The 57,671-nt window shown below is 62.7% G+C and carries 46 protein-coding genes (2 of these 46 cut by a window edge); 27 read left to right on the forward strand and 19 right to left on the reverse strand.

The annotated features are described in order from the left end of the window. The 8 genes in view from tssL (EN818_RS26085) to EN818_RS26120 are tightly spaced (at most 8 nt apart) and all read left to right on the forward strand, a layout consistent with a single transcriptional unit that may run on beyond the window. Nucleotides 1–928, forward strand: partial view of a type VI secretion system protein TssL, long form gene (gene tssL, locus EN818_RS26085; protein ID WP_095808047.1) — the 3' portion only. It extends 407 nt beyond the left edge of the window; the window shows 928 of its 1,335 coding nt (coding positions 408–1,335); the start codon falls outside the window, past its left edge; its stop codon occupies nucleotides 926–928. A 1-nt stretch (nucleotide 929) separates the two neighbouring features. Further along, nucleotides 930–4,469: a type VI secretion system membrane subunit TssM gene (gene tssM / locus EN818_RS26090; protein ID WP_135905835.1), complete on the forward strand. Its 3,540-nt coding sequence runs from the start codon at nucleotides 930–932 to the stop codon at nucleotides 4,467–4,469. Then, entirely contained in the window at nucleotides 4,451–4,990 is a 540-nt protein-coding gene (tagF, locus tag EN818_RS26095; RefSeq protein ID WP_135905837.1) for a type VI secretion system-associated protein TagF, read from the forward strand. Before tssM (EN818_RS26090) ends, tagF begins: the two co-directional genes overlap by 19 nt. 2 nt (nucleotides 4,991–4,992) lie before the next feature. Then, nucleotides 4,993–5,853, forward strand: coding sequence for a DUF4150 domain-containing protein (locus tag EN818_RS26100; RefSeq protein ID WP_135905839.1), 861 nt, complete (start codon nucleotides 4,993–4,995; stop codon nucleotides 5,851–5,853). 7 nt (nucleotides 5,854–5,860) lie between these two features. Continuing rightward, nucleotides 5,861–6,283 (forward strand): hypothetical protein, encoded by a 423-nt coding sequence (locus tag EN818_RS26105; RefSeq protein WP_135905841.1) that lies wholly within the window; start codon nucleotides 5,861–5,863, stop codon nucleotides 6,281–6,283. Further along, complete coding sequence (locus EN818_RS26110) at nucleotides 6,283–6,765, forward strand: hypothetical protein (protein ID WP_135905843.1); 483 nt, start codon at nucleotides 6,283–6,285, stop codon at nucleotides 6,763–6,765. Before EN818_RS26105 ends, EN818_RS26110 begins: the two co-directional genes overlap by 1 nt. Before the next feature lie 3 nt (nucleotides 6,766–6,768). Further along, the gene (locus EN818_RS26115) at nucleotides 6,769–7,860 is read left to right on the forward strand and encodes a DUF2169 domain-containing protein (protein ID WP_135905845.1); all 1,092 of its coding nucleotides are present in this window, start codon (nucleotides 6,769–6,771) and stop codon (nucleotides 7,858–7,860) included. A gap of 8 nt (nucleotides 7,861–7,868) precedes the next feature. Then, a complete protein-coding gene (locus EN818_RS26120) occupies nucleotides 7,869–8,906 on the forward strand; it encodes a hypothetical protein (protein ID WP_135905847.1) in 1,038 nt (345 codons plus the stop codon). Between the two features lies 1 nt (nucleotide 8,907). On the opposite strand, the gene EN818_RS26125 is transcribed toward EN818_RS26120, so the two are convergent. Genes EN818_RS26125 through tssI form a run of 3 tightly spaced genes read right to left on the reverse strand, consistent with a single transcriptional unit; the run spans nucleotide 8,908 to nucleotide 12,847 of the window. Continuing rightward, nucleotides 8,908–10,071: a hypothetical protein gene (locus tag EN818_RS26125; protein WP_135905849.1), complete on the reverse strand. Its 1,164-nt coding sequence runs from the start codon at nucleotides 10,069–10,071 to the stop codon at nucleotides 8,908–8,910. Between the two features lie 9 nt (nucleotides 10,072–10,080). Continuing rightward, nucleotides 10,081–10,503, reverse strand: coding sequence for a DUF6484 domain-containing protein (locus EN818_RS26130; protein ID WP_135905851.1), 423 nt, complete (start codon nucleotides 10,501–10,503; stop codon nucleotides 10,081–10,083). Nucleotides 10,504–10,519: 16 nt separating this feature from the next. Next, nucleotides 10,520–12,847, reverse strand: a complete 2,328-nt coding sequence (tssI, locus tag EN818_RS26135) for a type VI secretion system tip protein TssI/VgrG (RefSeq protein ID WP_135905853.1) — start codon at nucleotides 12,845–12,847, stop codon at nucleotides 10,520–10,522. A gap of 297 nt (nucleotides 12,848–13,144) precedes the next feature. Here tssI and tagH point away from each other — a divergent pair, with 297 nt between their 5' ends. The 8 genes from tagH to EN818_RS26175 all read left to right on the forward strand — a co-directional run bounded on the left by tagH (nucleotide 13,145) and on the right by EN818_RS26175 (nucleotide 27,866). Beyond that, complete coding sequence (tagH, locus tag EN818_RS26140; protein ID WP_135905855.1) at nucleotides 13,145–14,224, forward strand: type VI secretion system-associated FHA domain protein TagH; 1,080 nt, start codon at nucleotides 13,145–13,147, stop codon at nucleotides 14,222–14,224. Nucleotides 14,225–14,482: 258 nt separating this feature from the next. Next, nucleotides 14,483–16,021: a type VI secretion system protein TssL, long form gene (gene tssL, locus EN818_RS26145; protein WP_135905857.1), complete on the forward strand. Its 1,539-nt coding sequence runs from the start codon at nucleotides 14,483–14,485 to the stop codon at nucleotides 16,019–16,021. 22 nt (nucleotides 16,022–16,043) lie between these two features. Next, nucleotides 16,044–19,580, forward strand: a complete 3,537-nt coding sequence (tssM, locus tag EN818_RS26150; RefSeq protein ID WP_135905859.1) for a type VI secretion system membrane subunit TssM — start codon at nucleotides 16,044–16,046, stop codon at nucleotides 19,578–19,580. A 117-nt stretch (nucleotides 19,581–19,697) separates the two neighbouring features. Continuing rightward, complete coding sequence (locus tag EN818_RS26155; protein WP_135905861.1) at nucleotides 19,698–20,474, forward strand: PP2C family serine/threonine-protein phosphatase; 777 nt, start codon at nucleotides 19,698–19,700, stop codon at nucleotides 20,472–20,474. Continuing rightward, complete coding sequence (locus tag EN818_RS26160) at nucleotides 20,471–22,981, forward strand: serine/threonine-protein kinase (protein ID WP_135905862.1); 2,511 nt, start codon at nucleotides 20,471–20,473, stop codon at nucleotides 22,979–22,981. Before EN818_RS26155 ends, EN818_RS26160 begins: the two co-directional genes overlap by 4 nt. A gap of 11 nt (nucleotides 22,982–22,992) precedes the next feature. Beyond that, nucleotides 22,993–23,490 carry a DUF1036 domain-containing protein gene (locus EN818_RS26165; RefSeq protein ID WP_189523844.1) on the forward strand — a complete coding sequence of 166 codons (498 nt, stop codon included), beginning with the start codon at nucleotides 22,993–22,995 and terminating at the stop codon, nucleotides 23,488–23,490. Beyond that, nucleotides 23,487–25,934 (forward strand): M23 family metallopeptidase, encoded by a 2,448-nt coding sequence (locus EN818_RS26170; RefSeq protein WP_135905864.1) that lies wholly within the window; start codon nucleotides 23,487–23,489, stop codon nucleotides 25,932–25,934. The genes EN818_RS26165 and EN818_RS26170 overlap by 4 nt, the downstream gene beginning before the upstream one ends. Nucleotides 25,935–26,255: 321 nt before the next feature. Then, nucleotides 26,256–27,866: a caspase family protein gene (locus tag EN818_RS26175; protein ID WP_135905866.1), complete on the forward strand. Its 1,611-nt coding sequence runs from the start codon at nucleotides 26,256–26,258 to the stop codon at nucleotides 27,864–27,866. A gap of 147 nt (nucleotides 27,867–28,013) precedes the next feature. Here the strand turns inward: EN818_RS26175 and EN818_RS26180 are convergent, their stop codons facing one another. After that, entirely contained in the window at nucleotides 28,014–28,550 is a 537-nt protein-coding gene (locus EN818_RS26180) for an OmpA family protein (protein WP_189523845.1), read from the reverse strand. A gap of 180 nt (nucleotides 28,551–28,730) precedes the next feature. Here EN818_RS26180 and EN818_RS26185 point away from each other — a divergent pair, with 180 nt between their 5' ends. Continuing rightward, complete coding sequence (locus EN818_RS26185; protein ID WP_135905868.1) at nucleotides 28,731–29,300, forward strand: hypothetical protein; 570 nt, start codon at nucleotides 28,731–28,733, stop codon at nucleotides 29,298–29,300. Nucleotides 29,301–29,332: 32 nt separating this feature from the next. Here EN818_RS26185 and EN818_RS26190 read toward each other — a convergent pair whose 3' ends face one another. The 3 genes from EN818_RS26190 to EN818_RS26200 form a co-directional block, all read right to left on the reverse strand. Continuing rightward, nucleotides 29,333–29,608, reverse strand: coding sequence for a hypothetical protein (locus EN818_RS26190; protein ID WP_245518877.1), 276 nt, complete (start codon nucleotides 29,606–29,608; stop codon nucleotides 29,333–29,335). A 29-nt stretch (nucleotides 29,609–29,637) separates the two neighbouring features. After that, complete coding sequence (locus EN818_RS26195; RefSeq protein WP_135905872.1) at nucleotides 29,638–32,187, reverse strand: caspase family protein; 2,550 nt, start codon at nucleotides 32,185–32,187, stop codon at nucleotides 29,638–29,640. Nucleotides 32,188–32,449: 262 nt separating this feature from the next. Further along, entirely contained in the window at nucleotides 32,450–33,073 is a 624-nt protein-coding gene (locus EN818_RS26200; protein WP_189523846.1) for a TetR/AcrR family transcriptional regulator, read from the reverse strand. A 108-nt stretch (nucleotides 33,074–33,181) separates the two neighbouring features. Here EN818_RS26200 and EN818_RS26205 point away from each other — a divergent pair, with 108 nt between their 5' ends. The 3 genes from EN818_RS26205 to EN818_RS26215 all read left to right on the forward strand — a co-directional run bounded on the left by EN818_RS26205 (nucleotide 33,182) and on the right by EN818_RS26215 (nucleotide 37,706). Then, nucleotides 33,182–33,868: a PspA/IM30 family protein gene (locus EN818_RS26205; RefSeq protein ID WP_135905876.1), complete on the forward strand. Its 687-nt coding sequence runs from the start codon at nucleotides 33,182–33,184 to the stop codon at nucleotides 33,866–33,868. Nucleotides 33,869–33,933: 65 nt separating this feature from the next. Continuing rightward, nucleotides 33,934–34,221, forward strand: a complete 288-nt coding sequence (locus EN818_RS26210; RefSeq protein WP_095808026.1) for a YiaA/YiaB family inner membrane protein — start codon at nucleotides 33,934–33,936, stop codon at nucleotides 34,219–34,221. Between the two features lie 80 nt (nucleotides 34,222–34,301). Next, entirely contained in the window at nucleotides 34,302–37,706 is a 3,405-nt protein-coding gene (locus EN818_RS26215) for an acyl-[ACP]--phospholipid O-acyltransferase (RefSeq protein ID WP_135905878.1), read from the forward strand. 98 nt (nucleotides 37,707–37,804) lie between these two features. Here the strand turns inward: EN818_RS26215 and EN818_RS26220 are convergent, their stop codons facing one another. The 3 genes from EN818_RS26220 to EN818_RS26230 all read right to left on the reverse strand — a co-directional run bounded on the left by EN818_RS26220 (nucleotide 37,805) and on the right by EN818_RS26230 (nucleotide 41,553). After that, entirely contained in the window at nucleotides 37,805–39,016 is a 1,212-nt protein-coding gene (locus EN818_RS26220; RefSeq protein ID WP_135905880.1) for a hypothetical protein, read from the reverse strand. A 54-nt stretch (nucleotides 39,017–39,070) separates the two neighbouring features. Then, nucleotides 39,071–40,030 (reverse strand): hypothetical protein, encoded by a 960-nt coding sequence (locus EN818_RS26225; protein ID WP_135905882.1) that lies wholly within the window; start codon nucleotides 40,028–40,030, stop codon nucleotides 39,071–39,073. Nucleotides 40,031–40,128: 98 nt separating this feature from the next. Further along, nucleotides 40,129–41,553, reverse strand: a complete 1,425-nt coding sequence (locus EN818_RS26230; RefSeq protein ID WP_135905884.1) for a hypothetical protein — start codon at nucleotides 41,551–41,553, stop codon at nucleotides 40,129–40,131. Nucleotides 41,554–41,922: 369 nt separating this feature from the next. Here EN818_RS26230 and EN818_RS26235 point away from each other — a divergent pair, with 369 nt between their 5' ends. The 5 genes from EN818_RS26235 to EN818_RS26255 all read left to right on the forward strand — a co-directional run bounded on the left by EN818_RS26235 (nucleotide 41,923) and on the right by EN818_RS26255 (nucleotide 46,255). Then, nucleotides 41,923–42,387, forward strand: coding sequence for a hypothetical protein (locus EN818_RS26235; RefSeq protein ID WP_135905886.1), 465 nt, complete (start codon nucleotides 41,923–41,925; stop codon nucleotides 42,385–42,387). After that, nucleotides 42,384–42,611: a hypothetical protein gene (locus EN818_RS26240; RefSeq protein WP_135905888.1), complete on the forward strand. Its 228-nt coding sequence runs from the start codon at nucleotides 42,384–42,386 to the stop codon at nucleotides 42,609–42,611. The genes EN818_RS26235 and EN818_RS26240 overlap by 4 nt, the downstream gene beginning before the upstream one ends. 180 nt (nucleotides 42,612–42,791) lie before the next feature. Continuing rightward, nucleotides 42,792–43,496 carry a Crp/Fnr family transcriptional regulator gene (locus EN818_RS26245; protein ID WP_095808021.1) on the forward strand — a complete coding sequence of 235 codons (705 nt, stop codon included), beginning with the start codon at nucleotides 42,792–42,794 and terminating at the stop codon, nucleotides 43,494–43,496. 263 nt (nucleotides 43,497–43,759) lie between these two features. After that, nucleotides 43,760–44,521 (forward strand): response regulator transcription factor, encoded by a 762-nt coding sequence (locus EN818_RS26250; RefSeq protein WP_245518878.1) that lies wholly within the window; start codon nucleotides 43,760–43,762, stop codon nucleotides 44,519–44,521. A 309-nt stretch (nucleotides 44,522–44,830) separates the two neighbouring features. Next, entirely contained in the window at nucleotides 44,831–46,255 is a 1,425-nt protein-coding gene (locus EN818_RS26255; RefSeq protein ID WP_135905890.1) for a glutamate-1-semialdehyde 2,1-aminomutase, read from the forward strand. Between the two features lie 106 nt (nucleotides 46,256–46,361). Here EN818_RS26255 and EN818_RS26260 read toward each other — a convergent pair whose 3' ends face one another. The 4 genes from EN818_RS26260 to EN818_RS26275 all read right to left on the reverse strand — a co-directional run bounded on the left by EN818_RS26260 (nucleotide 46,362) and on the right by EN818_RS26275 (nucleotide 49,603). Beyond that, the gene (locus EN818_RS26260) at nucleotides 46,362–46,661 is read right to left on the reverse strand and encodes a hypothetical protein (RefSeq protein WP_135905892.1); all 300 of its coding nucleotides are present in this window, start codon (nucleotides 46,659–46,661) and stop codon (nucleotides 46,362–46,364) included. 184 nt (nucleotides 46,662–46,845) lie between these two features. Continuing rightward, nucleotides 46,846–47,499: a PIG-L deacetylase family protein gene (locus EN818_RS26265; protein ID WP_135905894.1), complete on the reverse strand. Its 654-nt coding sequence runs from the start codon at nucleotides 47,497–47,499 to the stop codon at nucleotides 46,846–46,848. Then, nucleotides 47,496–48,311, reverse strand: a complete 816-nt coding sequence (locus tag EN818_RS26270; RefSeq protein WP_095808015.1) for a sugar phosphate nucleotidyltransferase — start codon at nucleotides 48,309–48,311, stop codon at nucleotides 47,496–47,498. The genes EN818_RS26265 and EN818_RS26270 overlap by 4 nt, the downstream gene beginning before the upstream one ends. A gap of 2 nt (nucleotides 48,312–48,313) precedes the next feature. Next, nucleotides 48,314–49,603: a class I SAM-dependent methyltransferase gene (locus tag EN818_RS26275; RefSeq protein WP_135905896.1), complete on the reverse strand. Its 1,290-nt coding sequence runs from the start codon at nucleotides 49,601–49,603 to the stop codon at nucleotides 48,314–48,316. A 325-nt stretch (nucleotides 49,604–49,928) separates the two neighbouring features. On the opposite strand from EN818_RS26275, the gene rfbC reads away from it, so the two are divergent. Continuing rightward, entirely contained in the window at nucleotides 49,929–50,468 is a 540-nt protein-coding gene (gene rfbC, locus EN818_RS26280; protein ID WP_135905898.1) for a dTDP-4-dehydrorhamnose 3,5-epimerase, read from the forward strand. A gap of 117 nt (nucleotides 50,469–50,585) precedes the next feature. On the opposite strand, the gene EN818_RS26285 is transcribed toward rfbC, so the two are convergent. The 3 genes from EN818_RS26285 to EN818_RS26295 all read right to left on the reverse strand — a co-directional run bounded on the left by EN818_RS26285 (nucleotide 50,586) and on the right by EN818_RS26295 (nucleotide 54,366). Continuing rightward, on the reverse strand, nucleotides 50,586–51,923 hold the full coding sequence (locus EN818_RS26285) for a DUF4910 domain-containing protein (protein WP_095808012.1): 1,338 nt from the start codon (nucleotides 51,921–51,923) through the stop codon (nucleotides 50,586–50,588). Between the two features lie 5 nt (nucleotides 51,924–51,928). Then, complete coding sequence (locus EN818_RS26290; protein ID WP_095808011.1) at nucleotides 51,929–52,990, reverse strand: NAD(P)-dependent oxidoreductase; 1,062 nt, start codon at nucleotides 52,988–52,990, stop codon at nucleotides 51,929–51,931. A gap of 347 nt (nucleotides 52,991–53,337) precedes the next feature. Continuing rightward, complete coding sequence (locus EN818_RS26295) at nucleotides 53,338–54,366, reverse strand: glycosyltransferase (protein WP_095808010.1); 1,029 nt, start codon at nucleotides 54,364–54,366, stop codon at nucleotides 53,338–53,340. 190 nt (nucleotides 54,367–54,556) lie between these two features. Here EN818_RS26295 and EN818_RS26300 point away from each other — a divergent pair, with 190 nt between their 5' ends. After that, complete coding sequence (locus tag EN818_RS26300; RefSeq protein ID WP_176478427.1) at nucleotides 54,557–55,558, forward strand: glycosyltransferase family 2 protein; 1,002 nt, start codon at nucleotides 54,557–54,559, stop codon at nucleotides 55,556–55,558. A 74-nt stretch (nucleotides 55,559–55,632) separates the two neighbouring features. Here the strand turns inward: EN818_RS26300 and EN818_RS26305 are convergent, their stop codons facing one another. Continuing rightward, nucleotides 55,633–56,925: a polysaccharide pyruvyl transferase family protein gene (locus EN818_RS26305; protein WP_245420508.1), complete on the reverse strand. Its 1,293-nt coding sequence runs from the start codon at nucleotides 56,923–56,925 to the stop codon at nucleotides 55,633–55,635. Continuing rightward, nucleotides 56,922–57,671: the 3' portion of a DUF4038 domain-containing protein gene (locus tag EN818_RS26310; RefSeq protein ID WP_095808095.1), read on the reverse strand. The gene runs 597 nt beyond the window's last position; the window shows 750 of its 1,347 coding nt (coding positions 598–1,347); its start codon lies off the right edge, out of view; its stop codon occupies nucleotides 56,922–56,924. Before EN818_RS26310 ends, EN818_RS26305 begins: the two co-directional genes overlap by 4 nt.

Genomic DNA, 57,671 nt, shown 5'->3' on the forward strand with positions numbered 1-57,671 from the left:
CGTCGATGCCGGCACGCAGTTCTTCTCCCGCCTCGACGAGTTGGAGCGGCACCCGAACCGCGACCGCGAGTTGCTGGAGCTGCAATATCACTGCCTGGCGCTCGGCTTCCGCGGCAAATACCGCGTGCCGGGCCGCGCCGGCGACCGTTCGATCAACGCGGTGCGCGTGGCGGCGGCCCGCTTCCTGCGCAATGCCGACGCCGAGGATTCGCCGCTGTCGCCGAACTGGAGAGGCGTGATCGCTTCCGACGAGCCGCAACGCTTCATCGTTCCGATCTGGGTGATGGCGCTTGCTGCGGTGGTCATCGCCGCCGCCGCGCATATCGGCCTTTCCATGATGCTGAGCAGCCAGGCGGTCGAGCTTTCCGCGCTGGTTCGGGCCCTGCCGCCGCCCGCGCGCACCGACGTCGCCCGCGCCCCGCCCAAGGTTGAAGCGCCCGAGCCTGAAGCCCCGCCGCCGGAACCGGTCGACTTCGCGCTGCTGCCGGAGTTCAAGGCCGAAGCGCCGGACAACCTCAAGGCGGCGCTGAGCGGCACGGAGAGCGTGTCCTTGGCCAAGCTGGTCATCCAAGCCTCCAATCCCGAGCTGTTCCAGTCGTCGCGGCCGACGCTCACCCCAGGCTTCGAGCCACTGGTCGAAGCAATAGCCAAGGTCATCCTGGCCAATCAGGAGCTGATCGGAAACATCACCGTCGTCGGCCATACCGACAATGTGCGCCTGCAAAGATCCAATCCGCTTTCGACCAACCAGCGGCTGTCGGAGGCGCGCGCAGAGACCATAGCCAACCTCTTGGTGCAGGCCGGCGTGCCGCAGGAGCGCATCCATTCCGAAGGTCGCGCCGAGACCGATCCGGTGGCCGACAACGCGACGCGCGAGGGCCGGGCGCTGAACCGGCGCGTCGAAGTGCTGGTCGAGAAGAGGCTCTGAGATGTTCATCCTGCGCTTCCTCTGGGCCGTGCTCACCTCGCGCTTCCTTTGGACGCTGATCGGCATCGCGCTGCTTTCGCTGCTGATCTGGGTGTTCGGTCCGATCGTCCAGGTCGGGCCGTATGCGCCGTTCGATTCGGACAATGTGCGCATCGCCATGATCGCGGGGCTGATCATCCTGTGGCTGATCTGGCTGATCATCGCGCAGCGCCGAGCGATCCGCGCTAACCGCATGTTCGTCGCCGAGATCGCGGCACCCGTGGCGGAGAAGCAGCTCACCCCCGGCGAGGAGAGCGTCGCCGCCGTCGGCGCCAAGTTCGGCGAGGTGATGGCGGAGCTCAAGCGGCGAAAGCTCGGCGGCCGCAGGTTCCTGCGCGAGATGCCGTGGTATGTGATCGTCGGACCGCCGGCCACCGGCAAGACCACGGCGCTGCGCCAGTCGGGCCTCAATTTCCCGATCGACCTCACCGACGACCTGCAGGGCGTCGGCGGTACGCGCAATTGCGACTGGTTCTTCTCCGAGAATGCGGTGCTGATCGACACCGCCGGACGCTACGTCCAGCAGGAAAGCCAGCCGGATGTCGATGCGGCGGAGTGGCTTGGCTTCCTCGATCTGCTCAAGAAGCATCGCGGCCGGCGGGCGCTCAACGGCGTCATCGTCGCGCTGTCGATCGACACGCTTTCGGAAGGCGACGAGGCCATCAAGGCGCATGGCCGCAAGATTCGCCGCCGGCTGGCGGAGCTGAACGACCGACTGGAAATCCGCCTTCCCGTCTATCTGATGCTGACCAAGGCCGACCTGATCAAGGGCTTCGAAGCCTTCTTCGGCGGGCTGTCGACGACCGCGCGCGAGCAGGTGTGGGGCACGACCTTCCCGCTCGACGCCCGGGTCGACGCCAAGACGATCGAGAAGGAACTCGCCACGCTGGCGGCGGAACTCGAGCGGCGCCTGGTGCCGCGGCTGGAGGATGAGGAAAAACTCGCCGCGCGCGCCGAGATCTTCCGCTTCCCGGCCCAGCTTGCCAGCCTCTCCGAGCCGATCCAGGTGCTGGTCGAGGCGATGTTCGGCGAGAGCCGCTACGAGGAAGCCGCCTGGCTGCGCGGCCTCTATCTGACCTCGGCGACGCAGGAAGGAGCGCCGATCGACCGGCTGACGGCGGCGCTTTCCTCCTCCTTCGGATTGCCGCCGCGCCGCGCCATGCTCGCGCCGCGCGTCGAAAAGCGCAGCTTCTTCCTCAGGAACCTGTTGACCGAGGTCATCTTCAAGGAAGCCGGCCTCGGCACGTTCGATCCGCTGGCACAGCGCCGGCGCGCCTGGATCTGGCGCGGTGCCGCAACCGCCTGCGCGCTCGTTGCCCTGCTTGCCGCCGGTCTGTTCGGCTGGTCCTACTACGACAACCGCAATGCGATTACCGCGCAGGCCGGCCAGTTCGAGGCGCTGCAGGCGCCGCTGACCGAAGTCGCTGCCACGCCGGCTTCGGTGGAGGAGCCGACGATGGATAGCGCGCTGGCCGCGATGGATGCGGTTGCGACGTCGCGGACGCCGCCACCCGATGCGCCGCATGATCTGCTCGGGCCGTCCGCCTCGGCAGAGCTCGTGCGCGCCCAGACCGACACTTACGACCATGCGCTGCGCAACGTGCTCGAGCCGCATATGGTGGCGCTGCTGGAAGCCACGATGTGGCGGCAGATCCGCGATCCGGATTTCATGCTCGGCGCGCTGAAGACGTATCGCATGATGACCGGCCTGTCGCAGATGGACCCCGACTTCGTGCAGAACTGGTGGGTGAACAGCCTGCCGGAGTTCGCGCCCGCGCCGCCCTTCCCCACTGCCGACGCCGAACAGCACCAGCTGGCCGCGATCCGCCGCATGACGGTCGACGACAGCTACGTCGCGCCGGACAAGGAATTGGTGGCCGAGGCGCTGAAGACGGTATGCACGATCTCGCTGCCGGAACGCGCCTACAAGCAGCTGCTGGCCGACCCGGAAGTGGCCGCCGTCAAGGAATGGGTGCCCGCCAATTTCGCCGGCCCCAACGGCGCCAAGGTGTTCGCGCGCCGCTCCGACAAGACGCTGCGCGTCGGTGTTCCAGGTGCCTTCACCTATACCGGATTCCATGACGCCGTCCTCGACCGGGTCGAGGATGTTGCCGCGCAGGCGGCGCTCGATCGCGCGGTGTTCGCCGGCGGCTGCTCGGAGAATGCCGAGACCTCCGTCTCGGCCCTCTCCGAGGACATACTAAAGCTCTACTATGACGACTACATCGCGCAGTGGGACAGCTTCCTGCGCGACATGCGGCTGGCGCCGCTGGCCGATCTCAACGTCGCCAGCGAGAATCTGAAGGACCTTTCGAGCGCCGATTCCGCATTGAAACGGCTCTTGACGGCAGTGGTCCAGGAAACCGACCTGACGCGGTCGGACGAAGCGCCCGCCGACGACAAGGGCGGCGCCGCCAAGACCGGCTCGAAGCTGCTCGGTAAGCTCGGCAAGCTCGGCAAGGTGGTGAAGACCGGAGCGAAGCTCCTGCCGCGCGCCGGCTCGGCCGACCAGGTCGACATGACCGGCAGCCTGGTGGCCGAGCACTTCAAACGGCTCAAGGGCACGATCGCCGAGGTCGATGGCCAGCCGCCGGCGCTCGACGCAGCCGTGGTGGCGCTGACGGCGCTTTCCAACGTGCTGCAGACGGTGACCGCCAACCCCGACCCGCAGGACGCCATCAAGAAGCAGGGCGGGCTCGCCGAGCTGACGGGCGCCGTCGCCCGACAGGCGCAGATCCTGCCCGACCCGATCGACGACTGGCTGAGCGGCATTGCCGGCGACACCAGCGGGCTGACGCAGAAAGCCGTCACCAACGAGCTCAACGCCATCTGGCGCGCCGATATCCTGCCGTTCTGCCAGGCCGCGCTCAACAACCGCTACCCGTTCAGCCCCGAGAGCGCGGTGGACGTCAATGTGCGCGATTTCCAGCGCCTCTTCGGCCCGGCCGGCCTGATCGACGCCTTCATCAACGACCACCTGATCAACTATGTCGACACCGCCAGCCAGCCATGGAAATGGCGCGCCGATTTCGGGCTCGACGCTTCGGCGCTGGCGGCATTCGAACAGGCGCGGCACATCCGCGACGACCTGTTCCCCGGCGGCACCGGCCCGGTGATGAACTTCACGCTCGAGCCGAAGGACCTGTCGCCCAATGTCACACGCGTGACGCTCAACCTCGATGGTCAGAGCCTCGTCTATTACAACAACGCGACCCGGCCGCAGCCGATGACGTGGCCCGGCAAGGACGGCACCGGCGTGATCTCGCTCGCCTTCCAGCCGGTCGACGGCTCGCCCGAGGTGATGCTGAACGAGACCGGCAGCTGGGCGTGGCTGAGAATGCTGCGCGGCGGCAAGTTCGACGGCACCAAGCTCGCCGACGTCTACAGCCTGCGCCTCGGCACGAAAGGCATGTATGCCGACTTCGAGCTGAAGGCTGCGAGCGTCGAGAACCCCTACACACTCGAAATGTTCAAGAAGTTCACATGTCCGCCGCAGATATGAGCACCGGCTTTTTTGGCAAGATTCCGGCGACCGGAGATTTCGTCTCCGCGAATCTGCCACGGACCTTCATCGATCGCTGGGACCGGTGGATGTCGATGGAGCTACGTGCGCGACCCGACGAGGGCGAGTTGGACCCCCGTGTCTGGCGCTTCACTGTGCCGGCTGGCATCTTCTGCGACCAGCCTTGCGCCGGCGCGTGGCGGATGAGCGAGGATCGCGTCGGGCGTAGATATCCGTTCGTGGTCGCCGCCGTCGGACGATCGCCTCTCATGGACGACGAATGGTTCGATGCCATGTCCGAAATCGCAGAGGACGCGGTGTCGCACTATTGGACGAGTACCATGGTCGCCGAGCGGATCAGCGCGGTTCAGCCACCCCCAGCCAACCAGGTGGAACCCAAGATCGTCTTTTGGTGCGACAGCTGGAACGTTCACGAATGCCATTTCAAAGATATTCATGATCTGGCCGACAACGGCCTGCCCATCATGCGCACTGTGCCTCTGCCGGCCGAGGAAAGCTGATCATGGCCATTACCGTCTTCGCCGAGAACATGGGCTTCTTCCACAAGGGCAGCAATGGCAAGGGGATCGCTCCGGGCGATGTCTGTCTGTCTCCGCCGTCACCGCCGGCTGGCCCGGTGCCCGTACCCTATGTCAATATGCTCTCGTCCTCCGACTTGTCGAACGGTACCAAGAGCGTCAAGATCGACGGCGAGCCTACGGCGATCGAGAATTCCTCAGAGATTTCAACCAGCACCGGCAATGAGCCGGCGACTCAGGGGCTCGGTGCGGGCGTCATCACCCACAAGATCAAGGGCAAGGGCGTCTTCAAACTTTGGTCATTCACGGTCAAGGCGGAGGGCAAGGGGGTCGACCGCCATGGCGACATGATGGCCCAGAACACGGCTAGCGATCTGCCCAACTGTATCGACCAGACGGCGATCAATACGTTCAAGGCGCTGCTGAGACGCAAGGGTATCACGCCTGGCCCATGCCCGAGCAAGCCTTACGACGCGAAGGTCCACCGGCCGGACAAGGATCCTTCTCCAGCCCAGAAGAAGGCGGTCCGCAACAAGCCATGCTGGGAATGTAAGCGGGACGACAAACGGGTGACCCGCTCTCACTGGCGCACTACGCGATCGAGCAGTGGTGCGATCGTACGATACGAGGATCCTACCCATGGAAAGGATATGGCGCGCGGCAAGGGCCATATGACGCATGACCATCAGCCACCGCTATGCGTGGCCTGGGCACTCGGCGGGTGCAATATGAAACTTGCGGATTTCAAGAAGTATTTCGAACGGGCAAGCAGGGTCAAACCTCACTGTGAAGCGCATTATCGCAGTCAGGGAAGTCAGGCAGAAGCTTATGCTGCCAAACTGTGAGTGAGCCATGATTGTGATCGCCAAAAGCTACGACGATATCCAGCAGCGGTACATTGCGGAGTTGCGTGCGCTCTTGCCTGAGGTCAAAGCTTGGTGGAGCGACATCGTCGCAGCCGACACCTTTGATGTCGTCTCACTTATTTGGCCGACTGGAATTTCCGGGCACCCGCGCTTTCTCCATGTCTTTCGGACGCACTATTTCGAGATAGAGAACCTGAACCGAAAGAACGAGCACGAATTCGTCGAGGGAGCCGAGAAGTCGCCCGAGGAAAAATGGGGCGTCGACGACCTCGGCGACAGCCCGCGCTATGTCGGCCACATAGACTTGCTGATCGAGGACATCCCGAGCAAGGCACCCGATCTGACGGAAGTGGTCAACGGCTTCGTTTTCCTGCCGATCGGACTCGACCAGGATGAAGAGATCTGCTGATGGCGCTGATCACCTATTTTGAAACCGATCGCGGCATTCGCCGCCTGCTGCGCCAGCCCGGCTACGTCGAGCCCCGGGACGCGAAAATCGCGGCGCGCAAGCTTGCCTTGAGCTCTCGGCGGCACCAGGACCTTTTCGGTGGCTACCTGGAAGATATCCAGACGGCCTATGAGATCGCGGCGCCCTGGTGGGCCGACACGGTGAAGGCACAACAACAGCTTGGATTGAACCGCGACGAAGCTATTCGCGCGGCGTTCAACAAGCGCGCCGCCGGCGCAGCAGCGCATGGCAACGTGGTCTGGATCGTGCGCAATTACTGGCTCGATTGCTGCGATGCCAACAAAGGCTCTGCCGAGGTCATCTATCCTGAAATCCTGCTCCTGCAATGGTTGATCGACGCCAAGGAGAAGGAACTGGTGCGCTTGATCGCCTGTATGCCGTACTGGCCGATCGGGATGGACCAAAACGGGGCCTGGTGCTGAGCGATGAGCTTCGCGGTCTGGCTAGAGAACCGTACCCCCTTCGCGATTGGATCTTACGCGCTGCCGGACGCGGACGGTCAGGAGGTTTTCCTGGGTCTTTTCTCGGCGAGCTTCCAAGGCATGGAGGAAATGAGCGCCGCCCTGGAGCCGGCCGAGGAGCAGTTGCCGGTGACGCTCAACGACATTTTTTTCGGTGATCCTTCTCTTTCATCGACGCGCTACGAGGCCGATATCGCTATGCTGAAACCCGGCGTCGACGTCATCGTCAACGGCACCGCATATGCACCGAACGGGAAGCCAGTTCGAGAAATGCAAGCGGGACTAAAGTTCGGGCCCCTGCAAAAGGTGCTCAATGTGGTTGGCGACCGCGTGTACGACGCCGGTAGCTATAGCACGCCACAACCGTTCACACAGATGCCTATCATCTATGAACGCGCCTACGGTGGCACCACACCCGATCTGAAAGTCGACCCTCGCAATCCGTTGGGAGTTGGTTTCGCCCACGCCCGTTCGGCTGATCCTGCAGTCAAGACGCAAGCGCCAAACATAACCTACCCGACCGAGCCATTTATGAGTCCGTCGGACAAGCCGCGGCCGGCAGGTTTCGGCGCGTTGGGGCGCGGCTGGCAACCGCGACTGCCGTTGGCCGGAACCTATGATCAGGCTTGGATCGACACTCAGTGGCCATTGCCGCCGAAGGATTTCGATCCGTGCTACAATCTTGCGGCGCCGGCGGACCAGCAACTTCCAGATCTCAACGGCGGCGATCAGGTCACTCTGATAGGACTCACTCCCAGCGGCCGGTGGAGCTTCAAACTCCCACGCGTCGTCGCGCCCATCCGCCTCCTCTTCGATGATCGCGTCGAAGACCAAATTTTCAAGGCGGATACGATCATCATCGAGCCCGACCTTTTTCGGGTGACGCTGAAGGCGCGGGTGGCCGTGACGACGCGGCGCAACCGGCCTGCGCTGCGCGAACTTGTCTTCGGCCATGTCACGCCGGCGCTGATTGCGGCGAAACGAAAGGGCAAGGAGTATTTTGCTCTGCGCGGGACTGACGGAACCGTTACCGAACGCCCGGCGTGGCTGCCATGAAGCGGCCATTGTATATCGTCGGCGGTGGCGCCGTGACGCCCGCCGGCCTGAACCGGCGACAAACGCTTGCCGCGATCCGAGCCGGGCTCTCCGCTTATGAAGAATATCTGCTGGCCGAACCTATGGGTGCGTCGCAGATCGTCTCACGCATTCCCACCCATTGGTCACTGAGAAGCACGGAGTGGGAATGGCTGGTCAATATGGCGGCGCGGGCTATCACGGACGCACTCGGATCGACAGCCGCGAATTCGCGCGCAACTGTGCTGGTGCTTGTTTTGCCGGAGAGGTTCAGAGACCATGCCGCCTTCGAGGAAATTGACCCGTCGGGCTTTCTAAATGCCGTCATACGCGCATGCGGTAGCCCATTCCATGAAGCGTCGCGTGCGATCGACGGTGGCGCAGCAGCAAGCATCGGGGTGCTGGATCAATTATCCGAAACGCTCGCCCGGCCTGACGTCGAGCGTATCCTGCTCGGCGGCGTCGACAGTTTGGTGAACGACAAGGATATCGCCCGACTGGGCGCGGCTGGGCGGCTGAAAGGCTCCGATAATGCTCAAGGGCTTGTTCCGGGAGAAGCGGCCGCCTTTGTTTGCCTGCAATCAAGGCCGGATCGGCAGAGGCCGAGTGTCACCGCCATCAATGGCGCTGGTTTTGCTCAGGAAGCAGACGGTGTCCTGACGGAGCGATACAGCCAGGGCAAGGCGCTGCTTGACGCGCTTCGAGGCGCGTTGAATGGACCCGACAACGGCCCACGCGAGCCCGACATCGTCTTTGTCGTCAGCAACGGCAACGGTGAGCGGTATAGTGGATGGGAGGCAAACATAGCGCGTTCCCGCTTCTACCGTACCCGGCGCGAAATCCTGCCAATTGCCTATCCGGCGATGACTGTCGGCGACGTAGGGGCGGCCGGCGGGGCATTGGCATTGCTTGTAGCGGCAGACAGTTTCGCTGTTGGTTATGCACCCGGTCCCGTGGCCATGTGCGAGATTGCTTCCGAAGCGGGATTGCGCGCCGCCGCGTTGGTTAGCCGGGTCAAAGTCCGCTGAGTTACATCCAAGCCGGGAAGTGCTGTGTCCGTCGCCAGTTTGCCAATGGGAGATCAGGGTTGTCGAACGAAGCCCGAATGGCGATGAGCCGCTGTTTGCGCATCGAGCGGAATGCTTTGTGTCTATCCGGTCCCCGTCCTTCGTCCCACCATGCATTCGCGCGATCGGCGGAAGGGAGCGGCGACTCCTCGATGTTGGCGAATTGTTCTCCAAGCGACGCTGGATCGACGGTGAACACGTTGGTATCGTTGAAATCGACATCGAAGAGATCGCGCCAAGCGAGACCCGCGGCAAAAGCGCATTGAGGTTCGCGCATGCGTTCGATCAGCCATGGGGCTATCATTCTGTCACCCAGCATTCCGATGGCAGCCAGCGCCGGCTGTCGCAGCGAGGGTTGGTTCAGGCATTTCTGAAGCCAGGTTTTCGCGGAAGTCTCCGCCGAAGCAAGGAGTCGGATGTCGAAAATTTCGCCGGGAAGAAAATTGGCAGACGCAAGCAATTCGTCGAGGACAGGCAAAGCCATGCGGCCCGCGCCGAGTAGGCAGGTGGCGAGCGAGGCCGCTAATCGTTCTCGCGGCTGGTCGGCAGCGAGACGCTCAGTGGCCAGGGGAAGGAGATCACGGCGGCGCAATGCGCCGGCCAACCACAGCGCCCGGATCCGGACCTCAGCATGGCCGTTCGCGGCCAATTCGCCAAGGCGAGGCCCGGCGTCGACACGGTGATGCCAAAGTGCCGAGAGACCGATGCATTTGAGCGTTGTTTCTCTCGAATCGACCCATTTGGCGACGAAAGGATGGAGTTTTTCGCGTGGTGTCCGGGCGATCGCGCCTGAAATAGCAGCGATGCCCGTTTCGCCGAGCGCGGCGGCAGCCTCGACCACCGCGGCAACCTGCTTTTCCAGCTCCCAGTGGAGAGCCAAGCAGGCCATGACAAAGAGTTCGGGAGCCTCACCATAATCGGAAAAACGCGAATTCGCCGCTGCCCAGGCAGCTTCGCCCGATGCGAACAGACCTTCCAGATTAGCGTCGAGCCTCTGGTCGATACGGCCAATATCGATTTCGCCCAGAAGCGGCCCATCGATCTCCCGGCGCCGGCGTGACCAGAGGAAAGCAGCATCTTCCGCGTGCTGGTCGACGATGACGGGAATTGTCGCGAGGCGGCGCATCGGCTCAGCCTAGTTCAGGTGAACAGCCGCCCCCCTTATCCAATTCGTACCGGTCGCGTGGCTATTGAGCTGTGCACCGCGTATGGAGATACGCCCGTTCTTCTCCAGAATGATGGACGCCAAACCACACCTAAGCTCGATCCGATCGCGCGCGTCCACCGTCACCGTCTCGCCGTCGCGCAGCACTTCAACGCGAGGCGGATCGGGGCGCGGATCCACAATCCGCCCGACAATCAGCGGGCAGGCCGGGTCACCGCCTTCGAACAGCAGCGCCACCTCCGAGCCGACAGATGAGCCGTCAAGGGCAGTGAGGCTGCGGGCTTTTACCGCCGTATCGCTTGGATTGCCGACAAAAACGACAAGCGGCGAGCCGTCATCGAAGCCGATGAGCAGCCCTATGACAACCCCTTCAACACGCTCAGCAACGTCCATCGCTCGGCCCTCGCTTTCAATTATTGTGTACACTGCTGCCTTTGATCTTGGTCTTGCCGTCTGCCTTCACGTCGATGTCGCCGCTGCCGTCGAGCCTTATGTCTTTTCCCTTGAGGCTGATCGTGCCGTCCTTTTTGAGAACGATGCTGGCATCGCCGCATTTCAGCGCGATCTCGTCGGCTGCCTCGACGTATAGTTTCTTGCCGTACTTCATCACGCCGTCTTCGCCGATGATGACACTGCTCGCCTTGGCGACCTTTAGCGAATACGCCCCGCCGACCTCGATCCCCTCTTCCGCCGCAATCTTAGCCAGGCGGGCTTTACCCACCTGCGAGGAATGGGCGCCGCCGACTGTAAAGCTTTGGTCGGCTGCAACGTCCACGGTCTGTCCGGCGCCGATCTTCCAGTTGTCCGCCGCGCCAATCGTGTGGCTCTGCCCCGCCCCCACCGTGACACTCCGTGACGCACCGATGGTGTTCGACTGAACCGCGCCGACGCTCCGCGTTTCAGATGCGCCTACCGTATCGACACGCGCAGCGCCCACCGTGACGGTCTGCACAATCGCCACCGTCTGGGTGTGGTTGGCGCCGATCGTCTCCGTCGAGTTCGATCCGATGTTGATCGTCTCGTTCGACCCCACCGTCAGCGAGCGATCCACCCCCACCGTCTCGGTATCGTTGTTGCCAATATTCGTCGTCTGGTCGACGCCGACCTTGACCGTCTTGTTGTTGCCGACGTCCTCGTCGAGGTTGTGGCCGACGGAGTGCTTGGCGTCGTGGTCGATGCGGTCGGACTGGTCGTGCTGGACCAACTTGTTGCGATCGTGCTTGATCAGCAGGTGGTGGTCTTTCTGGGCCTGGAAATTGACCAGCTCGGAGCCGGCCTTGTCCTCGAACATCAGTTCGTTGTAGCCGCCCCCACCCTTCGACGAATTGGACTTCCAGCCCGATTGCGTGGCGTTGCCCGGCAGGCCGTAGGGCGGCATCTGCGAGGCGTTGTAGACGCGGCCGGTGATGATCGGCAGGTCGGGGTCGCCCTCGATGAAATCGACGATGACCTCCTGGCCGATGCGCGGGATCTGGATGAAGCCCCAGCCGCTGCCGGCCCAGGTCTGCGACACGCGCACGAAGCAGGACGAGTTCTGGTCCTTCTTGCCGAGGCGATCCCAATGGAACTGCACCTTCACCCGGGCGTATTTGTCGGTGAATATCTCCTCGCCGGAAGGGCCGACGACCGTCGCCGTCTGCGGCCCGCGCATGATCGGCCGCGGCGTGATACGCGGCGGGCGATAGGGCAATTTAGTGGGCGCCACGCCGAGCACGATCCTGAAGTTCTCGGTATGGGCCTCGTTCTGGGTGCGGTAGCCGGGATCGAACAGCCGGTACTCGGCGCTGACCACCAGATAGTCCTGGTTCTGGTCGTCGCGCGGGAAACTTTCCAGCTTGAACTTGCAGCCGGAAAAGAGGCCGCGCACGGTGCCGACAGCAGTGCTGCGCTGGTGCACGGCCTGGAGTTCCTCGCGGCGAACACCGGCAATCGTGTCGCCGCGCCCGACATCGAGATGCGCTCCGGGCTGGCGGTAGTTCTCGCCCGAGGCTTCCTTGTGGCTGAAGGGCTGGGCAGATTTCGCCATCAGGTCGGCGCCGGGCTTCTCGAAATCATAATCCGTGTGGGCATAAGCGCCCGGCCGCACCGAGCTGCCCGGTATCCATTCGGTGATGTATTCGACGTCGCGCCGCGAGGCTTGGCCCTCGAAATTATAGAGCACCTTGTCGTAGCCCGGCGCCGGCTTCAACTTACTCATCGCATCGCACAGGATCAGCGTGTGCTTGCCCTCATCATGCTCGAAGAAATAGAAGATGCCCTCGTGCTCGAGCAGGCGCTGCACGAAATCCAGGTCGCTCTCGTCATACTGCACGCAATATTCGCGTGAGGGATAGGATCCCTGCAGCCGCTTCTCGAATTTCGCGATGCCGTATTTCGAAAAGATCTTCTCGACGATCTCGACCACCGTCATATTCTGGAAGATGCGGCAATCGGTGGTGTTGCCGAGGAACCAGAGCCAGGGCCTGACCACCGCTTCGTAAAAGGCCAGCCGGTCCTCGATGCGGGTCAGCCTGAAATCCGACACCAGGCCGCTGAACCAGCGTTTCGGGTCGGACTCGCCCTCCACCGAAACGGGGCCGCCCAGCATCTTCAGCGGGTCGACATCGTGGCTCTTGGAGACGAAGCCGACCGTATAGGAAAAGCAACGGCTGATCTCGTCACGCCCGACGAGATGGGTGAAGGTCAAAAGGTCAGCGCCAACGGGCGTCTGCACAACCGTGGCACGTTCGTTCGGCATAGGTCGTGCCCCTCCTGGACGCGGCCGCCAGTATGATGGATTGAAGCCCCCGCTATGTTAACCGCATCACGTTCGGGAACAATTCACCGCACCGGACCAAATCAGCCTAGCACATGTTTTGACGCCGGCCAAAGAACTGTGGCGGCACAATACACTTGCGGTAAATCATCCTGAAACGCTCTTGTCCCCCGGCGGCCGCAAGCTGCTAGAATGGCGGGAGCAATGCCGGAAAGGCGCAGAGTTTCCGGCCCGATTGCCAGTGACAAGTGCTTTCGATGAGGCTCGGTGGCGTACCGGATGTTCATCTCGCTTCAGATCAGCAATGTCGACCGGCTGCCTTCCGGCACCGCGGCCAGCTATGCCGCGCGCGACCGCAGCTTCGAGATCGGCCGCGAGAATTGCGACTGGACGCTCGCCGACCCGGACAAAATCATTTCGGGCCGGCATTGCGAGGTCCGCTACCAGGCGGGCGCGTTCTGGCTCTATGATGTCTCGCGCAACGGCACCTTCATCAACGGCTCCCGCCAGCGCATGGCCGGCCCGCATCGGCTTGGACATGGCGACCGGCTGCTGATCGGCCGCTATGTCATTTCGGTTTCGATCGAGCAAGAAGGCGTAGTCAGCGGCCATTCGCAAACCCGGGCCGGCTCGACACAGCGCGAATTGCCGCCGGCGACAGGCCGGCCGCTCGAATTCTCCAACGAGCCGTTCTTCGGCCAGGCGGAACAGCGCCCCAGCCAGAGGGCGCCGGTCTCGACATCCTCTGCACTGCAGCCGGCGCCGGCGCCCTCGCCGGCTCGGCCGGCGGAAGCCGACGGGCTGTTGCGGGAGATCGCGAAAGCCGCCGGCATTTCGCCCGACCTCATTCAGTCGCGCGACCCGCATGAAGTGGCGGCGGAGATCGGCACGGTGCTCAGAACGACCGTCGAGCAATTGTCGCTGCTGCTCAAGGCGCGCGCGGCTGCCAAGGTGCTCGCCAAGAGCCCGCATCGCACCATGATCGGCGCCGAGGACAACAACCCGCTGAAATTCGTGCCGGGAACCGATGACATATTGGAGATCATGTTCGCCAAGCGCAGGGCCGGCTATCTCGATGCCACGCACAGTGTCGAGGACGCATTCCGCGATCTGAAGACGCACGAGCTGGCCACCTATGCCGCCATGCAGGCGGCACTTTCCAGGTTGCTCGACGATCTGTCGCCCGAGGCGATCGCCCGTAAACTTCCGCCGACGTCCTTCTCGTCCAAGAAAAGTCAGGCTTGGGATGCCTTGGTCGCCACCTGGCGGACCATGGAGGAGGCGCATGAAAACGGCATGCTCGATGTCTTCCTGGCCTATTTCAGCGAAGCCTACGCCAAGGCCAGCAAGCAGAAATAAGAAATTGCAATGGCGGCGCAGATCCCGGCGCTATGTGACGGGTATCACAGAAGAAACCCTGATCTTGCTTTCCGATTTCAATTAACCGCTTGGGCGATTAGGATGGCGCGCGGAAGCTTGCCTGGCGGGCAAAGCGGCGTGGCTTGGGGCGTGTGCAGCAATGTCATGTTTCGGCGAGATCAGCCTTTCCATCCGGCCCGCCGTCAGGCCATGGCATAAGGTTCGTCTCCATGCCCGCTGCTCGGCGGTGAACCGCCGATGAGTTCGAAGGACGATCCCTCCGCCGGCGCGGGCAAGACCGTCATTCGCGCTTCACGGCAACGGCCGCAATCGCCCGCGGCGCCTCAAAGCCGTCGCCCGGACAATACTGGACCTGCGCCGCCGGGCGCCAGGGAATCGACGGTCTTCGACCCTGGCCTCGGCCGGGAGATGCCGACCGGCTGGTCGTCCGGCACCGTCATCCAGCAAGGGGCCGCCTCAGAAGCGGCAGCAGCCGCAGCCGCAGCCGCGCCGTCGCTGCAGCAGGACATCCTGCTCGATGCGGCCGGTGGCGTGCAATATGGCGCAGCTAACCCGATCCTCGGCGCTGCAGCGCCGCTGCTGATGCTGTTTGGCCAGTTGCGGCTGATGCCGGTCGAGAGGCAGGCGGGTCTGCTCGCCGAACACATCGCCGAAGCGATCGAGGTGTTCGATCGGGAGTTGGCGAAAGCCGGCGTCGCCGAGGAAGAAGCACGGATAGCGCGATTTGCCCTTTGCGAAACCGCCGACGATCTGGTCGGCAACCTGCCATGGCCGAAGGACGCCGGCTGGAGCGGGCACAGCCTGGTGGCGCGGTTCTTCCACCGCAAGCCCACCGGCACAGGTTTCTACGAGGCGCTGAACAGTCTCCTGGGCAAACCGGAGGCGCATCACGACCTGCTCGAACTGATGCATGCCTGCCTGTCGCTTGGGTTCGAAGGCCAGTATCGCGGGCGTGCCGGCGAACGCGACAATCTCGAGCGCGTGCGGCGCGATGTCTATGACACGATCCGTTATTTCCAACCGCTCGCCGACGACGACATCTCGCCGCACTGGCAAGGCATGGCGGCAACGATGGCCAGACCGTCCGCCAGGTTGCCGCTATGGGCCGTCGCGGCGGCCGCGGCGACGCTGGTGACGGCGGCATTCTTCGCTATGCGAATATTCATCACAGATGAAGGCGACGCGACTGCGCGCGAGTTGCTGGCGCTCAATCCATCGACGCCGGTCACGATCGAGCGCGCCAGCGTGGCGCCGCTGGCCGAGTCGGAAACAGCCGCTCCTCCTGCGGTTGCTCCTGCTCCTGCGCCCGTCCCTGCGCCCGTCGCGCTCACTCAGATCAGCCGCATCCGCGCCGCTCTGGCCAAGGACCTGGTGCGCGGCGGGCTGGCGGTGGGCACGCAGGGCAACTTCATCGTGGTGGAAATCAACAACGCCCTGATGTTCGATGGCGGCAAGGCCGAGCTGAAGCCGGAGTTCCAAACCGTCGCGGCGGATATCGTCGCGGCCCTCGATGCCGAGCCTGGGCCGATCAGGATCGTCGGTCATACCGACAATGTGAAGCCGCGCAAATCGAGCGCCTTCAAGTCCAATTTCGACCTCTCGGTCGCCCGCGCGAAGGCGGTCGAAGCGATGATGGCGCCGGGCTTCAAGGATCCGTCGCGGATTACCGCCGACGGCAGGGGCGAGGACGAGCCGATCGCCGACAATGCGACGCCGGAAGGCCGCGCCTCGAACCGCCGTGTCGACGTGATGATCCTCAAGGAGGAGGCACTTTGAGCGCGGCCGGCCGGAAGCTCTCATGATGCGCTGGGTGCTGCGGATATTCAGCGTTCTCGCGCTGGCCGGTTTCTCGGCGGCGGTCTGGTATGCCGGACCGCTGATCCGCTTTGCCGATAGCCGTCCGCTCGGGCCGGTCTGGCTGAGAGCGACGATAATAGGCGTGACCATTGCGATTCTCGCGTTGTTCTACGGTGTGAGCTTCTGGCGCAGGCACAAGGCGCAAAGGGCGCTCGAAACGGCGATCGTCCGCAGCGACGAGCGCAACGACGATGTGCAGGTGCTCGAGGCACGCATGAGCGAAGCCATCGCGACGCTCAAGCGGTCGAGCGGCAAGCGCAATTTCCTCTACGATATCCCCTGGTACATCGTCATCGGCCCGCCCGGCGCCGGCAAGACGACCGCGCTGGTCAAGTCCGGGCTGAAATTTCCACTCGCGGGCTCCGGCACTGCCCAGCCGGTGGCCGGCGTCGGCGGCACCCGCTCCTGCGACTGGTGGTTCACCGACGAGGCGGTGCTGATCGACACGGCCGGCCGCTATACGACACAGGATTCGGACGCCCAGCGCGACAAGGCGAGCTGGCTCGCCTTCCTCGCCCTGCTCAAGAGATACCGCACAAGGCAGCCGATCAACGGCGTCATCCTCGCCATCAGCCTCGCCGACCTCATCGGCTTCGATGATCAGCAGCTCGACGCGCATATTGTCGAGATCCGCAGCCGGCTGCGCGAGCTCCACGAGACGCTGAAGATCCAGTTCCCGGTCTACCTGCTCTTCACCAAGGCAGACCTCATCGCCGGCTTCATGGACTATTTCGGCGATTGCGACGAGGCGCGCAGGCGCAAGGTGTGGGGCGCGACTTTCCAGACCACCGACCGCAACAGGAACATGGTCGGCGAGACGCCGACGGAATTCGATGCTCTGGCAAGACGCCTGACGGAGGAGATGGCCGACCGGCTGCAGGACGAGGCCGATCCGGTCGCGCGCATATCGATCTTCGGCTTCCCGGCGCAGTTCGGCGCGCTGCGGAGCCGCGTGGCGCGTTTCGTCGGCAGCCTGTTCGATCCATCGCGATCTCATGTCAATGTCAGCCTGCGTGGGTTCTATTTCTCCTCAGGGACCCAGGAAGGAACGCCGATCGATCAGGTGCTGGGCGCAATCGGCCGCAGCTTCGGCGCCGCGTCCCAGGCGCAGCTTTCCGGAACCGGAAAGAGCTTCTTCCTGCATGACCTTCTGGCCGAGGTGATCTTTCCGGAATCAGGCTGGGTTTCATATGATCGAAGCGCTAAGCGGCGGGCGTCGATCGCCCGCTATGGCGGCCTCGCCGCGATCGCGCTGGCGGCCGTGGCTGCGCTCGGCGCATTCGGTCTCAGCCTCACGACCAACCGCTCGCTCATTGATGCCACAAGACAGGCGATGGCGCAGTACCGCCAGAACGCGGATTCTCTGCTCAAGAGCACGACGGTAACCGATGTCGACCTCGAGAACGTCATCGGCCCACTCGACCAGCTGCGCAACCTGCCGGCCGGATTCGAGACCGCCGACGAGCCGGCGCCGGTCCAGGCGACCTTCGGGCTCGGCCAGCGGGAGAGGCTCCTGTCGGCCGGCAAAACGGCCTATCGCCAAGCGCTGGAGCGAAGCTTCCGCTCGCGGCTGCTGGTTCAGGCCGAGCGGACGATCCAGGCCAAGATGGCCGAGCCTATCGCGCTCTATGAGCCGCTCAAGATCTACCTGATGCTGGGCGGCAAGGCGCCAAAGGTGGATGACGAGCTGATCGTGTCCTGGATGAAGCAGGACTGGGAGGAGAACCGCTATCCGGGCGAAAACAATCGCGAGGGCCGCGCCCAGCTCGAAAAGCACCTGCGCGCCATGCTGGCGCTCGATGACGCCTATGATCCGGTCTTCGAGCTCAACCAGCCATTGGTCGAGGCCGCGCAACGCTCGCTCGGGCGCATGAGCCTCGCCGACCGCGCCTCGGCCTTGATCAAGTCGGCGGTCTACAGTGCCAAGCTGACGGATTTTTCCGTTTCCACGGAAGCCGGCCCCGAGGCGAAGCTTTTGTTCGAACGCATGGATGGCAGCGAGCTCTCCGACCTTCGCGTCCCCGGCCTCTATACCCGGGCCGGCTTCAATGGCTTCTACCTCCAGCAGTTGTCGCGCATGGCGCAGATGCTGGTCGACGACCAGTGGGTGCTCGGCGGCGGCGGCGAGCAAGGCAGCATCGATCAGGACCTGCCCAAGCTCGGTCCCGAGCTCCTCGACCGTTACGGCAAGGAATTCGCCATCGCGTGGAACGGCGTTCTCGACCAACTGAGGTTCAAGGCGATGCTGAAGGACCAGCCGCAATATATCGCGCTTTCCGCCGCCGCGTCGGCCGACTCGCCGATAGACCGGCTGTTTGCGGCTGTCGCCGGCGAAACCGCGTTGACCAGGGACGCTGCTGCCGGAGCAGGCGAGGCAGGAACGGCCGATCAGGATCCGGCCAGCATGGCCAAGGGTCTGGCACGCATCGGCTTGCAGATTGCCGGCGGCAAGTCGCAGGGGCGTGCCGGCACGGCTTCGTCCGGCGGGCAGAACGCCGGCGCCAATGTGGAGGCTCAGTTCAGGCCTTTCCAGGCTTTGGTGAGCGGTTCCGCCGGACGCCGGCCGATCGATGCGCTGACGCAGAATTTCCGCGACATCTACCAGAGCCTGAAGCTTGCGGCGGATGTTCCCTCGCAGACGGAGCGCGTCAACGCGAACCTGCAATTGCAGATTTCGACGCTGCGCGCCAATTCCTCGCGCCTGCCCAAGCAGCTTGCGCGAATGGTCAACGCGGCCGCGGACGAGTTGGAGGGCAATGTCGCCGAAACCTCGGTTTCCAACCTCAACCAGAGCCTGGATCAGACCGTCACGCGCCCCTGCGAGGAGGTTGTCAACGGCCGCTACCCGTTCGCCGGCGACAGCACGGAAGAAATATCCATGGCCGACTTTGCCAAGCTGTTCGCGCCGGGCGGCCTGATGGACCGGTTCTTCGCCCGCAACCTTGCGCCGCTGATCGACATGACCGGCCAGGACTGGACATGGAAGCAGGATGCCCGCGCCGGCCGCGACCTTGCCAAGTCGACCCTGAAAGCGTTCCAGTCGGCGGCGGAGATCCGCGGCGCCTTCTTCCCATCGGGCGGATCGACACCGTCAGTCAGCATCACCTTCACGCCATTCTCGCTGAACAGCGAGGCCGACAGCGCGGTGCTCGACATCGATGGCCAGACGGTCCAGAGCAGCCAGGCCGGCAACGCGCCGAGCACGGTGACATGGCCGAACGGAACCGCTTCGGCATCGGCAAGCCTCAGCCTGGTCCCGGAGATGCCCGGCCGCGAGTCCGCTCTCAAGTTCGAGGGGCCATGGGCGCTCAAGCGGCTCCTGGACAAGGCGGCCATCGCCCCGAGCAATGACGGGAAGGAGCAGGTGCGCTTCGTGATCGGCGGACGGGACGTCTCCTACACGATGCAGGCGGGGTCGTCGGCCAACCCGTTCCTGCTCCCCGCGCTTTCAGGCTTCAGCTGTCCGAAGGCGTTCTGAGATGGCCAGCCCAGGTCTTCATTTCGGTACTCTAATTTTTGCGCTTGTGGCAAAGTGGCAAGGGCAAGTGGCCCGTGGTTCGGCACAGAGGGCGTTCGAGAAGCGCTTGGTGGCAAAGTGAGCACTGTCGCCCTTCCGATCGAAAGCTTCGGCGTCAGCCACAAGGGCTGTGTCCGCGACCACAACGAGGACAACTACCTGGTGGAGCCACAGACCGGACTGTGGGTGGTGGCCGACGGTATGGGCGGGCATGAGGCGGGTGAAGTCGCTTCGGCCAGCATCGTCGACCACCTGGCAACGATCGGCATCGCAAGCTCGGCACCGGACCTTCGCGCCCGCTTCGAGGACCGGCTGAGCCGCGCCAATGCCGAGATCCGCAACATATCGCGATCGCGCGGCATCACCATCGGCTCCACCTTCGCCGCCCTGCTCGCCATGGACGGGCGCTTCGCAGGCTTATGGACCGGCGACAGCCGCATCTACCTGGTCCGCAACGGTGCGATCGCACAGATTTCGAAGGACCATACGGAAGTCCAGGAGCTTCTCGATCGCGGCATGATCAGCGAAGAGGAAGCGCTCACCTGGCCGCGTCGCAACGTGATCACCCATGCGGTGGGCGTCAGCGACGAATTGGTCATCGATTTCCAGCAAGGCGAGCTGTTGCCGGGAGATGTCTTCGTGCTGAGCACGGACGGGCTGACGGCGCATGTCAGCGATGCCGAGATCGAAGCGGCGGTGAAAACCGTTCCGGCAAAGGCGGTCTGCCAGAACCTGCTGGACATGGTGCTGGCGCGCGGCGGAACGGACAATGTCACCATCGTGCTGGTGAAGATTGGCGACGGTCGCAACGGATCGCTCCATGCGGATCAGTCCGGGCAGAGGGCTGAACGATGAGCGACGACGACAGGACGCGGATATCGGGAGGCCCGCCCAACACCGGGGTGGGCACGCAGCTCAGCGGAATCTACGAGCTCGACGAGCGCATCGCTTCCGGCGGCATGGGCGAAGTCTACCGCGGCCACAACATCCAGACCGGCGACCATGTGGCGATCAAGATCGTGCTGCCGGAATTCGCACGCGACCAGACGATCCTGTCCTTGTTCCGCAAGGAGGCGTCGATCCTCAATCATCTGTCGCACGACGCCGTTGTCCGATACCACGTCTTCACCGTCGATGCCGGGATCGGCAGGCCCTATCTGGCGATGGAATTCGTCGACGGCCAGTCGCTGTTCGATGTGCTGCGACGGGGGCCTATGCCAGCCGAAGACGTGCGCAGGCTTTGCCATCGCCTCGCATCCGGCCTCAGCGCCGTGCACCAGGCAGGCGCCATCCACCGAGACCTGTCTCCGGACAACATCATCCTGCCAGGCGGGCGCGTGGAGCGCGCCAAGATCGTCGACTTCGGCATCGCGCGATCGGCAACGGTCGGCGGCGAGACGTTGATCGGCGGCCGGTTTGCCGGGAAGTACAATTACGTGTCGCCCGAGCAGCTCGGGCTCTATGGCGGCGAGGTCAGCGAGCAGTCCGACATCTACAGTTTGGGGCTGGTGCTTGCCGCCGCGCTGCGCGGGAAGCCGCTCGACATGAGCGGCTCGCAATACGAGGTCATCGAGAAGCGCCGATCGGTGCCCGACCTGTCGGATATCGATCCCGACTTCCGGGACCTTATCGACGCGATGCTGCAGCCGGATCCGCGCGACCGGCCAGCCAGCATGGCGGAAATCGCCAGGGCGACGCGCGGCGAAGAGGACGACGCCACATTGCCGCCGCCGGCATCTTTCGGCTCGCGCGAGCGCTCGGGCCTGCCGAGGGCAGGCTGGACCGCCGCGCCGCAGTCCAACGTTTATCCGCAGCCTTCCGCAACTTCCGGCGAACAGCCCTTCGTCCAGCATGTGCGGCCGGCGCACCTGTCAGAATCGCGGCCTGCGGCGGCATCTCCGCGCCCGGCCAAGCCCGCGGCTGCCCCGCAACGGAAGCCATCCAGAACCCCAATCCTCGCGATAGGCAGCGTGATGGCACTGGCCGTGGTGACCGCGGCCGGTCTTTATGTCTCGGGCGTCCTGGCGCCTTCGCCGCCAATCGTGGCGAAGGCCCCGTCGCCGGTGCCAAAGCCGGTGCCGAAGCCCAAGGCGGAGAAACCCAAGCCTCAGCCGGAGACGCCGAGTCCCGACGATACGGCCAACAATGAGCCGGCCAAGCCTGCTCCACCGGTCCAACCGCAACCAGGCGGCGGCACGCCACCGGCCAGCAAGCAGCCGACAACCGTGCCGGGCCAGGAGCCGAAGCCGCCGCAGCCCGCTGAAACGACCAAGCCCCGGCAGCCGCAGCCAGCCGAGGTTCAGCAACCCGCGCAGAAAGCGGCCCCGGCTACCCAACCGCAAAGCGTCACCGGCGACGAGCAGACGGCGGCTCCGCCGACCATCAAGCCCATCCCGATATCACCGCCGGCCAAGAAGCCGCCACCCGCGCTTCAGCCCGATACGGTCGTGACCGATAACAAGGGCCCGGCATCGCCGCCGGGCAAGACCGCTCCCGCCCCGCCGCCGATCCAGAAGCCGTCCCCGCCGCCTGCCGTTCAGCCGGAGGTCGTCCAGAACCAGAAGACCACCCCGCCAGCCGCCCAGCCGGCAGCGCCCGAGGCGCCGACACCAAGCTTGCCGAAAACGCCGGCTTTGCCGGCGCAGCCGCCGACGGCTGAACCGGCAAAGCCGGACGTCGCCATCAATCTGCCAAAGCCGACTACACCGCCGCCAGCAAAGCCCGCCGGGGAGCTGGCCGAGCGTGCCTCGTGGGTGCGCGACTACAATGGCGGCAACTGTTTCTATGCGACCGTGACATCGGCAACCGACAGGGCCGCAGCAATCGAGGGGTTCGGGACGGCCGTCCAACCTTTCGAGCAGATGCTCGGCGACTTCCAGGCACGGTTCCATCTCGAGCCGGACATCAGCGTGCGGCTCATCACCCCTTCCCAGTGCGGCGTGCCGACATTGCTGCGCTTTCTCGGCCGCAGCGGTGCCGAGAGTCCTGAACTGGTTCTCGACCGCACGTCGGTGCCGGACGGCTCGCCGATCAGCGGCACACTGATCACGCGCGCCGGGCTCATCTCCAACGTTTTGCTGATCAATCACAACGGCATCGCGTTCAACCTCGATGACCGTATGGTGCCGCAGCCGGACAAGGCGACGTTCAACATCCCGATCGACCTCGCTGCCGCGGACAAGGCGGCCGGCAAGGCTTTGCCCCAGGTGATGCTGGTCATCACGGGGCCTCAGGATTTACAGGCCGCGATGTTCTCGGGACCGACCCCAGCCTCGGAATTGCTGCCCAAGCTCCTCAAGGAGATCCAGGCCCGCGGCCCCGGATTCTCCGCCACCGCCAAGTATTTCCAGCTCGGCGGATAATACGGACGCCGATGGGTCTCCGCCGCTCGCCCTTTTCCCTCCCGGCCCAACCAGGCAAGGGGCGCGGCTGGCGTTCGAACCTGTCTGACCTACCGCGCCGGAGACTGGCCGGGCTGCTTGGCGCAGCATTGTTCTTCACCCTGCCCGTCGGCAAGGCGCATGCCGAGTTCACCGTCTGCAACCAGACGCTCGACGTCGTCAATCTGGCCGTCGGACAGAAGGTCGACAACGCCGACCAGACCGACGGCTGGTGGACGATCGGCGCCAACCAGTGCGTGAATGTCATCCGCGAGGAACTGGCCAACCGCTACATCTACATCTACGCGACCGACGTCTTCGGCCACGCGATCCTGAACGGCTCGATCGAGATGTGCATCGACAGGCGCCGCTTCTCGATACGCGGCATCGACGAATGCTGGCAGCGCGGCCATATCGCGGCCCGCTTCGTCGAAGTCGACACGCTCGAGCAGGTGCGCTGGACGTACTTCCTGACCGGAAACAGCCCGTGACGCACAGCATCGACACGAGCTTCAAGGCAAAGAAGCAGGCGCGCCTGGCCGAACGCAGACGCAAGCTCTGGCGCCGGGTGCTTGGCGGGCTTGTCGCATTGGCCGTGGCAGCGATGGCCGGCGGCTTCTATCTCACCAAGGACTACTGGTCGTTCGGCGATGAAGACGAGGATCTGCAACCCGTCGAGGGCGCACAGGACGTACCGCCCGACGCCTCCGTCTATGTGCCGGCGATCATCGATCTCGCCGGCGATCCGATGTGGATCACTCTTGCCCCGGACGCCGAGGCTGGAACGAAGGGCCAGACCGTGGCGCGGCCGGCGGAGCTCGAAAGTTCCGGAGCATCCCCGCAGATCGAAATCCTGTCCGATGTGATGCTGAGCGCCAGCGAAAAATTCATGACGACGATCCCGTCGACGCAGGAGGATTTCGCCTTCTTCCAGGCGCAGCGACGGGCGGGCCAATCGGTGCCGGCGCAGACTCCACCGCCTCCGGCGGCGGCGCCCGAGGACCAGTTGGGCGATCTCGATCAGCAAGGTGGGCTGGAGCAGCAGGATGACCTGCAAAACGACCTTCAGCCGGCCCCCGATACGGACGCGGCTCCGCCCAGCTCCGCGCCCAAAGCGGATGCCGACGATCCGGAGGCCGGCTGGGGCGAGACCATCGATCAGGGCGAGGCAGCGCTTCCCGCATTCAAGAAGACCCAGATCGAGAACAACACGACGGTCGCGACCGTTACCGGCGAATACCAGCGCTTCGACGCAACCGCGGACACGTTCGTCAAGATCCTCAACGCCCGCAGCCTGGACAGCGTCGTCTCGGATGCTCAGTTCTCGGCCGAGGACGCAAAGCTTGCCGGCGAAGCGCTGAAGGCGCTGTTCAATCGCGATGGTCTGGAGGCCGGCTATGTCGTGGCCATGCGCGGCTTCAGGCCGAACCGCGAGACCACGGCCATGTCGCTGATGCAGGTCTCGATCTACGCCAAGAATGTCTATGTCGGCACGCTGACGCGCAGCACGGCCGGCGCCTTCGTGTCAGGTGTCGATCCGTGGGTGCGTGAGGACCTGTTCAACTATTCTGGCGCATCGGACCAAGGCGGCCCCAAGCGCCAGTATCGCCTGCTCGACGCGATCTATTCGACGGCGGCGCGCAACAAGGTCCCGACCAGCGTCATCGGCGAGGCCATCATGTATCTGTCGAGAGGGCAGGATCTCGACGCTTTCGCCAGCGAGGACCAGCGCCTGGTGCTGATCTACTCGCAGACGCCGCGCGGCCAAGGCGAGATCTCGGGACGGGTTCTCTATGTCGGCGTCCAGGGCGCAGAGAAGAACCTCGACTGTTTCGTCTTCCAGCAGAGCGACGGGCAATATGCGTGCGTCACCGGCAATGACGAGGTCCGTTCGCTGACCGTGATGAACCGCATGGTGACTCCGGTCAGCGGGGTCATGACCTCCACCTTCGGCCCGCGCAAGCACCCGATCCTCGGCACGGTTCGGATCCACAAGGGCGTCGACTGGGCGGCTCCGGTCGGCACACCCATCCTGGCCGCCTTCGACGGCGAGATCAGCTTCCAGGGCGATGGCGGCAGCTACGGCAACCTGGTGAAGATCTCGCACGCCAACGGCCGCGAGACGCGCTACGCGCACATGCAGAAATTTGCCATGGCAAGCGGCGTCGGCACCAAGGTGAAGGCCGGCGATGTCATCGGCTTCATCGGCACCACCGGCCTTTCGACCGGACCGCATCTTCATTTCGAGCTCTACCAGAACGGTGAGGCGATCGACCCGCTGGGGACGGTCACCACGGTCGCAACCTATGCGTCCGGCGGTGCTGGCGGATCCGGCGATGCCGCCGTCGAGACGCTGACCGACCGCATCGTCCATGTCGAAAGCGGTGGCAGCGCCCGGGCCAAGAACCCGCTTTCCTCGGCGACCGGCGCCGGCCAGTTCATCTCCAAGACCTGGATCCGGATGATGAACACCTATCGCCCCGATCTCGCCCGCTCGCTGTCGACCGCCGACCTGCTCGCGCTTCGCTACGACGCCACGCTGTCGCGCGAGATGGTGCGCAACCTGGCGCGCGAAGGCGAAGCTTACCTTCGCGCCCGCGGCCACCAGATCACTGCCGGGCGGCTCTATCTGTGCCACTTCCTCGGCATGGAAGGCGCGCATCAGGTGCTCGCCTCCCCAGGCTCGTCGCAGCTGAGCGCCGTGCTGGGGTCAGCCGTGATCCAGGCCAACCCCTTCCTCACCGGCAAGTCCGCCAGCTATGTCATTGACTGGGCGGAGCGGAAGATGGGCCAGAAGGTGCCGCGGATCATCACCGACGCAGGCCAGCAGACGGCCACGACCGAGATCCGGCAGACCTCGCCCGAATTCGAAAAATACAAGCAGGCGATAACCGCTCTGGTGAACTCGATTCAACCCACGTTCGAGCCTGGCTAATCTAGAGTGCGTCGCGCCGAAACGGATTTAAGCGACGCACTTTAGGTTTTATCTGATGCATGTCGTTGTCCCAGAACCGCCGCGCACTTCTGAGCGACATGCATTGGGTTTAGGCGTGCCGCGGCCAGCGGCCGGGCCGATTGGTTTCCGATGCCGCGAATGCTACATTGACGCCTGTTCGCAAGGATTTTTGTGAACCAGAACTGTGGTCGAGATCACATACGCTTGGAAGCCAGTTTTGGCAGAAGCGACTTCGTCGCTAATGGAATTTAGCATGCGCAGACAACAATAGCGCGCCCCTGTGGGGCGGAGGGCTGTCCCATGAAAACGTTCGCCATCCTTTTGGGCGGTTTTGTCCTGTTTGTCCTTGCAGCGTTCGGCGCCCAGGCCGCCACGCCCGACGCAAAACGCGTCGCGCTGGTCATCGGCAACAGCAAATATGTCAATGCCGTGCCATTGCCCAATCCCGCCAACGACGCGCAACTCATCGCATCAACGCTGCGCAATGCCGGCTTCGACGTGATCGAAGGGGTGGACCAGGACAATGCCGGCATGCACACGCTGATCAGCCGGTTCACCGAGCAATCCTACAATGCCGACCTCGCGGTCATCTTCTATGCCGGCCACGGCATGCAGGTCGACGGCAAGAACTACCTCATTCCGGTCGATGCCGAGTTGACGTCGCCGGCCTATCTCAAGACCCGCACGGTGCAGATCGACGAGTTCATGGCGGCGCTGCCGCCCGATCCCGCGGTCGGCGTCATCATTCTCGACGCCTGCCGCGACAATCCGCTGGCACGGACGCTGGCCGCCGCACTGCCGAAGAGCCGCTCGCTGGGCGCGGGACTGGCGCCGGTGGAAGCGAAAGCGGACGGCGTCGGCACCGGCGGCGTGCTCATCGCCTATGCAACGGATCCGGGCGCGATCGCCTTCGACGGCAACGGCGTGGACAGTCCCTACTCGATGGCTCTGGCCAAGCATCTGACCGAACCCGGCGTCGAACTGCAGAGTGCGCTGACGCGCGTGCGCGGCGAGGTGACCGAGACGACGCAAGGTCGGCAGCGGCCGTGGCACAACGCATCGCTGGGACGCGAGGTCTTCCTCGGCAAGGCCTCGGCCGAAGCCGCGGCGGTCGATGCCGAGGCAGGCAAAGCGACCGCAGCGCCTGCCCCTATCCCCGTGGCCAGCGAAGCTCCGTCGTGGGAAGTGGAGCAGCGCCTCTGGGACGAGGCATCGAAGAAGAATTCCATCCCCTTCTACGAAGCCTATCTCGAACAGTTCCCGAATGGCCGCTTCGCGACCGTGGCCAAACTCAACATCGATCAGTTGAAGGACCCGAAGGCCGACAATCGACAGATGGCAGCACTCGATGCCAATGAGGCGAATGCGAATTCCGGATCGGCGGTTCGTACTTCGGTCGGCATCTCCGACGAAATGAAGCAGACGCCCGGCAGCGAGCTGACGGAAGGCGCCATCGGCCTCGATCGCGACGGCCGCATCGACCTGCAGCTGCGCATCGAGGCACTGGGCAACGAGCTGGGCCAGGTCGACGGCAATATCGGCCCGAAAACGCGCCAGGCCATCGGCGTCTGGCAGGGCAAGAACGGGCTGCCGCAAACCACCTATCTGACGCGCGAGCAGCTGGCGTTCCTGGTCGTGCAGACCGACCCGATGATGGATGCGGTGCGCGCCAAGCACGCAGCCGATCAGGCGCGCGCCGCGGCGGCCAAGAAGCAGATGGCGCAGAAGACCCGCACCGTGAAGCCTGTGGCGCAGAAACCGAGCCGGAAGCAGCAGCAGACTGTGCAGCGGCGGCGCAATACGGACACCCTCATCGGCGAGGAGCCGCCGCCGCGGAACAATGACGACTTCCTGACCAAGGCTTTGATCTTCGGCACCGGCGTTGCGGTGGGTGGCGCGCTGAAGAATTGAGGCAAGGCACAGGATTCAGCCTGTGCAGGTTATCAGTTCGATCACTGTCACCGGGCTGAGATGCAGAGGGCGGTTCAGTCGCTGAACCGCCCTCAGAATTTCGAGCCAACTTGCAGAGGCGCGCTTTGCCGGATCTGTTTGGGCGCCCTATTCGGTCCTGATCCGCATCTCCACCCGGCGATTGACCGGGTCGTAGGGATCGGGAACACGCGGGTGCGACTTGCCCAGTCCGATCGGTTCCAATCGCGCAGCCTGGATGCCATTCGCGGTCAGGAACGACGCCACCGATTGCGCCCTTCGCTGGGAAAGTTCCTGATTGTACTGGTCGGAGCCGGAGGCATCGGTATGGCCTTCGACGACAAAGCTGAACGAACTCAGCCGGTTGTCCTTCAGCGCCTTGGCGAACTCATCGAGCTCGGTGCGCGCGGTCTGGTCGAGCTGGGCTGAATCGAGGGCGAAATTGATCATCATGTCGAGGCCGGCCTTTTGCGGCGGCGCCCCTGCCTTGTCGGCCTTGCTCTTGCATTCTTCCTCGGTGCCGACACAGATGCCGCGGGACGCGCCGAGATTGCCTGGACCGGTGAAGAACTTCACGATGTCTTCGGATTTCTGAAGCGGATCGGCGGAAACGTGCGTCGAAAAAAGCACGGCCGCCAATACCAAGGCTGAACTGGCCCACCGCATGACCGTTACTCCCATTTGAGCGTCGGATTTCGCTGGCGGGACCATATCAAATTCCGAAGCCATTGTCTGTGAACAAAGACACGCTGCCGAGGCCCTTTGGCTGTTATGGCTAAGACCTTGACCAGCGCCTCGCTCGGGGCTTGAGTGCTCGTCGGTCCCTTGGATGAAGGCGGGGCAGCCATGGCCAATGAGTTCCGATCCAGAACGGCACGGGATCTCTTCCTTGCCCGCCCGGCCATCGCCATGGACATGAAGACGCCGCCAACGGATCAGCTGTCGATCGAGTTCTGCCGAGCGCTGCTCGCAGGCCGGGTGCCCGAAGAGGCAATCACCTTCTGTGCCTACCTGCTGCCCGAGCGGGCGGCAGTCTGGTGGGCGCATGAATGCCTGGGCAACCTCACCGAATTGCTCGACGGCAGGGATCTCGAATTGCTGGCGCTCATTCGCGACTGGGTCGGCGAGCCCGGCGATCCCCGCCACCGGACGGCAATGGAAACGGCGGCTGAAGCAACACCTCCAGCTACGCCGGCCGCCTGGATCTGCCTGGCCGCGGTATCGCATGACAATGGCGCGGCGCACGAGGTGGCGCCGGCGCACTTGCCCGCCGGCCATGCGGTCAGTGCGGGGATCCTGGCCGGACTGGCGCGCGTGTCACTCGCGGACCGGTTCGCCGTCCTTGCCGCCTTCGTCGACATGGGGATCCAGATTGCAGAAATAGAGGCGCAGCGGCAAGTGGCCGATGGGTATTGAAGCCGCCCGGACCTTAGCCAACCAGTTGCTTGTCAACCTCCCCAGCCACCGCCGCCACTGCCGCCACTGCTGCCACCACCCAACGTTGGGGCGACAACTGGCTTGGGCTCTTCCTCGACCGGTACGATGACCTTCTTGGCGGTTGCCTTTTTCTGCTTGACGACCGTCGGCGCCGTCGTCGTGGCGGTAACCTTCGGCGGAGGCTGCACCGTCACCGGCGTCGGCTCGGATTTCGGCAACAGGGATGTGCAGCCCATGAGTGCCGCAAGAACGCCGGAGAGAGATGTTGCAATAATCGCCTGCTTCAATGCCCTGCCCACCACTGCCTCCCTGTTGCTCAGAACAAATCCCGACGCGGGTTGGCCTGTTCCCAAACCGCTCTGGCCACCTTGACCAATTGGTCCTCCAGCGAACCGCTGGCTGCGATCTTCGACTTGAGTTCCCCGCGCAACTTCTTGAGCGCCGCCGTCTTCGCCTTCGTTCCGAATTTGGCCAGCGTCGCCTTGGCGTCCGGCAACTCGTTGCGAGCGTCGAGTGCGACTGTGAATGCGAGGAAACGCACGGCTATGGCCTGGTCAGCCTGATCGCCCTTCTGCATCTCGAGAGCCGCGCGGTCATAGGCGCCGGACTGATCGCCGCGCGTCGTTGCCAGCTCGAACAGCCGCTGCGCTTCGTCGAGGTTCTGCTGCACCCCGACGCCGTCCCGATACATGCGGCCGAGGCTGCCCGGGGCGTAAGGCTGGCCAAGGTCAATGGCCTTCTGGAAGAGCGCCAGCGCCGCCTTGGGGTCCTTGTCGATGCCTTGGCCGCTGAGATAGTTGCGGCCGAGCAGGTTCATCGAATACATATCCTGCCGCTCGACGCCGGCTTTCAGGAAGGCAACGGCACGGGTGGGATCGGCGGGGACGCCATTGCGCCCTTCCGTGAAGATCGCGGCGAGATCGTTCATGGCATAGGTATGCCCCATCGCCGCCGCCTTGAGCAGCAGATCGAGCCCCTTGCCGGTATCGCGCTCGACGCCGTAGCCGTTGAACAAAGCACGGCCCCAGGACGTCATCCCGTATGGATCGCCCTTGTCGGAAGCGGCGGCATATAATGTATTGGCCTGCTTGCGGTTGACAGGCATTCCAGTCCCGGTCGCATTGAGGTAGCCGAGTTCGAACACGGCCCGTACATGGCCTTTGTCGGCGGCTTCCTGGATCTCTTTCTTTGCCTGATCGACCTTGCCCACCGCGAGCAGCGCGCGTCCCAGTTGGTAGCGGAAGCGGGCCACATCGGGGTACGCTTTCACCGCCGCCTGGCAGACGTCCACGGCGTTGCTGCTGATCTCGTTCGGCAGCAGACCCGGCACGACACCTTGCAGGTCGAGGGGTTCGCCGGCCTCGCGGTCGCAGGCATCAACGTTAGGCGACAGTTTCATCGTGGCAGGCTTGGAAGGCGTGTTGTCGGCCCGGATTTCGAAGCCGACCTCGACCGGCGCGGCGACGCCGATCTGGGGTTCGTAGCTCAAATGCTCGACTTCGTCGGCCATCAGGCTCGAGTCCGGCGACAGTGTCCGATCCGGCAGTGACAGCGTTCCCGTCGCCGGATAGCTCGCCAGTTTCACGCTGACGGCGGGGTCCTTGGTCGGAAACTCCAGTTTCAGCGGAACCGGGCCGACACCGACGGGAATGGCGACATCGCGCTTGTCGATCGCCTTGGCGGCACCGGTGATGTGGAGTCCCCGCGCCACGACCTGCTGCTTCTGCTCGGCCTCGAGCGAGGCGACGACCTGTTCGCCTTGGGCGCCCTCACCGCTCTTGACGCGGAACACCATGATGCCCTGCGCCTCGCCGCCCCATTCGTCATGCGTGGCATAGGCCAGCATGTCGACCTCTTCCTGCGCACCGACGCCCTTGGGGATTTCCATCTTCAGGCGCGGCAGATCCTTGCCCTGGATGGGCGCGCCGATCTCGACCGGCTTGCCGTCAAGCGTCAGGCGTCCAAGCGCCGGCGGTCTCTCGATGCTGACGGTGACCGCCCCGCCATCGACGTCGACAGGCTGCGGCAGGTCGAGCGCTACCGGGCCGATGCCCGACGGCACGATTTTCTCCAGCACCGGCGGCAGCGAGGGCCGGGTCGCGCGGCGCATCAGCACGACATCGTCGATCAGCGAGGAATTCTCCCACGGAACCTGCTTGCCGGAGGTGGCCTCGACCACATCGCGGCGCACAGCCGCCATGACGGTGCGTATTTCCTGATTCGGAGCCAGCGCGCGGCGCGAGAATGCCGACGAGAACGGGCTGAGATCGCCGATTCCGTCATAGGCGACCGCGCCGGGCTCGGTGGCGAAAGCGATCAGCGTGTTGAGCGAACTCTTCACTTGCGCCAGGCCGGTGTTGCCGGCGGTGATCAGCTGGTCCCTCAGCCAGTAATCCTTGCGCGGAAACGGATTGTTGCGGCAGGCGTCGAGGATGATCACCTGGATCTTGGACTTCGAGCGCATCTGCTCAAGCACGTCATCCAGCTTGACCGCCTGGACCTCAATGTCGGCCGCATCCTTCAGGGAGGCATCGACGGGGATCAGGAAATTCTCGCCGCCGATCTGGAAGCCATGGCCCGAATAGTAGACGACGGCCAGCTCGGCGCCGTCGGCCGCGGCGAGATAGTTGCGGAACTGTTTCTCGAATTGCAGCTTGGTGAGATCCTTGGCCAGGAACACCTCGAAGCCGGCCATCCGAAAAGTGTTGGAAACGTCGTCGGCGTCCTTGTCCGGGTTCTTGAGGGCTGGAATGTCCCGGTACTCGGAATTCCCGATGACGAGGGCAACCCGCTGATCGGCGTGCGCTTCGAAGGATGCGAAGCCCACGAGGATCACGGCTGCAAGGAACGCGCAGCATCGCAGCATGGCAAATCCTTAACTGCTATGACCTGTCGGCCACAATGCAGCTTGCGGCGCCGAGGTCTGTTAAAGACTTCACAATCTGCCTGGACATGACGAGAGGCTTGCGTTGCGGCGGCGAGGCATCCCCCCGTATCCAATCAGGATCTAAATTACCCCAGAGCCCGGGGCACCGCAATGATCCAAGCGGGTACAACTCGTCTTCGCCGATTTCATGAACCGGAAGCCGCCTGGCCCAAGGTGTCGCGCAGACCGCGCAAGGCAGGATTCATTTCGCGGGTTCGAGCTCTTCCTGCTGCCCCAGGCCAGTGACCCAGGTGCCAAGGAAGCCCATCAGCTCGCTTTCGAGATCGGCGGCGGCCAGACCAATGAACCGACCCTCGAGCGACACGCCAACGATGCCGTGGACGGCCGAGAACAGTGTCCGGGCCCGCGCCAGGAGTTGCGCCCGGTCGAGCGCCGGGCTGAGCAGCACCAAGGGCTCGACCAGATATTGGATAAGGACGGCGTGCTCGGCGAGGTGCCATTCCGGCACCGGCACGCCGGGCGCCATCCGGTGCTCGAACAATGCTGCCCAGAGCCTTCGGTTGTCGCGTGCGAAGCCGACATAGGCCTTTGCCAACGCCTTGAGCTTCTCGCTTGGCTCCACGGCCATGGCCGCTTCCTCGCGCAATGCCTCTCCCAGCCGTGCCAAGGTTTCCGAATTGACGTGAAGAACGAGCTCGTCCAGGTCGGCAAAGGCGGTATAGAGCGCGCCGAGCGCGCAGCCGGCATCGGCGGTAATGTCACGGGCACGCAGCCCGCCCAGCCCCGATGCTTGAATTCGCAGGCGTGCGGCGCTGATCAACCTGCTCCTCAGATCCTCGCGCCTGGCGTCCCGTTTTGCCGTCATTAACCTTCTCGATCCAATTTTCATGAACAACGTTCATTTTTGCCTTGAACGTTGTTCACAGTGTGTTACGCTGCGTTTGTGAACAATGTTCATAGAGGAGAACCAGGAATGTTGAAACAGTTTTTTGCGCTGGTTCGCGGGCGCAGCCATCAGGCCGCGGAAGCGGTGGTCGACCGCAACGCGCTGGTGATCCTGCGCCAGCAGATACGCGACTGCGCCGAAGCCATCGCCGCCGCCCGCCGTGCGGTCGCCATTGCGATTGCCCAGAACGATCAGGAGGTCCAGCAACATAAAAAGCTGGTCGACCGCATTGAGGATCTGGAGAAGCGCACGGTTGCGGCGCTCGAACAGGAACAGAATGAACTTGCACGCGAGGCGGCCGAAACGATCGCCCTGCTAGAGGCCGAGCGCACCGCGTCGGAAGACGCACAGAAAAACTTCGGCACGGAAATCGAGCGGCTGAAGCGGATCGTTCGCGCCTCCGAAATGCGGCTGCGCGACCTGCAGCGCGGCCAGCGCATTGCGGCCGCCGCGGACAAGACGCAGCGGCTGCGTGAAACCGCTCCCGGATCAACTTTGTCGGCGCTCAAGGATGCCGAGGAAACGCTGTCTCGCCTGCGGGCGCGTCAGAAGCAGATCGACGCCGCCGCGGCCGCCATGGCCGAGATGGAGCAGACGGGCGATCCGGCCGCGATGAGCGAGAAACTGGCCGCCGCAGGCTGCGGCGCGCCGCTGAGAAACAGCGCCGATGCCGTGCTCGAACGGCTGGCGAAGAGGGTCTCCAGGCCGGCCTGACTGTATCCGGCCTGAAACAGGCCGACACCTGCCCAACCTACCCCAGAAACGAAAGGACCCTATCGATGACCACCAACAGCTACGCTCCCAAGGATTCCGGCGCCTGGAAAATGTTCACCATGGCCAGTTTCGCCATCGCCGCCAGCATGATGGCGGGCGGCATCTACTTCATGGAGGCAAGTTTTGCCGCAAAAGGGTTTTACGCGATGGCCGCAATCATGCTCGTCCATACGTCCATCACCATCACCAAGACGCTGCGCGACGCCGAGGAGGCAGGCCGCTTCATCAACAGGTTGGAAGATGCCAAGGCCGAGAAGCTCTTGATGGACATCAACCGCAGTAACGAAACGTAACCGGTTCGCGCTACAACAGGGCTCGAACCGCGCAAGCAACCGCCAGTCACTATAACGGTCTTTGCCAAATGGAAATGGCCATGAACAACCATCTGATGACGTCGCGGCGCTTCGCGCCACTTTTCTGGACGCAGTTCCTGTCCGCCTTCAACGACAACTTTCTGAAGAACACGCTGGTATTCCTCATTCTGTACACGCTGGCGGCGGACCAGGCGGCGTCATTGGTGACACTGGCGGGAGCAATCTTCATGGCTCCGTTCCTGCTTCTCTCCGCCCTCGGCGGCGAGATCGCCGACCGGTTCGACAAAGCTTTCGTGGCGCGCAGGCTGAAATTCGTCGAGATCGGCGCCGCACTGCTGGCCGTCATCGGCATCGCGCTCTCGTCCATTCCGGTGCTGCTCACGGCGCTGTTCCTGTTCGGCGTGATCTCGGCGCTGTTCGGGCCAATCAAATACGGCATCCTGCCCGATCATCTCGAACGCAGAGAACTGCCCCGGGCCAACGCATGGATCGAGTCGGCCACCTTCGCCGCAATCCTCGGCGGCACGATCGTCGGCGGCATCGTCTCGGCCGATGGCATTGGCGTTGCGGTGTTCGGCCCGATGATGATGATCCTCGCGGTCGGCTGCTGGCTGGTCAGCCGCTACATCCCGTCGACCGGCTCGGCGGCGCCGGACCTTGCGATCGACACGAACATCCTGCGCTCCACTTGGCGGCTGGTCGGCGAGTTGCGGATGAACCAGCGGATATGGCGGGCGGCGCTGATGGCCTCCTGGTTCTGGCTGGTCGGCGCCATCGTCCTTTCCCTCCTGCCCCCTCTGGTCAAGAATTCGCTCGGCGGCAGCGAGATGGCCGTGACCGCCTATCTCGCCGTATTCGCGGTCGCGGTCGCCGTCGGCTCCGCCATTGCGGCGTGGATGTCGCAGGGGCGGATGGTGCTTCTGCCGGCTCCGGTCGGCACCGCGCTGATGGCCGTGTTCGGACTGGACCTCGCCTGGAGCGTTTGGGGACTGCACAGTTCGGCCCAGGCCGAGACGCTCGGTGCCTTCTTCGCAGGGCAGAACACCATTCGGGTCGCCATCGACCTGGCCGGCCTGGCGATCGCCGGCGCCTTCCTGGTCGTGCCCACCTTCGCGGCCGTGCAGGCCTGGGCGCCGGAGGACCGGCGCGCTCGTATCGTTGCGGCGGTGAACGTCGTCAGCGCCGGCTTCATGACCATCGGCGGCGGCCTCGTTGCGGCCATCCAGGGCGCCGGCGTCTCCATTGCAGGCGTGCTGGCCGGCCTTGCCGCGATCAATGCCGTCGCCGCCTGGCTGATGCTGAAATACCTGCCGACGAATCCTTTCCGCGATTTCGTCTCCATCCTGTTCCGCGCCTTCCATCACCTGGAGGTGGAAGGAATGGAAAACCTCAAGGCGGCCGGCCCGGCGCCCATCCTGGCGCTCAACCATGTCAGCTTTCTCGACGGTCCGCTGGCGCTGACGCTGACCGACGAGGAGCCGGTCTTCGCCATCGACTACACGATCGCACAGGCATGGTGGATGAGGCCGTTCCTGAAGCTTGCCCGCGCCCTGCCGCTCAATCCGGCCAAGCCGATGTCGACCCGCACCCTCATCAAGATCGTGCAGGGCGGCGATCCGCTGGTGATTTTCCCCGAAGGCCGCATCACCGTCACCGGCGGCCTGATGAAAGTCTATGACGGAGCCGCAATGGTCGCCGACAAGACCGGCTCGATGGTGGTGCCGGTGCGCATCGACGGGCTGGAGAAGAGCTACTTCTCGCGGCTGACGTCGCAGCATGTGCGCCGGCGATTGTTCCCGAAGGTCAAGGTGACCATCCTGGAACCGGTGAAGCTCGAAGTTCCGCCGGAGCTGAAGGGCCGCAGGCGTCGCGCCGCGGCCGGTGCTGCGCTCTACCAGGTGATGTCGGATCTCGTCTTCCGCACCCAGGATATCGACCGGACAGTGTTGGAGAAGATCATCCTGGCAGCAAACGACCGCGGCATGAAGCAACTCGCGGTGCAGGACCCGGTCACCGGCTCGCTCAGCTACGGCAAGCTGCTCACCGGTGCCGCCGTGCTCGGCGAAAAGTTCAAGACGCTCTATGCCGACCAGCAGACGCTTGGCGTCATGCTGCCCAACGCCAATGGCTCATGCGCCACGCTGCTCGGTGTCATGTCCGCCGGCAAGGTGCCGGCAATGATCAACTTCACCGCGGGCGCGGCGAACATTCTCTCCGCCTGTAAAGCGGCCGAGGTGCGGACCGTGCTCACCTCCCGCGCCTTCGTCGAACAGGCAAAGCTCGGCGCGGTGGTCGAGGAAATCGGCCGCTCGGTGGAGATCGTCTGGCTCGACGACCTGCGGGCCACGATCGGCCTCAAGGACAAGCTGCTCGGCCTCTTGCGCAAAGGCAAGCCGCGGGTCGCGCGCAGACCCGACGACGCGGCGGCGATCCTGTTCACGTCGGGCTCCGAGGGCACACCCAAGGGCGTCGTGCTCACCCATCGCAACATCCTGGCCAACGCCGCCCAGGCGGCTTCGCGCATCGACTTCCATTCGGGCGACAAGGTCTTCAACGTGCTGCCGATCTTCCACTCCTTCGGCATGACGGCGGGAACGGTGCTGCCGCTGATCTCGGGTGTGCCGGTCTATTTCTACCCGTCGCCGCTGCACTACCGCATCGTGCCGGAACTGATCTACGGCTCGAACGCGACGATCATCTTCGGCACCGACACGTTCCTTTCGGGCTATGCGCGCACGGCGCACCCTTACGACTTCCGTTCGGTGCGCTACTGCTTCGCCGGGGCCGAGCCGGTCAAGGCTGCCACGCGCATGACCTACATGGAGAAGTTCGGCCTGCGCATCCTCGAAGGCTACGGCGTGACCGAAACCGCGCCGGTAATCGCCATCAACACGCCGATGTACAACAAGTCGGGCAGTGTCGGCAAAATCATGCCCGGCATGGAGTATCGCCTGGATCCGGTGCCTGGCGTCGAGGAGGGCGGGCGGCTCCATGTGCGCGGCCCCAATGTCATGGCCGGCTATCTGCGTGCCGAAAAGCCTGGTGTGCTCGAGCCGCTGGAGGACGGCTGGCACGACACCGGCGACGTCGTCACCGTCGACGAGGCGGGCTTCATCACCATTCGCGGCCGCGCCAAGCGCTTCGCCAAGATCGGCGGCGAGATGATCTCGCTGGCGGCCGTCGAGGCGCTCGCCGGCGAATTGTGGAAGGGATCGCTGTCTGCCGTCGCCACGGTCCCGGATCACCGCAAGGGCGAGAAGCTGATCCTTGTCACGGAGGCAACCAACGCGACTCGGGCGGACTTCCTGGCCTTCGCCAAGGCGAACGGAGCCATGGACCTGATGGTGCCGGCCGAAGTGCGCGTCGTGCAGAAAGTGCCGGTCCTCGGCTCCGGCAAGCTCGACTTCGCCGCCGTGACGAAGATGGTGCGCGGCGATGAGGAGACGAAGATCAAGGCGGCTTGATCAGAATCGCGCAGCAGGCCGGCGTCGAAAGTCGGCCTGCTAAATCCGCGAACGGATCGACGCTCCAGGAATTGGAGGTCCTCGCCATGCGGGAGCGATCAGGCCGCTCTCTCCCGCTGCGAGATCAGCATCGCCATCCGCTGAACGGCGCGCAATTCCATCTCCACCCCCGCAGACGCGGCTAATGCGGGCATCTTGAGCAGCACAAGGGTCAATGGGTCGCTTGTCGCCAGAAGAACGTGGGTGGCTTCATATTTCTCGAACAGCCACGTCAGCTGTTCGCGCGTGTCCTGGTCCAGCGGCGAGTCGGGATGCACATCAGCCATCGAGCGCACGGGCGCCTGATTGAGCGCAGCGGCCAGCACCTTCGGATCGAAGTCGCCGAGTTCGCCCGCGGTCAGGATCAGCGCGCCCTCGACGAGGATGTGGTTCTGCAACCCGCGCAGGAAGCGGGCCGAGTCCGTCAGGTCGCCCTCGGCCATGTGCTTGAGCAGGGATTCGCGCCGTTTCTCGGCGCTCAGGCTGACGCTGTCGTTGTAGATGACGGCGAGCAGCGTAGCGGAAAGGACGATCACCACGGCCTGGACGCTGCCGCGCCAGCCGATGTGGTCGATGCCGCCCAGCGCGAGCCCAGCGAAGACCGAACTCAGTGCAATGACGGCGAAAGCCGCGATGGTATCGCGATGGCCGAGGCCCGCCCGCCCGAGGCCGATCGTCAGCCAGCACAGGAACAGGATGGCGATGCCGCCAAGCCGCACCGGCATGTCGACCAGACCCGGCCGGTAGTCGGTGATCATGAACGGGATGATGAGCAGCAACGAAAGCGCCATGCGCTCGACGGTGCGGTTTTCAGCCGAGGACAGGCTGGCTCTGTCGCGCATCACCACGAGCCAGCCGATGGCTACAAAACCGCCGAACTGGAAAAGCAGAAGCAGCGCCATCCGCGATGGCTCGACGAATCGTTCAGGGACTATCGCCAGCAAAAGGAAGAGCACCGCGCCGCCGGCAGCGAAAGACTTAAGGACAAGTGGCGCATGCCTGCGCAGCAAGCCCTCGGTCAACAAAAGCGCCGCCAGCGGCAACAGGCCTGCCGCAACGATGGTGGCGAGCCGAAAAACACCGAGGCCGGTGATCCAATCCAGAATGCGGCAGGCAAGCAGCACCGCCAGGACCCGCAAGCCGAACAGAAAGCGCCTCGACAGCGGCTCGCCGGGGTCTCGCCCGCCAACCACCGAGATCACGATCATCAGGCCGAGGAGCGAAGCCAGCGATGTGATCGTATCGGCGACAAGCTTATCGTCAAACGGCATGCGCCGGTTCCATCAAGCATGGAGATGACGTGGCGCACAGGGTGGCGCGTGAAGTTATCGTGTCCATGGCCGCAAAAGGTTCCATTGGCGGCTGGCGTCGGCCCAGTGAACGACCGGCAGAACGAGCCGCTGGAGGGTTGCGGCGGCGCCCGTCACCGCGAGAGCCGCCAGCGAGCCGCGCCGGACGGTGTTTGCGAGAAAGGCGCGCGCGGCCTGGAAGTTCATCTGCCCGATCTGCAGCACATCGTCGCCGCGGCCATAGTCGAGCTGCTTTTGGCAGAATTCGTTGAAGGCCTCGACCCTATGCTTGGCCGTCTCCTGGAAAGATTTCTTCAGCTCGTCCGATCCGCCGGTGTAGGCGTTGCTGATGACGAAGCGCTCCTCGTCGAAGACAGCGTCCGCTCCGACGCCGAAGACATGGCGGTGGCGGGCCATGATCTGACGTGCCAGCAGGACATGCGTCAGCGAGCGCCGCGCGCCCGAATGCGGGCCGGGAAAGACATTGGAAAAAGCTTCAGCCACCATGCCGACAACGGCGGGAACCTGGGTCACGTTGGAGATCCAGATCGGCCTGAACTGGTTGCGCAGGAACATCAGGAAGCAGGTCAAGCCGTAAAGGATCCAACTCAGGCCGCGGCCGCGCTCATCCGGATCGACCATGACAAGCCCAAGATGGAGAACCTCGTGCGTCTTGCCGGCGAGCGACAGCTCCATCACCGCCAGGGCATTGAATGCTATAGGCCGACCATCGCCGCGCCGATAGACAATGGTAACGATAGACTGTTCGAGCCGCTTGCGGTCACCGGAAAAGACCCCGTAAGTCAGGCTGCCGGCTTTCAGTGTCTTGGACGCGACCAGTCTCAGATCCTCGGTCAGCCGCTCCAACTCGCCGGGCTCCATCCAGCGTCCCGGCCGCTCCACCACCCGCGTGTCGTAGTCCTGGGAGGCGCGCATGCGCACATCCATGAACCGACCCGGCAGCAGCTGCAGCACCGCACTGAGCAAGATTGTCATTTCTCCTGGCTTGGACGCCAGCCGTAGAATGGCGGCGTCCGGCTAAGACACGGTAAAGGGAGAAATGTCGATACTTGCTGGTCTCCAGGTGCGGCGTGTCACGCCGCGTGTGCGAGCAACTGATGCCCCGTGCGTTCGAATGCGATGCTGCTGCGCCGAGCGCGAACTTTCGCAGCGCAAACCACGGCGAACGCTATGAAGAAGATGATGCCCGGATCGGCGCTGCCGGCTGACACAGAGATGGCAACGATGCTGGCAAGGGCAGCGTTCCTGACGCTGAGGACGACGGCATCCGTTTCCGGGTCCAGCCACTGACGCTCTCGACCAACTCCGCGGACAAGGACGCCGACCAGGATGGCCATCATCATCGAGCCGAACAGGCCGAGCTGGGACAGGACCGCGATCGGCCAGCTCGACGCGCGCGAACTGCCGAAGCCGATGCCGAGACCGCTGGTGTCCAGGAAGGACTGCAAGCTCTTGACGTTCCAGTAGGCACGCTCCTCGCCGGAGGCGGAATTCGCCTTGTTGATGATTGTCGAGTTGATCAGCCTGATGATGGGATCCAGCGCCCCGGCATTGTAGAGGCTGATGCCGAGCACGGCGACTGTGCCCAGGGCCATGATAGCGATGATCAGTATCTCCTCGCGCTCGACCTTTCCCCTGAGGACCGAGGTCATCATTGATATGGCGACCGGGATGCAGAGGATCGTCAGGCCGACATAGGCGGTCGAGGAGGTCGACAGAATGGTCAGAAAGAGCAGTATCCCTGCCAGCCATTGCGCAAGGTGCGATTTGGTCTTCCTCCAATAGGTGTAGGAGAAGGCCAGACAGGCGAGCGACGCGCCGGCAAAGGAAGAGGCCTCCGAAAAGGCTCCATTGATCCGAACGAAACCTGCCTCGATCGCACCCGTCATGATCTGGTAGCTGGCCGTTCTGATCGGAGCCAGCAAATCTCCAGCGCCCGAGTTCTTGCCGACAAAATCGATGAGCCCCATGCCCGCATGCAGCCCGCACCACAGGAAAAATCCCCGGCGTATCTGGTCGATCCTGTTGGAGTGGAGCAGCAGCGTGCAAAGCGCGATGGCGGTGAGCCCGCCCAGAATGAAATAGCCTGTCTGCGAAATATTGCCTGAGACCGGGGCCAAAGCGGCTTCGACAACCCCGCCTCGCGTCTTCGCCTGGACGAAGACGACTGTTTGCCCGGCGAAGAATCTTGGGAACAACCATGAACCGACAATCGCGTAAGCCATGAGGCTGGCGAGAATCCAGATCGGGCGAATGCTCCCCAACACGCTTCCAAGCTCAAACCAGATGTGGCGCCTCGCGGTAACGGCTGTCACGAGCAGCGCCGCAAACAAAGTGTAGATGAGCGGAGTGGATCCACCGACCGACGTCAGGGTCATCGCGGACGTCGCCCCAAACGCCAGGGATGCCAGAAGGCCGACGATCAACATGCCGCGGGAATAGTAGGCGACGATCAAGACAACGGCGCACACTGCCAGTCCCGGAATCGAGAACAGCATGCCGCCCGGCCTTTCTCGCATGCCTCGCGTGTTGGACGTCCGTCAGCCGACAGACAGTATTCTTCACAATGCATAGTTCGGCAGCCGAGAGTCCCGAACAAGGGGACCAAAGGGCGTAGTCGGACATCCCACAGCGGTAGGATGACGGCAGATACGCCTTCTGACTGAATGGGTGCAGGGCCGGCCTGGCGGTACGCATTAAAGCTTAAGCGGGGGCGAATGTCCTGCAGACCTCGGCACAATGTAAGCTGGCTTCCGGCTCGGATCGGGTCATCCGGGCGCTGGGTGCTAAGTGATGCTTGCCAAAAGTTGCGATGTGCCGGCCAACCAAACCGGGCGCGCCCTGTCGACGCACTCCGGTGTTTTGCGATGACGGCTGTCGTGGCGCAGCATTGCGGGCTGATGCCCTTCGGCTGGACAGGCGTCTGGCTGTTTTTCGTGGTCTCCGGCTTCGTGGTCACGCTGTCGGTCATTGAAAGGCTCGCGAACCGCCCCCCGATGGAGGTGGCCCTCGCCGCCACGGGCGACCGGTTCTTGTCCTGGCATCTGAGACCACCCTTGTTTCACCGCATCGGGGAGATATCTTACGGGGCCTACATCTTCCATGCCTTGGCAATCAACGCGGCATCCTTCATTCTCGGCCATATCAGCGTGCTGCCAGCACGCTCGTTAGCCGAAAGGCTCGTGTTCTTTGCGCTCTCCTACACGACAACGGTCACGATAGCGCATTTGTCATTCTGGCATTTCGAAAGGCGGTTCGCCGGCGGCCGCAAGCATCGACCGGCAGACAACGGGTTGCTCGGCGTTCCGACGCGAGAAGGAGAAGCGGCATGACCAGGCATCCGGCTGTGCTTGGACTATTGGGAGCCAAAGAGGTCAAGCGGCTGAAAGAAGTGTATGACCGGGCCCGGGCCGTGCAAGCCAAGTATTCGGAGTCGCACGCTGCCAACAGGGCCGCAAAGAGGCTGATCGACGCCTTCGAAGCTGCGAGCCAGCCCGATGGGACGGCTACCGAAATGAGATGGCTGAGCGAAACCACTCCCAAAGGAAACGCCTGAGCATGCGGTTGTCAGTCACGCGAAACGGTACGTTCATCGTTGCGGGCAGCCAGCGCGCCGTGGCCTGATTGCCCGGCGCGGTATCAGACAAAAGCAGTGACCGGCGAAAGCGGCATGCATCTGGCTTTCGAGGAGCAACTATTGTAGGTTGTGCCGGGATTGACAAACTCGCGGGTCTCCATGCAGGCACTGTCGCAGTTCATGCATTCGCGTCCCGCGGAGGGGACATCGTCGAAAATCGAATGGTCCAACAACGATTTTCCCGGCACGACCACGAGAGTCTATAAGCCGCATTCGATCCTGTGCCGCCAAGACGACGACAACGACACGATTTTCATCGTAAAATCGGGTTGGGCCTTGCTTTATCGCGGGCTGCCTGACGGCGACCGGCAGATCATCGACACCCCTCTCTGGGGCGACATTGTCGGTTTCCGTTCCGTAGACGGACCTCGGTTCGCATCGCTGGCATCCGTATCAGAACTTACTGTCTACGAAATTCCAAGGAAGGCGCTGGTCGAAGGCATGTTGTCGAAGGGCAGTCTCGGCAGCAAGATCGCCCACGCATTGGCGCGGCTGAACGCCATTTTTGCCGAGCACGTGGTGAATGTCGGGCGGCGCAACGCAATGAGCCGGACCGCCCACTTCCTACTCGAGTTGGAGGAAAGGCTCTCCAATGTCGGCTTGTCCTCTCAGGGAAAATACGACTGTCCACTCACTCAAAACGAACTGGCAGACATCCTGGGAATGACCCCCGTTCACGTCAATCGGACATTGAGGGAACTGCGCAACGCCGATCTCGTCTCCTTCAAGGGCGGCCATGTAGAGATGCTCAACCGCAAGAACTTGGTCAAATTGGCCAGCTTCGAAAGAGAATACCTTAGCTAGTTTCCTTTGGGCTTTTGGGTCCAGTTCAGCCACGCCTTTTCCGGTCATTGGAAATTTACCAAAAATTAACCTAGGTTAGCGATCGCTAATAAATTTGCTCTAAACTGGCTTTGGCCGTTCTTTGTGTGGGGTACCGAGGAGCGGCTACGGACGTCAGGCTGAGACAGTGTAGTCTGAAGCCCGTTTGGGATTGGGGATCACTTTTCCAAAATCTAGCAAGCAAGGGGTACGCCGGCCGCCGGAAGCGGCTTGAATGCAAAAGGGTGGGTAGTATGAGTTCAACAGCAGGACTGCTTAAGTACACTTCAGACAACCAGCCAAGAGTTCCCGGTAACGGAACAGAACATGCTCACAAGGAATGCCTCCTAATATTGGATGGAAGGGCCCTCGACCGAGAATGCCTCGCATCGGCCCTTGTGGATCACGAGCTCGGCATGGCGGTCGCCGCCATGGGTTCCATCGAAGAATGGCGCATGAAGAAGGGTTCGGCCCCTCCCCTGGTGGCCATTCTCTTCAATCTCGGCGGCCGGAAGGTCACCGACCATGCCACGGCAGACGAGATCAGGCGCATATCGTCTGAGTTCAAATCCGTCCCCGTGGTCGTCCTCGCCGACAACGAGGACCTCGCGCAGATACTGGCAGCTCTCGAGTGTGGCGCACGAGGTTACATTCCAACCTCGGTCGGCATCGATGTCTGCGTCGAGGCGATCAATCTTGCGGCAGCCGGAGGCATATTCGTCCCGGCGAGCAGTGTTCTGTCGATGCGGCATCTGATCGACTCAGGCAGCCGCGAAACGCAGCCTTTGTCGCGAATGTTCACCTTGAGGCAAACCGAGGTCGCCCAGGCGCTCCGGCGCGGCAAGGCGAACAAGATCATCGCCTACGAGCTGAACTTGCGCGAAAGCACTGTGAAGGTACATATCCGAAACATCATGAAGAAGCTGAAGGCGACCAACCGCACTGAAGTTGCCTACAAGGTCAACGATCTCTTCTCCGAAGGAGCTTCGATAGAAGAGCGGCCTTAGGCGCGTCGCGCTTTAGTCTTTTGTTGATCCATCTCTTGCCCCAGAACCGCTGGACGCTTCTGGGGTACATGGATCAAGAATAGCCCACCAGAGGTGGGCTGCCCTCGATTGCCTATCTTCAGGTAGGGATCCAGACCTCCGCTGCGTTGCCGGCAGCGGAGGCCGCTCGGAGTTGCCGGCAAGGCCTGTGCTTGCAGCCAAGCAGTCGGCGCCAGCGTATCCGCCATAAGTGCTAACCGATGACCTTATGGAGAACGCGAAATCCTGGGCCGAACTTGTAGACTTGCTGACTGAGTGGAGTTTCTCCTCATGTCTGAGCAAGGCTTTCGTTTTCAACGATCCGTCCGCCTGCAGGAACGTGGTCGCCGACTGATCCCGGGCGGCTGCCACACCTATGCAAAGGGCGAGGACCAATATCCCGTCCTCGCGCCGGGTTTCATCGAGCGCGGTTTGGGTTGCCATGTCTGGGACGTCGACGGCAACGAGTACATCGAATACGGCATGGGCAACCGTTCCGTCGGATTGGGACACGCCTACCCGAGCGTGCTCAGGGCGGCAGAGAAGGCGATCCGCGGGGGTTGCAATTTCACGCGACCAGCCAGGATCGAGGTCGACTGCGCCGAGACATTCCTGGAGCTGATCGGCGCCCAGATGGTAAAGTTCTGCAAGGACGGGTCGGACGCAACGTCGGGGGCCGTCCGGCTTGCGCGTGCCTATACGGGACGCGATCTTGTCGCCTGCTGCGCGGACCATCCCTTCTTTTCGACGGACGACTGGTTCATCGGGACCACGCCGATGAATGCAGGGATTCCAGAGGCGGTCCGAAATCTTACCGTCACCTTCCGCTACAACGACGTCGCCAGCGTCAAGGAGCTTTTCGACCGCTACCCAGGCAGGCTGGCGGCTCTGATCATGGAGCCTTCCCGCGGCGACGATCCGACAGACGGGTTCCTGCACAAGGTCCAGCGGCTGTGCAGGGACAACGGCGCGCTGCTCATCCTCGACGAGATGATCACCGGCTTCAGGTGGCATGCGGGCGGGGCGCAGAAACTTTATGGAATCGAGCCGGACTTGTCGACGTTCGGCAAAGCGCTCGGCAACGGGTTTTCAGTCTCCGCCCTCGCGGGCAAACGCGAGTACATGCGTCTCGGCGGGCTGGAGCATACGGACCGCCCGAGAGTCTTCCTGCTGTCGACCACGCATGGCGCGGAGACGCATGCGCTCGCCGCGGCGATCGCGACCATGCGGGTCTATCAGAACGAACCGGTGATCGAGCACCTGTATAATCAGGGAACGAAACTGAGGGACGGTATCGAGGAGGCGGCCAGGCGCCATGGAGTGGATCGGCATTTCAAGGTCGTCGGCCGACCCTGCTGCCTGGCATTTGCCACGCTCGACCTGGACGGCAAGCCGTCGCAGGCATATCGCTCGCTGTTCCTGCAGGAGACGATCAGGCGTGGGGTGCTCATGCCGTCTCTGGTCGTCAGCTACACGCACGACAATGCTGCGGTCATGAAGACCATAGAGGCCGTCGATGGCGCGCTGGCGGTCTATGCGCAGGCCCTGGAATCGGGAGCCAGCCGCTTCCTGGTTGGTCGACCCTCACAGGTCGTTTTCCGCCGCTACAACAGCGGAGACGAACGGGCCGAAGTCAGCGCAGCTCAAGAGACTCCGCAAGCCGCAATCATTGGAACCAAGGGGCAATCGGCAAGCCAGCTCATAGCGACGTCTTGACGGCCCGGAAGCCTAACCTCTGCATACTTTTGCGCGACATGCAGTATGGCGAAAACCCCGCGCGGCGAGGAACATGACCGGCGGCAGGAGTTGGCCGGGAGCTTGTTTAAAACGCAACCGAATCCGCCAATGAATCTGCCAAGTGAGCAGGATCAGGGAAAGTGTGTCGGCCTACCCAAGTCACGGCTTCCTCGATCGTATCGAAATTCCTGTGCTGCCCGCTCAGCAGGCCGAACCCCGTCTCGAGGAACCATTTGCCCTTTGTCGAATAGGCTTCCTCATCGATCCGGGTAAGGATTGCAACCAATTGGTTGAACCTCCAGACCAAAATACCAGCTTCCCCGCCCTGGACCGTGCCAATGCGTGCTTCGTTGAGCGAAAATCCAGGAGCAAGTGCGTTGCGCACCTTAGTAAGTCCCCCCAACTTCACAGCACGTTAAGATCGTGCCTTAGCTTGAATCGCTTTTTTAGCCTGTCTTTCCTGCGAAGGTCTGTTTCGCCGGACGACGGCAGGCAGCTTGGTAGCAGATCGACCGGGACGTTCAAGCCCTTCACTGCCGATTCGCGGCTGATTGCCTTCTGCAGGTCCCCTAAAGAATCTTGGCTTTGCGAAGCGTGAACGCCTCGGCGAAATGCTCGGGCGCCCGGCATTCCATTCCGCGCAATCTTGCAAGCCCGACGAAGGTGTCACGGTCGAACCAGTCCTTGGAGCGCTGCGTCCCGAAGTGCTCATGCAGCAGGTCGATCTTGCGTTCCAGCACATCGGCCGCAAGCGGCACATAGGCATTCGGCTGGCCGAGATCGCCGTCCCACTTCGGGATCTCGTATTCGAGCACCAGATGATCGCGGAAGACGTTCCAGGTCAGTTGATTGACCTCCCTATGATCCTGATGGGCATCGTACCTGGCGTGAGTGAACACCACGTCGGGAGCAGTGCGCGACCTTACATCGATCAGCCAATGCTTTATCGATCGACTGTGGGCGGGAAAGAAACTGTCTTCAAAATCCGCCACCTCGACGTTGGATGAGTTCGCGCCTTGGAGGAAGGCTTCCGCCGACGCCCTGGCTTCGGCCGATCGCTGGCCGCCGGCGCTCAATACGCACCAGTGGACGTTCAGTTTGGTTCCCGAAGCGATCAGGCTCAGGATCGTTCCTCCCGCGCCGATCTCGATATCGTCGGAATGGGCCCCCAGACAGAGGATGGAGAGGTCCTCCCCGCGACGTGCGAGGCCAAGTCCCTTCATGATGCAGCCATCACCATGCTGCGTCTAACTTTCTCGGCGGTGATCTTCCTATTCCAGGGCATGTCGCCCTTTTCGACCATGTCTTCCAGCGATTGCCAGTCGCGCAACGTATCCATGGAACGCCAGAACCCCTCATGCTTGTATGCCATCAGCATATTGTCGTCGATCAGTCGCCTGAAAGGTTCGATAACGAGTTCCTCGCCGTCCCGCATGTAGTCGAAGATTTCGGGCCGGAACACGAAATAGCCGCCGTTGATCCAGATCTCCGAGGTCTCGGTCGTGCGAAACTCACGCACGCGGCCGTCTTCGGCAATGTCGGCCAGGTGATATGTGAGCGGCGCGCGCACAGCGAGGAAGCAACCGATCTTGCCGCTGGCCTCGAACTTCGCGATCACGTCGTCGAGGTCGACATTGGTGAGGCCGTCGGAGTAGTTGGCCAGAAACATCTTCTCGTTCCTGACATGGTCCTTCGCCGCCCACAGACGCTCGCCTATGTTGCGCCAGATGCCCGTATCGAGCAGCGTGATGCTCCAATCCTTGACCGTGTCGCCGAGCAGCTTCACGTCCTGGCCGCCATGCGTGACAACGCAATCGGAGAAGGTCTGCGGCCGGGTGTTGAGGAAGAAGTCCTTGATGACATTGGCCTTGTAGCCCAGGCACAAGACGAATTCGTCATGCCCGTAGTCGCTGTACCACTGCATGACGTGACGCAGGATCGGCTGATGGCCGAGCGGAATCATCGGCTTCGGTATGGCGTCTGAATAGTCACGTATGCGCGTGCCGCGGCCGCCGCAGAAAAGGACGACTTTCATCTCTATAGCTCCGATGGATCGATCACTGCCACGAAAGGAATTGGCACCACGAATTTCGCGCCCCAGGCGGCGACGTGATGCATCTGGTGGATAATCTCGTCCTTCAAGTTCCACGGCAGGATCAGGATGTAGTCCGGCTTCGCGTGGTCTATCGCGTCTACCGGTCTGATCGGGATGTGCATGCCCGGCGTGAAGCGACCGTGCTTGTAGGGATTTCGATCGACGGTGAAGTCGAGGAAGTCGGGGCCGATCGCGCAGTAGTTGAGCAAGGTGTTGCCCTTGCCGGGCGCGCCATAGCCGCAGATCTTCTTGCCCTCGTTCTTGGCGGAGATCAGAAACGCCAGCAGGTCGCGCTTCGCGCGCTGGGCCTTGTCGCCGAAAGAGGCGTAGGTCGCCATTTCCGTCAGCCCGTGCCTGTTTTCGCGCTCGAGCAGTTTGGCGACGCGGTCATTCACTGGCCAGTTGCTGTCCTCGTTGGCGAGATAGACCCGAAGCGAGCCGCCATGGGTTGACAGTTCCTCGACATCGATCAGCCGCAGCCCGTGGCGGGCGGCCATCAAGTCGATGGTCAGCAAGGAGAAGTATGAAAAGTGCTCGTGGTAGATGGTGTCGAACTGGTTTTCGGCCATCAACCGCTCGATGTGCGGGAACTCGAGCGTGACCACGCCTTGCGGCTTGAGCAGGATCTTCATTCCCGCGACGAAGTCGTTGAGGTCGGGCACCTGCGCCAGGACGTTGTTGCCGATGATGAGATCGGCGCGGAGGCCTTCGGCCACCATCTGAAGGGCCAGGCGGACGCCAAAGAAATCGACCCTGGTCGGCACGCCCTTCTCGAGAGCGGCACGTGCAACATTGGCTGCCGGCTCGACGCCAAGCACCGGAACACCGAGCGGCAGGAAATGCTGGAGAAGATAGCCATCGTTGCTGGCGAGTTCCACCGCGAGACTGTCGGCGCCGAGTCCAAGCCGCTTCGTGATCGCCTCGCAATAGGTTTTCGCGTGGGCGACCCAGCTTGTCGAGAAGGAAGAAAAGTAGGCGTATTCGCTGAAGATGGTCTCGGGGCTCATATACTCCTTGAGTTGCACCAGATAGCAGGTATCGCATACCAGGACATTGAGCGGATAATAGAGTTCCACCTGGTCCAGTTGGTCGGCTCGCAGGAAGCTCTCGCACGGCGGCGACATGCCAAGATCGACCAGCGTGTGGCGCAGGCGGGACCCGCAGAGCCTGCAGCCGACAGGCCGGCGTGCCGTGTTGTGATCGCGAACGACTTCGACAGCCTGAATGTTCATCCCCGCTCCTGCCCGACTGATTTGAAAAAGGGGACGCAGTAGCCTTACGACGAACCTGCTGCCCGCTGCGCCCCGGAGATAGATGAAGCAACTTAGAATGGAGCGGACCCGGGTTCGATTTGCCAATCTGTCGGGTGCCTTAATCCTTACGGGGAAACGACAAGGACGGCGATCGCGCCAGGACCTCCGAATGGGTAGGCAGGTCAGTAGTGCCTACCGCAATCGGAGAAGTCTCTAACGCTTAGGTAGCTCTTTCGGCCCCGGCGGGCGGTGCAAACAATCGGGCCGCCGGTTCCCATTTGGCCAGCGTTGGGCGAACGTCGACATGCGATTCACAGAAACGAAGCTTAAGGGCGTCTGGCTGATAGAACCGACGCGGGTAATCGACGACCGCGGTTCATTTACTCGCCTTTTCTGCGAAAAGGAGATGGCCGATTGCGGGCTGGCGACACGTTTTGTCCAGCACAGCCGGTCGCATTCGGTCAAAAGAGGAACGCTGCGGGGATTGCACTATCAAGAGGAGCCGTACGCCGAGGTCAAGCTCGTCTCCTGCGTCCGCGGCGCCATCTTCGATGTGGTGGTGGACTTGCGCCCGAATTCGCCGACACGCCACCAGTGGCTGGGCTTCGAACTGACGCCCGAAAACATGAAACAGGTCTACATCCCCGCCGGGCTTGCGCACGGGTTCCAGACGCTCACGAGCGACGCCGAGGTATCCTACCTGATATCGCAATTCTATACGCCACACGCATCGACGGGCCTGCGCTACAACGATCCCGTCTTTTCGATAAATTGGCCTTTGATGCCGACCGCGATGTCGGAAAGGGACGTCAACTGGCCGCTGCTGAAGAAGCTGGCTTCCTAAAGCGCCTGGCGCTGAAACGGATCCGGGCGACGCGCTCTATGCATGTCGTGTTCGCAAAACCGCTGCACACTTTTGCGCGACATGCAGCGGTTCTCTTAGACTCGTTCGGGCTTGACGCTATCGAGAGCGGTGCTCGAACGCCGCCTCGGCCAGGAGGCCGTGGTCCGAAAGCAGCCTGGCCGCGGCCGCCAATTCCCCGAACGGCAGTCCCGAGCGCTCCGCCATCGCCAGCAGCGAATGCTCTCCGTCGGCAAGATTGAGCACCCAAAGCAGGGACATCGAGGTTGCGCCCGAAGACTTTTGCCCTCCCAGAGCAGCGTAGAGACCGCGCCTGCCGAGTTGCGGCTCCCCCTTGGGAAAGAGATTGAGCGGGGTCCAGTCCTTTTCGACGATGTCAATGACATCCATGAGGATGCGCAAAGAATTCTCCAGATGCTCGGGTCTTATGAAATCGAGATTGTCGGCTGAGGTATGGTACTCCGGGAAGGTGCCGTGGACACTGCGCTGGAACATGCCGACGGCAAGATTGAAGCCCGGTGAGCAATACTGCCGCTCGTCATAGCCGTAGGGCGAGAAATCGATCAGCTTTGCCCCGTCCTCGCGGCCGAGGACATGGGCCATCGCGCGGTCAATGGCGGCATCGCCGCGACGGCTGCGCTTATAGGCCGGTGGGCTGGCGTCGCCTACGCATGACAGCACCAGGCCGTGATCGATCAGATGCAGCCGATCCTCGTTGCGGGACAGCCAGGCCAGGGCGCCGATCGTGCCCGGAGCGAATAGGAAGCGATAGCTGTAGCGCGTCTTCCTTGTCTTGAGGATTCTTGCAAGCGTCGCCAGCAACGCCAGGCCCGAGCAATTGTCGTTGGCAAGCGAGGGATGGCATATGTGGGCGGAAAGAAAGAATTCCCGCTCCGTCTCACCGCGATGCAGATATTCGCCGTAGGCGAGGCTGCCGTCCCTGTGCTCCGCATCGATCTCCACCTGGTATAGACCGTCAGGCATGTCGGCCAGGCGGTCATGGGCCATGCAAAACCCCCAAGTCGGGGCATAGTAGCTTGTGCGGTATGGGATCAGTTGCGGCTGCTCGGGCAGTGTATGGATGTGCGGGCGCAGCTCGTCGAGCGTCAGAACCCCCTTGAAACCTATGCTGTAGTTGACGACGTGCAGGTTGGATTGGGCGAAATCCACGATCTTGCGTCCATCCGGGCCGATAATGCTTGCCGAGCGGATGTTCCATTCCTGCGGAACGGTCCAATCGAACAGCCGGGTTCCGGTGGGCACCTCATGCCGTGCCAGGTCGATTTGCTCCGAGAGGATGTCCAGCGTTCGACGCACGCCGTCCCCCGTGATGCTCCGGCAGATCGGAAAGAGGCGTTCGGCCAACGCGTAGATTTCCTGCCCAGCACCGGTGGAAGACGGCGGCTGGCCGAGCCGCTCCGGGACCACGTGTTCCATTCGCGCTAACCGGCCGCTGCCTCCAGCTTTCGCGAGGGTTCGGTGACCCGCATCCGCTCGTCCAGGAACTGATTGGCCCGCAGATATTTGATGTGGCCGATGCGCTGGAAGCGCGGCCCCTCGAATTCCTCGAGCGTCACATTCGACTTGGCGTAGGCCTGGTACAGCTGCTCGGCACCCTTGCGCGCATCCCATTGCGGCTTGAAGGCAGGCAGCGTGCGCGCAATCTTATCGAAGCTGACGCGATAAGACCGCTTGTCGGGGCCGGCATCGGAGGCGAATTCAAGACGGCAACCCGGCACGACGCTGGCCACGATCTCGGCTATGTCGCGGATCCGGTAGTTGTGCTCCGTGCGCCCGACATTGAAGGCTTCGTTGTGAACGGCCTCGCGCGGCGCTTCCAGTCCGGCGATGAAGGCCCTCGAAATGTCCTCGATGTGGACGATTGGCCGCCATGGCGTACCGTCGGACTTGAGCAGGATCACGCCTTTGGTGACGGCCCAGGCGACGAGATTGTTCAGCACGATGTCAAAGCGCAGGCGCGGCGACAGGCCGTAGGCCGTGGCGGGGCGGAAGTAGATCGGGGAGAAGTTGCTGTCGGCCAGTTCCGAAATGTCGCGTTCCGAAAGCACCTTCGACCAGCCGTAGGCGGTGACCGGGTTCAGCTCGGCCGTCTCGTCGACCATGCCGTCTCCTGCCTGCCCATAGTTGCTGCATGAAGAGGCAAGCAGGAAGCGGGTAACCCCAGCCTGCTTGGCAGCCTTCGCAAAGCGGACGGTGCCCTTGTGATTGATCTCATAGGTGATATTGGGATCGAGGTCGGATAAGGGGTCGTTGGAAAGAGCGGCGAGGTGAATAACGGCATCGAATCCCTCGAGGTCGCTCGCAGTCACATCCCTCACGTCCTTCAGGATGGACGGCACGGCAACCTGCTCTCCTCCCGAGGCAAAGGTGCAGCGGCGGTAGAGATCGCTATCGTAGCCGCTGACCGAATGCCCCGCGCGAAGCAGCATCGGCACCATCACCGAGCCGATATAGCCTTGATGGCCGGTCACCATGACTTTCATCGCACACCTTTTCGCAAGCGCCCAGAGTCGCGGAGAGGCTAGTTGGGCTCAAAGGAGCGGGCGAGAACGCCAATGGGAGATCGGCATGCCCAGTTGGACGAACGCTGGCAACCGGCTACGTCTTTCGGGTAGGAGTACCGCTAAACCTTTAAGAGGATTTCTTTGGACGGTAGCAGCACCTGGACATCGGGTGGATTCCTCCAGCATTCATTTCTTTGCCGGACTGGAGCTTGAGGCGTGAGTTCCAGATCCAACCGGACTTTCACTCCTACTTGAAAACCGGGCGCGATCTTGAACAGAGGACTTCTACATCCCGATCCATTTCCGTGGGTAAGATCTCGCCAGCGCTAGCGGTGCGACTCACGCGGCGCCGTCCCGCTGTAGAATTCTCGGGCATCCGCCTCGGCATTGGATTGTTGGGCGAGAGCGATCTCGTATTTTGCGATCTCCTTTCGCCGCCTCACCTTGTTGGCGAGATAAGAGATACCATGGTCATAAAGCAAACCGGGGCCCGGGAGACCTGTTTCTCTGCTGATCGCGCGCAACAATGCATATTCCCTTGGATCGCATGTGCGGGCGCGCACCGGAAGGAATTTTCGATACCCGGTGTAGTGTCTAACCGTGGCCGTCCGCCAAGCGTGCGTGTGGAGAGCGCACTTCTGCACGTTGAGCGATACAGGCAGCAGAAGCGAGTCGAAATTGAAGGTCATGTTGAAGACGCACTGGTCATGCGTCGGGCATGCCCTCATGTAGGGGCACTGATCGAGATGTCGTTCGAGGTTTTCCGCAAACCGGCGGTCGGCTTCCGTCTCCCGCCACTTGCGAGAATTGATCAGCATGAGGCCAGAATTGAAGTAGCGGGGGCACAGGCCAAATGCGCTGCACCGATCGAAAATCGAAGGATCGTAGAGACCCGTGCCGATCGAAAGGTCGAGGCAGACAGCCGCAATCTGATTGAACCCGGCAGCGTGTTCGCAATGAACGTCGCTGAACGCAAGCATGTCTCCGTCCAGATAGAGCACATAGTCGTAGGCGTCGGAGAGCTTCCCGATCGCACACTCCTTGAGAAGGGCCGTTCCGGTGATGTGCCGATGTTTGCCTGGCCGTTCCCTGATCTCGACGGCTGGGCGCACGAAGGGAGCTTCCAGCACGCGGATCGTGTGGTTGTGCGACGCCAGAAAATCTTTGAAACGGGCAGGCACGTCTTTGTGGTAGCCGACCTGGAAGAAGTGAAAGTCCAGCGGACTACTATGACTGCGGGCAAACGAAGCCAGAGAATAGAGGGTTATGTCGTGGTAGTTGCGATCGCAAAGATAGGCTGCGGCAATCTTTGGCCGGGATGGCCTTGGCGAACCCGCGTTCGCATAGATCGACATGGCACTTATCTTTCAATCTTCATCCATTGAGTGCACTCCGTCGGAGCGGGTTAGAAGCTGGCAGAAGGAAGTAGACGTGCGGAGACGGGACGTACTCCGTTTGGGGAGATCATCCGAAAACGGCGGGTTCCGGCTACCCCCATTCGTGGCACACGTAGATCGTCACCGCCTGACGTCGGACACCAGTCGAATGCCTGAGATCGACATAGCCATTCCTTGCTACAATCACGGGCGATTCCTCCGGCAATGCATAGCCAGCGTGCTCAGCCAGAGTGCGGACATCCGAGTCCTTATCATCGACAACGCATCAACCGACGGGAGCGCAGAAACCGCGCGCCTCATCGCCGCTGAAGACAGTCGTGTCGAGTTGTGCCTGCGCGAACGGAATATGGGCCCCCACGCTTCATTCAATACGGGGATTGACTGGGCGCAAAGCGACTATTTCTTGATCCTTTGTGCCGATGATCTCCTGGCTCCGGGTTGTCTCGGCCGGGCCCTGTCGGTGTTGCGGGCCGAAACTGGGGTCGCTCTTGCCTACGGCGGCCAGGTCATTTGGGAGGAACCAAATCCTTGTCCTGTCCCAGCGACTGTTGATGGCGCAGTGCACACCAGCATTATCTCGGGACCGCAGTTTGCGGAAACATTGTCGATGCCGCACACGCCAATTGGAACCGGCTCGTTCGTCGTGAGAACGTCAGTTCAAAAGCAAGTCGGCTACTATAGGCCGGAGCTCTACTACACGGATGACCTGGAAATGCTGATGCGGCTTGTGTCGCTCGGGAGTGCCGCAAAAATGGACGCGGTACAGGGAATTCGCAGAAGACACGGCGGAAACATCTCGGCTGATTGTTGGGGAAATTGGAAGCGCGAACTCCAAGAACTCTTGGCGGCCTTTGAAAGCTTCTTTGCCAACGAAGGGGCCACCTACCCCTGGGGAGCCAAAATGCGAAAAAGGGTACGACGCAACATCGCGCACCGTGCCTATTGGGCTGGCGTCTCCCACCACCTGCGAGGCAAACGCCAAGCCTCCGCCGAGCTTCTGCAGTTTGCCTGGTCCATCGAACCAGCTACAAGATTCATGCCGCCCGTTTCCTACCTATGGCACGTCGAAAACGTTGGACATCTGGTAACAAGCCGAATGCGCGAAATTGCAGTTGCAACTGCAGCCAGGCTGTTTCCGATAACTGGTTGACTAGCTGAATGTCTGTGCTTGGGCAGGACGTAGCTGTGGCGAGCGCGCCGTCACCGCGGCTATCCAGACGGGCGTCAACCGATCACGCTGGAGAGCAGGCAAGCGTCCTGTCTGGTGACGTTTGCCCTGAATTCGGCGAGCCGCACACTGATTGCCTGTTCGTGTTTTTCGGTGTCTGCCGTCAGCCGCGAAAAATGCGCGACAAGTGTGTCAACATTGAAAGTTTCAATATGTTGGCAATATTCGCCTAGACCCATTCGCTCCATCAGCACGTCGTTCTTCCTGGCGTAGCCAAGCGAGATGGTCGGCCTGCACATCTTCAATGCGCAGACAATGTTGTGGAACCGCGTGGCGATGACAATGTCGGTCAGCGCCATCTGTGCCATCACGTCGCCCAGCGAATTGACTTGCGCATGCGCAAGCATTGCGCCAGGCCTGAGTTTCCTTACGGCCGCCCGGAGCGCGTCGATGGCGATGCTATCGTCGTCGTCGCCGGTAAGGAGCCGTACTTCGTGCCCGCTGTCCAACACATGGGCTACGAACTCCGCCAGCTTGCCGATGTACCGACAGAAGATCGGCTGGCCGCCATCGGCAAAACCATACCAGCCACGGTAGGCCATGACGCCGACACCTACTCTGAGCACGCTTGGGACGGTGCGTGGCAGCGGAGCTGGCGCCGGCAGGCCGAAGGCAAGGTCTGGATAGACCGCATCGTTGCTGGCATCGAAGCCGACTTTCTCCATAAACTCCTTTGATTGAAGGTCGCGATAGGACCGGTAGTGGGCCAGCCGCGCGGCCGAAATCATCAACAGGCGACTGAGGCGGTTCCTGATCGGTCCTGCCCCGATGCTGACAAAGGCAATCCGTGTGCCGGCAAGCCTGGCGGCCAGGCACCATTTCAAGATGTCGTAGGGCATGCCTGCAGGCCTCTCGCCGAAATCGTCCAGGATTCCGGTGCCTGGGATGATCATGACATCTGCCTTGCGGACGTGCCCGAACGCCCGCGCGAAATCAGCAAGTTTTGCTGGAATCCTAAGGCACAGCCGGTTCAGTCTACCAGCGAGCCCGCCTGCCGGCCCGTTCCGGCGAATTGGCAATGTCTCGATCGTGAACGTCTTTTTGACGACCTCAGGTTCCCGGCAGATGCATGAAAGTTCTGCGTCCGGCCGCTCCCGTCTCAGGAACTCGACCATAGCTTCAAGCGAACCTTCGTTGCCGAGATTGCCGCTACCGAAGAGGCCGAACAGAGCTATTTTTTGAGGTGTCCTGCGCATGGCAGCGCGATCTCCGCTAATGTGAGATACCGACCCGGCCGCGTCGGCAATCGCGAGGCTCTCAAAGCGGTCGGCGTCATTTCTAGCGGTCATTGGCTTTGTACCGGCGACGAGCGGAGTTCCAGTAGCCAATCGACGTGATCGCCCTTTGGCGGAACGAAATATCGGACATCTGCGGCAAATGGTGATCCAGCTACCGTTGCGCTTCCGCCTGTTGACGGATCGATCCAGCGGGCTGAAATGCGCGGCCCGGCGAGCCTTGCAAGATCGAGCGTGATGCCCCTCCCGGCGGTCAGATAGACGAGCGCAAGCGAACGATCCGTCGTCCGCGCCGATAGTGTACGGGCGTGGTAGCCGCCCTGTCCTCCGACCAGCAAATCATTGCCGGTGTCGGGTTCCAGTTGCCACCACCTGATGGACGAAAAATAGTCATGCAGGATCTGCATGCTCCGCGCGCCGGGCGTGTCGAGCGCCTTTTGCCACGTCATGTCCACCGGCCAAAGGCCTGGACCGCCGAAATGCCAGATCGGGTTGTTGCCGTAGAGGTGCCCGAAAGCGCCCGACAGGATCGCCTGGTAGGCCTGGACGCGGACCCGGTACTGGTCGGCGCCGTGTTCGAACTCATAGGCGCTCTCGATCAGGAAGAAGGGCATGCCCCTGCCGGCATCGTACTCCCTGGCCGCTGCCGCATAGACGGGACCATCGGTGTAAACGTTGTTCACGCTGAGCCAGGGCTGGTGACCCCAGAAATCCAGAGGGGCCGTTTCCGGGGCGCCGTGGACCGTGCTGAGAGCGTCGGGATCCTCTTCCATGATGCCTCTAGCGAGGGCGCTCACCAG

It is taken from the genome of Mesorhizobium sp. M3A.F.Ca.ET.175.01.1.1, assembly GCF_004791945.1.
GTDB lineage: Bacteria > Pseudomonadota > Alphaproteobacteria > Rhizobiales > Rhizobiaceae > Mesorhizobium.

Excerpts from the sequence above, each read along its gene's own strand:
- tssM (WP_135905835.1), top strand. The coding sequence starts at position 930 with ATGTTCATCCTGCGCTTCCTCTGGGCCGTGCTCACCTCGCGCTTCCTT.
- tagF (WP_135905837.1), top strand. The coding sequence starts at position 4,451 with ATGTCCGCCGCAGATATGAGCACCGGCTTTTTTGGCAAGATTCCGGCG.
- EN818_RS26100 (WP_135905839.1), top strand. The coding sequence starts at position 4,993 with ATGGCCATTACCGTCTTCGCCGAGAACATGGGCTTCTTCCACAAGGGC.
- EN818_RS26105 (WP_135905841.1), top strand. The coding sequence starts at position 5,861 with ATGATTGTGATCGCCAAAAGCTACGACGATATCCAGCAGCGGTACATT.
- EN818_RS26110 (WP_135905843.1), top strand. The coding sequence starts at position 6,283 with ATGGCGCTGATCACCTATTTTGAAACCGATCGCGGCATTCGCCGCCTG.
- EN818_RS26115 (WP_135905845.1), top strand. The coding sequence starts at position 6,769 with ATGAGCTTCGCGGTCTGGCTAGAGAACCGTACCCCCTTCGCGATTGGA.
- EN818_RS26125 (WP_135905849.1), bottom strand. The coding sequence starts at position 10,071 with ATGCGCCGCCTCGCGACAATTCCCGTCATCGTCGACCAGCACGCGGAA.
- EN818_RS26130 (WP_135905851.1), bottom strand. The coding sequence starts at position 10,503 with ATGGACGTTGCTGAGCGTGTTGAAGGGGTTGTCATAGGGCTGCTCATC.
- tssI (WP_135905853.1), bottom strand. The coding sequence starts at position 12,847 with ATGCCGAACGAACGTGCCACGGTTGTGCAGACGCCCGTTGGCGCTGAC.
- tagH (WP_135905855.1), top strand. The coding sequence starts at position 13,145 with ATGTTCATCTCGCTTCAGATCAGCAATGTCGACCGGCTGCCTTCCGGC.
- tssL (WP_135905857.1), top strand. The coding sequence starts at position 14,483 with ATGAGTTCGAAGGACGATCCCTCCGCCGGCGCGGGCAAGACCGTCATT.
- tssM (WP_135905859.1), top strand. The coding sequence starts at position 16,044 with ATGATGCGCTGGGTGCTGCGGATATTCAGCGTTCTCGCGCTGGCCGGT.
- EN818_RS26160 (WP_135905862.1), top strand. The coding sequence starts at position 20,471 with ATGAGCGACGACGACAGGACGCGGATATCGGGAGGCCCGCCCAACACC.
- EN818_RS26165 (WP_189523844.1), top strand. The coding sequence starts at position 22,993 with ATGGGTCTCCGCCGCTCGCCCTTTTCCCTCCCGGCCCAACCAGGCAAG.
- EN818_RS26175 (WP_135905866.1), top strand. The coding sequence starts at position 26,256 with ATGAAAACGTTCGCCATCCTTTTGGGCGGTTTTGTCCTGTTTGTCCTT.
- EN818_RS26180 (WP_189523845.1), bottom strand. The coding sequence starts at position 28,550 with ATGCGGTGGGCCAGTTCAGCCTTGGTATTGGCGGCCGTGCTTTTTTCG.
- EN818_RS26185 (WP_135905868.1), top strand. The coding sequence starts at position 28,731 with ATGGCCAATGAGTTCCGATCCAGAACGGCACGGGATCTCTTCCTTGCC.
- EN818_RS26195 (WP_135905872.1), bottom strand. The coding sequence starts at position 32,187 with ATGCTGCGATGCTGCGCGTTCCTTGCAGCCGTGATCCTCGTGGGCTTC.
- EN818_RS26200 (WP_189523846.1), bottom strand. The coding sequence starts at position 33,073 with ATGACGGCAAAACGGGACGCCAGGCGCGAGGATCTGAGGAGCAGGTTG.
- EN818_RS26205 (WP_135905876.1), top strand. The coding sequence starts at position 33,182 with ATGTTGAAACAGTTTTTTGCGCTGGTTCGCGGGCGCAGCCATCAGGCC.
- EN818_RS26210 (WP_095808026.1), top strand. The coding sequence starts at position 33,934 with ATGACCACCAACAGCTACGCTCCCAAGGATTCCGGCGCCTGGAAAATG.
- EN818_RS26215 (WP_135905878.1), top strand. The coding sequence starts at position 34,302 with ATGAACAACCATCTGATGACGTCGCGGCGCTTCGCGCCACTTTTCTGG.
- EN818_RS26220 (WP_135905880.1), bottom strand. The coding sequence starts at position 39,016 with ATGCCGTTTGACGATAAGCTTGTCGCCGATACGATCACATCGCTGGCT.
- EN818_RS26225 (WP_135905882.1), bottom strand. The coding sequence starts at position 40,030 with ATGACAATCTTGCTCAGTGCGGTGCTGCAGCTGCTGCCGGGTCGGTTC.
- EN818_RS26230 (WP_135905884.1), bottom strand. The coding sequence starts at position 41,553 with ATGCTGTTCTCGATTCCGGGACTGGCAGTGTGCGCCGTTGTCTTGATC.
- EN818_RS26235 (WP_135905886.1), top strand. The coding sequence starts at position 41,923 with ATGACGGCTGTCGTGGCGCAGCATTGCGGGCTGATGCCCTTCGGCTGG.
- EN818_RS26240 (WP_135905888.1), top strand. The coding sequence starts at position 42,384 with ATGACCAGGCATCCGGCTGTGCTTGGACTATTGGGAGCCAAAGAGGTC.
- EN818_RS26245 (WP_095808021.1), top strand. The coding sequence starts at position 42,792 with ATGCAGGCACTGTCGCAGTTCATGCATTCGCGTCCCGCGGAGGGGACA.
- EN818_RS26255 (WP_135905890.1), top strand. The coding sequence starts at position 44,831 with ATGTCTGAGCAAGGCTTTCGTTTTCAACGATCCGTCCGCCTGCAGGAA.
- EN818_RS26265 (WP_135905894.1), bottom strand. The coding sequence starts at position 47,499 with ATGAAGGGACTTGGCCTCGCACGTCGCGGGGAGGACCTCTCCATCCTC.
- EN818_RS26270 (WP_095808015.1), bottom strand. The coding sequence starts at position 48,311 with ATGAAAGTCGTCCTTTTCTGCGGCGGCCGCGGCACGCGCATACGTGAC.
- EN818_RS26275 (WP_135905896.1), bottom strand. The coding sequence starts at position 49,603 with ATGAACATTCAGGCTGTCGAAGTCGTTCGCGATCACAACACGGCACGC.
- rfbC (WP_135905898.1), top strand. The coding sequence starts at position 49,929 with ATGCGATTCACAGAAACGAAGCTTAAGGGCGTCTGGCTGATAGAACCG.
- EN818_RS26285 (WP_095808012.1), bottom strand. The coding sequence starts at position 51,923 with ATGGAACACGTGGTCCCGGAGCGGCTCGGCCAGCCGCCGTCTTCCACC.
- EN818_RS26290 (WP_095808011.1), bottom strand. The coding sequence starts at position 52,990 with ATGAAAGTCATGGTGACCGGCCATCAAGGCTATATCGGCTCGGTGATG.
- EN818_RS26295 (WP_095808010.1), bottom strand. The coding sequence starts at position 54,366 with ATGTCGATCTATGCGAACGCGGGTTCGCCAAGGCCATCCCGGCCAAAG.
- EN818_RS26300 (WP_176478427.1), top strand. The coding sequence starts at position 54,557 with ATGCCTGAGATCGACATAGCCATTCCTTGCTACAATCACGGGCGATTC.
- EN818_RS26305 (WP_245420508.1), bottom strand. The coding sequence starts at position 56,925 with ATGACCGCTAGAAATGACGCCGACCGCTTTGAGAGCCTCGCGATTGCC.